Genomic DNA, 41645 nt, shown 5'->3' with positions numbered 1-41645 from the left:
AAATGGGGGGAATACGCCCCATCCTGACCTGTTTATACGTGTATCTCGGATTATATCGTCCGAGAATCGAATATTTTGGAAAATTCCGCAAAAATCGGTCGCCTGAAAATAATCCGACTCTCGGAACCACTAAAAACAGAGGCTGCGCCGTAAAACTTAATTACGACACAGCCTCTTGTTTTGTGTATGCCTTCGTCCTTCGCAGGGGAAAGGCTACTTGAACTTTTAAATTCAATATACTTTAGTATTATTAATATTAAATCTGACCGCTTGTTCGCCTTTCGCAGGGTACTTGGGAATATCCTTCCCGCGCGATCGAATTATTTGATTATAATTTCAATCTTATTTTACGATAGCCTTGACAGCCTCTTCGCCTTCGACAGCTACAACGACTACGCCCTGAGGTGCAGCGATCGGAGCATTGTCGGAAGTGATGACCGTGTTGGTGATAACTTGACCTAAAACATTGGTTACAACAACTTTCTTACCCTGAGCACCAGCGATCGTTACCTGGCCTTCGCCAGCGATAACGGTTACTTCGGATACTGCAACGCCTTCGTTGGCTGTAGGAGCAGAAACCTGAGTCAGTTTAACCAACTGAGGATCGTTTAATGCAGCGTTAGCTGTAGTCAGCAAGCACAATACATCATTGTAAGTAGCCAGATAACCGGCTGCATTTTCCACGATATATTCGCCTTCATTGTCAGTGTACTGGATCTTGAACTGGAACTGGCCGATCTTACCGGTATTCTTGCCCTTGTAGTCAACGCTATCTGCCTTAGTTAATTCTTCATTCTGATAGTTAACCAACAGTGAGTCGCTTGTAGCTTCACGTTTTGCAGGAACGAATGCCAGACGAGCCCAACCGTTACCAGCCTTGTAATCTTCGTTTACACTTGTAGAGTCAGACATTACACGCAAGAAGTTACCTTCCAATTCAGAACCTTCGCCAGTCTTAGCACCAGAGAGGATGAAGTAAGAAGGCTGTGTAGCGTGGATCTTTGCAGTGTCGATATACAAAGCGAAGTCTTCTTTTCCGTAAGCAGCTTTCAGTTCACCTTCTTTGCGGAACATACCGAAGCCATTAGCATCAGCAGCCAGCATGTCGCCACGCAGGTTTTCGATGTTGTAGTGGCCCTTAGCGTCCAGTACATATTCAGGAGCTTTTTCTACCTGTACGGCAAATGCGTTGTTGTTCAAGTTCAAACCAACTGCTTCCAGAGCTTCGTTAGTTGAGTTTACGTTGTATTTAGAAGTACCTTCTACCAAGATATATTCACCCTTGTTTTCCGTTTCTTTCAGATAGAAAGAAGTAGGAGTAGCACCTGCTGCGCTTGTTATAGAAGTCAAAGCCAACTTGCCTGTAGTACCATTCTTAACGACAACAAACTTCTTGTCTTTAGAGAAGATCTTGTAAGCCTGGTTGTAAAGAGTCTTCACTTCGTCAATATCGGCAGCATTTGCAACCTTGCCAAAGTTTACAGCTTCGAGCTTGAACAGCTTGCCTTCTTCAGTTGTAGCAACTACAGAAGAGTCAGTCTTCACGTTGATGCTACGGCCTTCCAGGATACCGGAGATATAATCCAAAGAGAATGCATAGTTAGTCAGAGAATCTGCACTGATGTAAGACCAACCCATTGTTGAATCCTGCAGGTTTACATTTGCCATCGCTTTGATTTCGAATGTATCTGTCAGGTTGGTATAAACGTCAGTCTTGCCTTCTACTGTGTAAAGAGGATCTGTGTCGACAGAAGCCAATTCACGGTTGATCATCTGGGCTCCGTCAAATACGAACTGAGTTGAAGGCAGGTGATCGAATACGCTGTTTGAATAAGCTGCACCGTAAGCTGTTGCAGAAGTCGGAGCGACAACCATGTATTTGCCTTTCTTAGCAGCATCATAAGTAGTAGCATCGTTTACAACTTTAACAGAATAAACCTTTGTAGCATCGAACAGAGGAGCAGGAGTTGCACCACCTGTGAAGGAGATACGGGTTTCTGCAGGAAGAGCTGTTGTGACATTGTGATCTTTACCAGTAGTCAATACTAACTTGTCAGTTGATGTTCCGGCAAGAGGAGCGATCTGCAATGGGAAACCGCCAAGACCTGTAGGGGTAAGAGCAGATGCTTTGTCTGTCCATGTTTTCGGAGCCGTACCAGATGTAACATCATAAGAAGCTGTTACAAATACAGCGACAGAATCTTTAGCTGAAGACGGGTCGATACGGAAACGGAAAGTGTAAGCGTTTGCTGTAAGTTGGGTTGCAGTGCCATTTGTCGGTAACGTGTCCACCTTGAAAGTAAGTTTATCACCGTCAGCTGATGCATTATTCGGATCGTAACTGATTGTATCGATATAAGCATACTGATACATTTTTGTAGTAGGAGCTGATGCGCTAAACTTCGGTGCTAACAGCTTTGCCTTCAACTTAACCAAAGTATCTGTGGCATTAGTAGCATCTGCTTCAAAAATAACACCTGCCAAAGCATTGTTAGCAGTTGTCAATTGGTCTTTGTAAGAGAAGAACAATTGGAAACCGCCTGTAGCTAACTTTTTGTTCAGATCTTCTTTGGTAAGAGTTCTGGCAGCAGGTTTTCTGAAGTAATTTAAATTCAAAGCTCCTGAGAAAGACTGACTTGCAGCATTAGCTTCTTCAACTTTCAATTCGCCAGCTGTTGTTGATAAAAAGATTACAGAGTCGCCGTTAGCACCGAATGTTGCATACGGGATGTTCTTATTAGTTCCACCAACCGAGAACTGGCTGATTGCACCTGTAGAAGATGCACTTACAATAGCAGATGTTCTTTTTTTCCAATCAGAACTGAAAGCCAACTTCTGCTGTGTAGCCTTATTTACAATTTCGTAAACTTCGCCTGCCCCCGGTTTTCTAACTAACTTCCATAATGCAGAGTCCATTTCTGCAAAAGAGGCTGTAGAGAAATCGATCGTTTTATTAACGTCTAATGAGTCTTTTCCTGATGCATTGTTACGAGTCCAAGCAAAAGAATTAGTAGGAGTAGTACCATTAGTAATGACATAATAAGTCCCATCGTTAATAATCTGGTCGTACGTGTACTGGCCAGTTGTACCGGTCGGTGCAGTAGCTTGTGCAGATGCACCGAATGAAGTACCCATTAGTACAACGCCGGCCAAAAGAGTAGAAATCTTTTTGTTCATAATTCTAAAATGTTTAATTAATAAATAGTATATCTATATGTATATCGTCTCTTTCGATAACCCTTGTTTTACAAGCGTTAACTAAAATCCTGTATAATGACTAATGAAAACGTACGTTTTTTTTAGTCATTTTTTCGGGGGTATGAAGGGAGTTCGTATCGGAAAGAAGGTTTTTCGTACAGGTAAGGCTATCTAATTGATAAGAAAGAATATAGAAAAGGAAAATTTATAGGGAGAAAGGATTGCAGGTTTAAAAAGTAGTTGTATTTTTGTAGCTGAAAAATGACGAATTTAAACGTACGTTTTCATTAGTCATTTTGAAAATCACCTCTATCTTTTTTATATTCAATCACTTACAACTATAAAAACAACCTAAAACAGGCCTGAAATCCGGCTTTTTTATATAATGTACATATGTACCTATATTTGCATATAAATCAAAGTCTATCAGCGATATACATAATATCCGCGAACAACCCGTCCCCACTTCCAGAATAGCCAAAGTCGGCCATTTTCAGGAATACTTCACTTTGTATTGCTTCCTTGTTGTTAACAAAGCTTAAGCATAAGTGGGTGAAAACCGCTCAGGGCAACCGCGCCCAATTTGATACGTTTGTATTTTTAACTTTAAACTATTGGTTATCTGTTTGAAAGTATTTATCTTTGTGGAAATGGAATTTTATTATGGATACAACAATACAAGGCTTTTATTTGAACATTCCTAAAGCTGATGTTAAGTTTTTTCAGCAATTAGTAAAAAAAATGGGATGGTCTGTGTCTACTAAAGAAAGTATGTTGGACCGGTATGTCAAGTCTCGTCCTAAAGATGTCGAACTGTCTGACGATGATATTTTATCGGAGTTGAATGCCGTAAGATATAGCAAATGAAAATAATTGTAGACACGAATATTTGGATATCGTTTACTATTGGAAAGAAACTGTCTACTTTAAAAACTCTGCTAAACAGTAAACAAGTAGAGATTTATGTGTGCGAAGAATTGATAGGGGAATATAAAGCCGTGGTTCAAAGACCGAAGCTGAGGAAGTATATTGGAGAGAAAGATATCCTCGACACGTTAGAATTGATGAGCTTGTATTGTTTTTGTGTTGATATAGAAAAGCAGGCGGAATCTCCTATCAGAGATATAAAAGATTTATATTTATTGTCATTAGCCGATACGATTCCAGCCGACTATATCGTATCGGGCGATAAGGATTTGCTTGTATTAGGTAAGCATAATGAAACACGCATCTTGGATTATAACTCTTTCCTTTCTTTATTATAGGATTCGTTATCATTCCTAAAAAATACCCTCCATCTCGCTCATTTGAAACAAGTTATTAAATATTTTGTTTATATTTGCAAGTTATCAACAGATAAGGTGACTTTTCAACAAAACAGGCATTGTTTTGCTTGAACTGATTTGTGTTAGGTTTTTAATGTTTAGTTTTGCCCCCGAATAAATAGACAAAGTATGGGAAAGATTATCGCTTTAGCAAATCAGAAAGGTGGGGTAGGTAAGACTACCACTACGATTAATCTGGCTGCATCGCTGGCGGCGCTTGAGAAAAAGGTGCTGGTGGTCGATGCGGATCCGCAGGCTAACGCTTCGTCGGGATTGGGCGTGGATATCCGGAATGTGGAATTGTCCATCTACGAATGCCTGGTGAATGGCGACGAACCGAAAGGCGCCATTGCCAATACGGAAGTGGAGGGGCTGGATATTATCCCTTCACATATCGACCTAGTAGGTGCGGAGATTGAAATGCTGAACATGGAGAACCGGGAACTGATATTGAAACATATACTGGTCCCGTTGAAGGATCAGTACGATTTTATCCTGATCGACTGTTCTCCCTCTTTGGGACTGATCACGGTGAATGCCTTGACGGCGGCCGACTCGGTGATGATACCCGTGCAATGCGAGTACTTCGCGCTGGAAGGCATCAGCAAACTGTTGAACACGATAAAGATCATCAAATCGAAGCTGAATCCCGCTTTGGAAATCGAAGGTTTCCTGTTGACAATGTACGACTCGCGTCTTCGCCTGGCCAACCAGATATACGAAGAAGTGAAGCGTCCGTTCCGGGACCTGGTTTTCACGACCGTTATTCAGCGTAATGTCAAATTGAGCGAAGCTTCCAGCTACGGCAAGCCCGTGTTGCTTTACGATGCCGAGTCGAAGGGGGCTCTTAATCACATGCAGCTTGCACAGGAGCTGATAGATAAAAACAAATAGATTTATGATTTATGATTTATGATTTGAAAAGACAAACAAATCATAAATCATAAATCATAAATCATAAATTCGAAAGTTTATGGTAATGAAAAGATCGGCTCTTGGCCGCGGATTGGATGCTTTGATAACGATGGACGACCTCAAAACGGGCGGTTCATCGTCTATTAGTGAAATAGAGCTGAGTAAAATCCAGCCCAATCCGGATCAACCCCGTTCTGTTTTTGAGGAAGAGACGCTTGAGGAGCTGGCGACTTCCATCCGTTCATTAGGCGTCATCCAGCCGATCACGCTGAAAGAGGCCGGGACGGACAAATATATGATTATCTCCGGCGAACGCCGGTATCGGGCCTCCCTGATGGCGGGACTGGAACGCATCCCTGCCTATATCAAAACCGCAGCTGACGAGAATGTGGTCGAAATGGCTCTGATCGAGAATATCCAGCGTGAAGACCTGAACTCGATAGAAATAGCCTTGGCTTACCAGAAGCTGATCGACAGCTACGGGCTGACGCAGGAAAAGCTGAGCGAACGTGTCGGCAAGAAGCGGGCGACGATTGCCAATTACCTCCGCCTCTTGAAGCTGCCGGCCGAGATACAGGTGGGGCTGAAGGATAAGAAGATCGACATGGGGCATGCGCGTGCGTTGCTTCCGGTCGAGGATCCGGAGGTGCAGTTGGCGCTTTACGAACAGATCCTGGCGGAAGGCTTGTCCGTACGCAACGTCGAAGAGATAGTACGCGGCGGAGTGGATGCGGCGGCGCTCGAACAGGCGAAGAAGGAAAAGCCCGCCCCGCGGAAACCGAAACTTCCCGAGGAGTTCAACTTGCTGAAGGATCATCTGTCCAGCTTCTTCAATACGAAAGTACAGTTGGTATGCAACGAAAAAGGAAAAGGTAAAATAACGATCCCCTTTGCATCTGAAGATGAATTGGAAAAACTGATCGGCTTGTTGGATAAGTTGAAATGAGAAACGGGAAAGCGATTTTATGGATAATAGTCCTGCTATGCGGTTCGATATGGTCCTGCTATGCGCAGAAGGCGATAACGGCAAAGCAGGATACGGTGATATCTTCCGATTCGACCGTCAGGGCTGTCCTTTCGGCTGCCGACTCGCTTCCCCAGCCGAAGGTGAAGCTGAAGGAATTCAAACCTGATCCGAACAAAGCGCTGCTTTATGCATTGGTGCCGGGCTTGGGACAGATCTATAACAGGAAGTACTGGAAGCTCCCGTTGGTTTACGGGGCCTTCATGGGCTGTATGTATGCCATCACCTGGAACAATAAGAATTATAGTGATTATTCGAATGCCTATTTCAATATCATGGAGGATTATCAGAAGGTGTTGGAAGGGCAACAGGAAGGGCATACACCGTACACCGGGCCGTGGAGCGAGAGCTGGACGATCTTTGTGCCGAGCGGGCAGGAGAGTTCCTATGTCTCGAATGCCCAGTTCCAGGAAAACCTGAAGCGACGGAAAGATTACTTCCGCCGTTACAGGGATTTGAGTATTATCATTACCGTGGGGGTATATGCGATCACTATTATCGACGCGTATGTGGATGCCCAGCTGTTCGACTTTGACATCTCTCCGGACCTGAGTTTGCACTGGTCGCCGGAGGTAACCCCGAAGACCCGCTATACGCCGGGTTCGTATGGATTGAATTGCAGTTTTAAGTTCTAACATCATGAATAAAAACCTACTTATCCTATTCTGCCTGTTCTGCCTGATGCAGGTCTCCCGTGCACAGGACCCTATATTCGGCGAACCGCAGCATTCGACATTATCGGCAGACTCGCTGTCTGACGTAGTGGGCCTGATACCTGAAAGCCTCGATGCAAACGTGGATAGTTTGCTCCATTCCTGGCACGTGCAATACTTTTCGAAGGTAGACGAGTATTGTCACGATGATGCGGAGAATGTCTATTTCCCCGATTCTGTTTATGAAGAGCGGCTGGAACGTCTGCCGAGTGTGATCCGTCTGCCTTATAACGAGGTGGTGAGGGATTGCATCGACCTGTATGCAGGACGCAAGCGTGATCTGGTACGCTATATGTTGGGCATGGCGGATTTCTATTTCCCCATTATCGAACAGGTGCTCGACAAGCATAACCTGCCTTTGGAACTGAAGTATCTGGCTGTCGTCGAAAGCGCCTTGAATCCGGTTGCCCTTTCCCGTGTGGGGGCTTGCGGGTTATGGCAGTTCATGCTTCCGACCGGCAAGATATATGGTTTGGAGATCAACAGCCTGTTGGACGAACGGCGGGATCCGGAAAAGGCGACTGAGGCGGCCTGCAAGTATTTCAAAGACATGTATGCCATCTATGGCGACTGGAACCTGGTGCTGGCTTCCTATAACTGCGGTCCGGGCAATGTGAACAAGGCGATCCGCCGTTCCGGAGGCAAGACCGATTTCTGGGAGATCTTCCGCTTCCTGCCCCGTGAAACCCGTTCGTATGTGCCGTTGTTTATCGCTGCCAATTATATCATGAATTACTATTGCGATCATAATATTTGCCCGATGCAGACCAGCCTGCCGTTGGCGACCGATACGGTTATGGTGAGCAGCATGCTTCACCTGCAACAGGTTTCCGATGTGCTGGGGATCGACATCGAACAGCTTCGTGCGCTCAACCCGCAATATAAACGGGATATCATTCCGGGAAATACGGAACCTTCCGTATTGAAACTTCCGGCATCGCAGACCTATGCGTTTGTCGACAAGGAGGATTCGGTCTATACGCATCGTATAGAGGAGCTGCTGGCCAACTGCGTACCGGTCCATGCCGCCGACGGATCGAAGAATCTCACGCTTGAGAAAATAACCCATGTGGTGGCTTCGGGCGAGAACATCTATACCATCGCGAACCGCTACGGCGTTACTCCGAAGGATATCCGCAAATGGAACGGGCTCGGTTCCAACCGTGTTGCCAAAGGCCGCCGCCTGCGTCTGCATGTCGATAACGGAGGGGTCGCATTTGCTTCCGCCAAGACAAAGAAGACCGAAAAGGCCGGAGCCGCAAAAGCGGAACAGAAGGCGACTCCTGTCGTTGCCAAGAGCCATCAGACGGCCCGCGTATCAGGCAAAAGTTTGACATATAAAGTGCAGTCCGGCGATTCTCTTTACTCCATTGCGAAGAAGTATCCGGGAGTTTCCACAGACGACTTGCAGAGAGCCAACGGGCTGACAAGTGCCGATATCCGGCCGGGGCAAGTCTTGAAAATTCCGGTCGTTTAACTTTTTCTGTCGCTTTCGGGAATATATCGCAAATATTTATATATATTTGCCTACCGACATATTAAAAAATACGGAAGGGCATTCGATATGAGCGACATAAATGATACAAAAGACACAACAGACATGCAGCCTGACCAGGTGGCGAAACCTGTCCTCTCGGCTGACGAGCAGATGATTCAGGACGGCTTTGATGCGCTGTTACAGGATTACCTCAAGTCCAACCATCGCCGCAAGGTGGAACGTATAACCAAGGCGTTCAACTTTGCCAATCAGGCGCATGCCGGCGTAAAGCGTCGTTCGGGAGAACCTTACATCATGCACCCGATAGCCGTGGCGCGTATTGTCTGCCGTGAGATGGGACTGGGTTCCACTTCCATCTGTTCGGCCTTGTTGCACGATGTGGTGGAAGATACCGAGTACACGGTCGAGGATATTAAGGATATGTTCGGAGAGAAGATCGCCCAGATCGTGGACGGCCTGACAAAGATCTCCGGAGGAATCTTCGGCGAGCAGGCGTCGGCGCAGGCGGAGAATTTCCGTAAGTTGTTGCTGACGATGAGCGACGATATCCGGGTGATCCTGATCAAGATTGCCGACCGTCTCCATAACATGCGTACGCTGGGCTCCATGTTGCCTGCCAAGCAGTTCAAGATAGCCGGTGAGACGCTTTACCTCTATGCCCCTTTGGCACACCGTCTGGGGCTTTTCTCCATCAAGACGGAACTGGAAGACCTGAGCTTCAAGTATGAGCATCCGCAGGAATATGCCTTTATCAATCTGAAACTGAAGTCTACGGAAGCCGCCCGCAACACTTTGTTCGAGCACTTTGCCGTGCCGGTGGACAAGAAGTTGAAGGAGATGGGGCTCAACTACGAGATGCGTGCCCGTGTGAAATCCGCCTATTCCATCTGGAACAAGATGGAGAACAAAGGCGTCAGCTTTGAAGACATCTACGATATATATGCCGTCCGTATCATCTTCGACCCGCTGCCGGGTGTGGATGAGAAGAACCAGTGCTGGGATATCTATTCCGCCATCACGGATATCTACCGTATTCGTCCGGACCGTATCCGCGACTGGGTGAGCCGTCCGAAAGCCAACGGTTATCAGGCGTTGCACCTGACCGTGATGGGGCCTGACGGACAATGGGTGGAGATACAGATCCGCAGCCGCCGTATGGACGAGATTGCCGAGAAAGGCTTTGCCGCCCATTGGAAGTATAAGGAGCATAACATCGAAGAAGATACGGAGCTCGACAAATGGTTGCAGACCATTACCGAGATACTGGAAAGCCCGGACCCGAACGCTTTGGACTTCCTCGATACGATCAAGCTGAACCTCTTTACCTCCGAGATATTCGTCTTTACCCCGAAAGGCGACATCAAGACGTTGCCCCAGGGAGCTACGGCTCTGGACTTCGGATATGCCCTTCACTCGGATATCGGAAACAAATGTATCGGCGCCAAAGTCAACCATCGTCTGGTTCCGCTCAGCCATCAGCTGGCAAGTGGCGACCAGGTGGAGATCCTGACCTCCCGTTCGCAGAACCCGCAACCCGAGTGGCTGAACTTCGTCACGACTGCAAGGGCGCGTGCTAGAATCGACGCTTACCTGAAAAAGGCCCGCAAGGAGGCTGCCAAAGAAGGCGAGAGCAAGGTGATAGACGCGTTCAAACGCAACAATTTGGAGGTAAACACGTCCAATATCGACAAACTGTGTATGTATTACGGCTTCTCCAAGCGTGAAGAGTTCTTCTATGCGGTAGAGAAAGGAGACGTGATCCTGCCTGAAAACATCCACAAGCTGTTGAAGGAGAAAACGGACAATGTCCTGTTCAAATACGTCAAGCAGGCGCTCCGGGTAGCAACGAAAGCGACTACCGGGAAGAAAGAGGAGGAGGAACAACCGAAAGAAAAGCCGAAATATGACAAGAAGAAGCCTTATATCCTGAAGGAGGAGGCTTTCGAACGCAATTACGTCATTGCCGATTGCTGTAAACCGATTCCGGGCGACGAGTCGTTGGGCTTTATCAATGACGATGGCAACGTGGTAGTCCACAAACGTTCCTGTCCGATCGCCATGCGCCTGAAAAGCAGCTTTGGCGAACGCATCCTGAACACGGAATGGAGCAGCCATCACTCTTCATTCGAGGCGACGCTTGAGATTAAGGGGATCGACTCGATTGGCGTGTTGAACACGATCACCCGCACGATTTCCGATGACTTCAATGTCAATATCATCCGCCTGCTGATCGAGGCGAAGGACGGCGTGTTCGAAGGAAGGGTAAAGATGAAAGTACACGATGTGGAGGATATCCAGCGGATGTGCGTAGTCCTTTCCAAGATAAAGAACATACAGTCTGTAGCCCGTGTGGCGGACTGAATAGAATTAGGCTTGACATGACTCTACAAGTGAAAACTCGATCTCTTTTTGAACCGGACAGACATGGACTAACTTTACGTTGACCGGATCGCCTAAACGAAAGCGCTGTTTCGTCCTGCGTCCGGTCAACGTAAAGTTCTTTTCATTCCAGTCAAAATATTCATTCCCCAGTCTATGAACGGGGATCTGCCCTTCACATCGGATTTTGTCTAATTCGACAAGCAATCCCCAGGAAGACACATCGGAGATGATTCCGGTAAATACCCTTCCTTCTTTACCTTGCATAAACTCGGCTTGTTTATACCGCACGGAATCACGTTCGGCGGCTTTCACGGACAACTCCATAGCCGAACAATGCTGGCATAGTTTCTCATATTTACTGCGCTGTGTGTTCGTATCCCTGTCCAAATAAAGGGCCAATAAACGATGGACAAGCAGATCCGGATAACGCCGGATAGGTGAGGTGAAATGTGTATAATCATGAAACGCTAAACCAAAATGGCCACTATTGTCTGTCGTATATTTTGCTTTGCTCATCAAGCGGATCACCAATAAATCGATTTGACTCTTCTGTGCTTTATCCGTTATGCTTCCCAAAAACAGGTTAAGGCTCCGTGAAAAGCCGTTTCGCCCATTGCCTGTATCCAGTTTGTACCCGAAGCGGCGGGCTAATGCAACCAGTTTCTCCTGCCGGTCGATCACCGGAGCCGCATGAATACGATAAATAAACGTTTTCCCCTTTCCTGGAGCCTGCATGTTGCTGACAGCCTGGGCGACTGTCCGGTTTGTCAGCAACATAAATTCTTCAATGAGTTTATTCGCATCATTCAATTCTTCCACATAAACTTGCAAAGGTTTGTATTCAGGATCCATACAAAACTTGACCGATCCGCGGTTAAAAGCGATAGCTCCGTTCTTGAATCTTTTTTCACGCAGCTTTTTCGCCAATCGGTCCAGTATCCGGATTTCTTCCTTGTATTTTCCCTTACCTGTTTCCAGTATCTGTTGCACTTCTTGATAAGTAAAACGATAATTACTTTTTATGACGGTCCGGCAAATGTCAAAGTTCCTGACATGACCGTCTGCATCCAACTCAAAAATGACGGAAAAACACAACCGGTCTTCTCCGGGACACAGCGAGCATAACCGATTGCACAAACGCTCCGGCAACATAGGAACCGTATGACCTACCAGATAGACCGACATGGCCCGCCGCTCGGCCTCCTTGTCTATCCCTGTATTCGGTTTTACATAATATCCCACATCGGCGATATGCACCCCGACTTCCCAATTCCCATTGTCCAGCCGGCGTGCAGAGAGGGCATCATCAAAATCTTTGGCATCTGCCGGATCGACGGTAAATGTTCTGATATGCCTGAAGTCTTTTCGCCTTGCGATTTCTTTTTCCGGTATGGCTGTGGCGATTCTTTGGACGGCCTTCTCCAGATGGTCCGGATACTTGTAAGGTAAGCCATGCTCGATCAGCAAGGCACGCATCTCTGCCACATGATCTCCTGCTTTTCCTAAAATCTCAATGACTTCGCCCGAAGGACATTTTTCACTCTCCGCCCAGGAGAGGATGCGCACAAGTGCTTTATCTCCCTTCTTTCCTCCTTTCAACAGGTGATTGCCGATAAAGACATTGATATAGCTGTTTTTGCTTTCGGTAATCAAGAAAGCGTGCTTGTCGGTGACTTGCAAACGGCCGGTGACCGTATGTTCTTTCCTTTCGAGTATTGCGATTACTTCCGCTTCCGGTGCAGGTCCCGTCCGTTTTGTCAGAAGTTTGACCCGTACCCGATCCCCGTCCAATGCATGCAAGGAGTTCAACCTGCTTACTGCGATAGGGGGACTTCCATCGTCTGGAACAAACAAGTTATTACCAGTCCTTCGTCCTGCGAAACATCCGACCAGCGTAGAACCTTTGTTATTATAACGGTAATGTCCGCAGTTCACCTCTACAATATAATTCTCGTCTGCCAGATCATAAAGAATCTCTACGACCTGTAGTTTCCGTACCGGGTCAACTATACCTATACACTTGCTTATCTGTTTATAGCTAAACAGTTTATGGGGCGAAGACTTAAAAATGAATATAATAACATGTTGTAATATATATCTTCTTTTCATGTATTTCGGCACAATTGTACTAAAGTATATTCTATCCCTCAAAAAGAAGGGTGGAAAACAAATTCTCAAAAAATATCCGTCAATTGGCAAGGTCCCAACAAACGTTTAAAAAGCATATAGGCTTTTCTGGAATAGGTTATACCCTTTTTGCCGATATCCTATATCTTTTTTACAAAAATGTTATAGGTTTCGATTAAATGTATTGGGAAATTTCCCCGGTTTACATCAGGACAAGGAAATCAGATACCCCGTATAGCCGATATAGCAAGCTATCAAAGTGATCCCTTCTATCCGTGTAATAGTCCGTTTCTTGAAGAACCAACCGAAGATGTAAAGCAGCACGCAGGAGCCGATCAGTATGCCGAGATCCGTATTGGTGATTCCCTGTATGTTTAGCGGACTGATAGTCGCACTGCATCCCAAGACGAAGAATAGGTTGAAAAGGTTGGAACCGATCACGTTTCCGATCGCCATTTCGGGATTCTTCTTCAGGGCAGCCACGACCGATGTCGCCAGTTCGGGGAGCGATGTCCCTCCGGCAACCAGCGTCAGGCCGATGATCGATTCGCTGACTCCGAGGCCGCGGGCGATTCCTGAAGCGCCGTTCACGAAGAACTGTCCTCCGTAGATCAAGCCCGCCAGACCGCCTGCGATGAACAGGACGGACTTCCATACCGGCATCTCCTTTATCTCGGATTCGCCTTCGCCGCTGCCGTTGTGGGCAATGGCAAACGTGTAGCCTAAGAAGATAAGGAAAAAGCACAATAACAACATCCCGTCGCTACTGCTGATCGTGTTGGTCGCGGCCTTGTTGATCAACACATCGTTCGCACAGATGAACAGGACGATGGAGGCCAGTATGCAAAGTGGTATTTCCTTGCTTAACGTCCCTTTCGTGACGCGGATCGGAACGATGGCTGCCGTACAGCCTACGATCATCAATGTATTGAAGATATTGCTTCCGACCACATTCCCGATTGCCAGGTCGGCACTCCCTTTCAGGGCGGAGACGAGGCTGACGGTCAGTTCGGGCGCCGATGTCCCGAAAGCGACGATCGTCAGTCCGATCACCAGGCTGGAGATGTGGAAGCGCTTGGCTATCGAAGCGGCCCCGTCGGTCAGTGCGTTTGCACCGGCCAGGATCAGGAGCAATCCGCCGATCAAAAGAACGATGTCCATTAGAAAGGCAGATCGTCGATCGGGTTGGCCGGACCGAAGTCAGGAACGGCAGATACGGCCGGGGCTGATGCCGGTATGACGTTCTCCGGAGTCATGGCTCCCGGTGCCGACTGGGGAGCGGCGGCCATCGGGCGTTCCACTTTCCAGGCGCTGATATTCGTGAACCAACGTCCCTGATATTCGCGGCTGTCTATGTCGAAAAATACTGTGAGTTCTTCTCCGGGCTGTATGGCTGCCTGGTCGATGCGGTCTGCACCGAAAATCTGGAAGCATACTTTCTTAGGGTATTGGTCATGTGTTTCCAGGACATATTCCTGCTTTTTCCACTCGTTTCCGTTTTTGCTGATACCGCCTTGAACCGGCAGTACGGCGATGATTCTTCCCGTAATTTCCATGTTTCTTGTTTTTATTAAATTGCTGCGAAGGTACGATTTTCCTATGTAACAAGCTAATTCTTTAAAGTTGTTTTTATAGGCGGAGAACTATTTGGGAGTTTCCAACACTTCGAATGCCTCCTTCATGGCGAGCAGTTCTTCCTTGATCTGTTTCAACCTGTTTACAATCTCTTCGTGGCGGATCGTCGTTTCGGGGTTCTCTTTCAGCTTTTGCCGGGCGCCGGCCAGCGTCATGCCCCTTTCTTTCACCAAGTGGTAGACCAGGCGTATCGCGTCGATGTCTTCCTGCCGGTAAGAGCGGGTCCCTTTGCCTGTCTTGCGCGGGTTGATCTGGTCGAACTCCTTCTCCCAGAAGCGCAGGGTCGATTCGTTCACGTCGAACATCTGCGCCACCTCGCTGATGGAGAAATAGAGCTTTAGATTTTTATCTTTATTTAATGCCATCGTATTAAACAATGTTTAATCCATAACCTGACCGTGATTTTCGGCAATCTGTATCATGCGGTCGTATTCTTCCGGAGTCAGGTCCATGTAGTAGTATTTGGACGGGTTGTCGTGTTTGCCGCGGACAATCACCTCGTAGTGGAGGTGCGGACCGGTCGATTTCCCTGTATTGCCCACTTCCCCGATCACTTCTCCGCGCTTTACTTTCTGCCCGACACGCGCCCGGAACTTGCTCATGTGGCCGTAAAGCGTCTGGAACCCGTGCCCGTGATCGATCATCAGACAGTTTCCGTATCCCTGTTTCCAGGCGGCAAAGGTAACGACTCCGTCGCCGGTCGCATAGATTTCCGTACCCACTTTGGCGGAAAAGTCCATGCCGGAGTGGAAGCGGGGAGTACGGTAGATCGGGTCGATACGCACTCCGTAACCGGACGCCGTACGTTTCAGGTCCTTATTGGCAATCGGCTGTATGGCGGGAATGCACTTGCTTCGTTCTTCCTGGTTCTTGCCCAATGTGATCAGCTCCTCCAGCGAGTTGGACTGGACATAGAGTTGTTTGCTCAGCATGTCCATCTTCCGGGTGGTCGAGACGACCAGTTCGGGGTTGGACAGGCTCATCAGATGTTCATACCGGTTGGTCCCGCCGAAGCCGGACTTGCGGACGGATTCGGGGATCGATTCCGCCTGGAAGATCGCCCGGTAGAGGTTTTCGTCGCGTTGCTGCATGTCATCCAAGACCTCCAGCGCATTGGTCAGGCGCAACGAAAGCACTTCGTATTGCGTCTGCAACAGCTTGTTCTCCTTCTTTAGAAGCGATTCGACCGGCGAATCGAACGTGCGGGAAAAGATAAAGAAAATGCCTACGCCGATCACGATACCGATGCTCAGGTGGCGGAGCACACCGAAAAAACGGTCTTTGGCAGAGGGGTAAACGCGCTCGTAACTGAGCGTGTTGGGGTTATATAAGTAATATGTTTTTCTGCTTTTAAATAGTTTCATCAAATATTTTCTTGCTTGGATACGTGCAAAAATAATAATTTGCTGTACTTTTGCAAATTGTTTTTCAGAATATTAACGAGACTATATAGAATAGATTATGTTGACAGCAAAAGAAATCCGTGAATCATTTAAAGACTTCTTCGCTTCCAAGCAGCACCAGATTGTGCCTTCTGCTCCGATGGTGGTGAAGGGCGACCCTACATTGATGTTTACCAATGCAGGCATGAACCAGTTCAAAGATATAATCCTGGGGAACGTACCCCGTAAATATCCACGTGTCGCGGATTCACAAAAGTGTCTTCGTGTGAGCGGCAAGCACAACGACCTGGAAGAGGTCGGACACGATACGTACCACCACACCATGTTCGAAATGTTGGGAAACTGGTCGTTCGGCGACTATTTCAAACAGGAAGCGATCAACTGGGCATGGGAATACCTGGTCGAAGTGTTGAAACTGAATCCCGACCGTTTGTATGCCACCGTGTTCGAAGGAAGTCCTGCCGAAGGCCTTTCGCGCGACGACGAGGCTGCCGGCTATTGGGAGAAGTTCCTGCCGAAAGACCATATCATCAATGGCAACAAACACGATAACTTCTGGGAGATGGGCGATACGGGTCCTTGCGGCCCTTGCTCCGAAATCCATATCGACCTCCGTCCGGAAGAAGAACGTGCCGCTGTCCCCGGCCAGGAGATGGTGAACAAAGACCATCCGCAGGTGATCGAAATCTGGAACCTGGTGTTCATGCAGTACAACCGCAAGGCCGACGGCTCGCTCGAACCGCTGCCTGCCCGCGTGATCGATACCGGTATGGGATTCGAACGCCTCTGCATGGCTTTGCAGGGCAAGACGTCCAACTACGATACGGATGTTTTCCAGCCGATCATCAAAGTGATTGCCGATATGGCGGGTACTGCTTACGGCAAGGACAAACAGCAGGACGTGGCTATGCGTGTGATCGCCGACCATATCCGTACGATCGCTTTCGCGATTACGGACGGTCAGTTGCCTTCCAATGCAAAGGCAGGTTATGTCATCCGCCGGATCCTGCGCCGTGCCGTCCGTTACGGCTATACGTTCCTGGATCGCAAAGAGTCCTTCATGTATAAGCTGCTTCCCGTACTGATCGAAACAATGGGGGATGCCTATCCCGAACTGATCGCGCAGAAGACGTTGATCGGGAAGGTGATCAAGGAGGAGGAAGAATCTTTTTTGCGTACGTTGGAAACCGGTATCCGCTTGCTCGATAAGAAGATGGAAGAGACTAAGGCTGCCGGAAAGAACGTGATCAGCGGCGTAGATGCCTTTACATTATATGATACATACGGATTCCCGTTGGATTTGACCGAGCTGATCCTGCGTGAAAACGGCATGGAAGCCGACATCGACGAGTTCAACGTCGAGATGCAGAAGCAGAAGGACCGCGCCCGCAACGCTGCCGCCATCGAAACCGGCGACTGGGTGGTGCTGAAAGAGGGCGGATCGGGCTTCGTGGGCTACGACCTGTTCGAATGTGATGCCGAAATCCTGCGTTACCGCCAGATCAAGCAGAAGAACAAGGTATTATATCAGATCGTTCTGGACCAGACTCCGTTCTACGCGGAGATGGGTGGACAGGTCGGCGACACCGGTTGGCTGATTGCCGACGACGAGACGGTCGACGTGATCGATACGAAGCGCGAAAACAACCTCCCTGTACATCTGGTGACCAAATTGCCGAAAGATGTGACGGCGACTTTTACCGCCAAGATCAACGAGAAGAAACGTATCCAGTGCGAATGCAACCACTCTGCCACTCACCTGTTGCACGAGGCGTTGCGTGAGGTGCTGGGAACGCATGTCGAACAGAAAGGCTCCTATGTCTCTCCCGACTCCCTGCGCTTCGACTTCTCCCACTTCCAGAAGGTGACGGACGAAGAAATCCGTCAGGTGGAAAAGCTGGTGAGCGAAAAGATCCGTGCCGACTATCCGCTGGAAGAGCATCGCAATATGCCGATTGCCGAAGCGAAAGCATTGGGCGCGATGGCTCTGTTCGGTGAAAAGTATGGCGATGAAGTCCGCGTGGTCAAATATGGCAACTCTATCGAGTTGTGCGGCGGTACGCATATCCCGGCGACCGGCATGATCGGTTCCCTGCGTGTGGTCGGCGAAAGCTCCATCGCGGCAGGCGTGCGCCGTATCGAAGCGGTAACGGCCGAAGGGGCTGAAAACTACACTTTCATGTTGCAAGATTCCCTCCGCGAACTGCGTGCGATGTTCAACAATGTGCCGAACCTGTCCCAGACCATCAAGAAGGCCATCGAGGAGAATGCCGAACTGAAAAAGCAGGTAAGCGACTACGTGAAAGAGAAAGTGCAGTTGCTCAAGAAAGAACTGGTGGCAAAAGCCGTTGAGCGCAATGGTGTCAAAGTGATCGTCTTCCGTGGCGAAGCCAACGTGGACGCCATCAAGGACCTGGCTTTCCAGATCAAGGGGGAAAGCAATACGGAGGAAAAGGTCTGCTTCGTGGCAGGCATCCAGGACGGCGAGAAGTGCGCGTTGATGGTCATGCTGAGCGAACCGCTGGTAGCCGAAGGCTTGAATGCCGGCAAACTGGTGAAAGAGGCCGCCAAACTGATACAAGGCGGCGGAGGCGGCCAGCCTCATTTTGCAACAGCCGGAGGCAAGAACGTGGCCGGACTGGGCGAAGCCGTCGAACACATCCTGGACGCAGCCGGTCTGAAATAAGAAGAAAGAGACGTTCCCCCTGCAAGGAATGATAGTTTCATGCAGGGGAAACTTTTGTGGCGGTGTGTCAAAACTCCTTTATCACGATCTTTAAGGCACGGATTTCACGGATTTACACGGATAAATTTATTATCTTTCCGTGTAATCCGCGTAATCCGTGCCTAAATTGTGTCTATTGTAAGCAGGATTTTCTTTTTGACACATTTTCTTTTCCCCGTTTTGATAATCGAATAACATATAATACCTTTGCCGCAACGATTATAATAAAAAAAGGACAGTATGGCCGCTCAAAAAGTAGTAATCAGCAAGGATCTCAAAGCCGATTTGCAGGCGTTCCTTGCTTCCATGAGTTATGATAAACTCTTTATCCTGACCGATACGAATACGCAAGAAAAATGTTACCCGCTGATACACGATATTCCGGCCTTGCAGGAGGCTCCGGTCATTACCGTGCAGGCGGGCGATACCCATAAAGACATCGAACAGGTCGCTTACATCTGGTCGCGCCTCTCGAACGAGGGGGCTTCCCGCAACTCGGTTTTAGTCAATCTGGGCGGCGGTATGATTACCGATATGGGAGGCTTCGCCGGTGCGACTTTCAAACGCGGGCTGCGGACCGTCAATATCCCGACTACCCTGATGGCTTCTGTCGATGCGGCCGTGGGAGGAAAGACCGGGGTTAACTTCAACGGCCTGAAGAACGAGGTCGGTTCTTTCTATCCGCCCGAATGTGTCTTTATCGATTGCGAGTTCCTGCGTACGCTCGACCGCGACAACCTGCTTTCCGGCTATGCCGAAATGATCAAGCATGCGCTTATCAGTTCGATGGATATTTACGCCTCCGTCCTGTTGTTCGACCTCGATGCGAAGATCGATTATGCCTTCCTGAACAGGATGGTCGCCCAATCCGTAGCCGTAAAAGAACGTATCGTGGAGGAAGACCCGAAAGAACATGGCATCCGTAAGGCGTTGAACTTCGGCCATACGATCGGCCATGCCTACGAAAGCCTCTCCTTTAAGAAGAACCGTCCTTTGCTGCACGGCCATGCTGTTGCCGCCGGCATTGTCAGCGAATTGTATCTGTCTCATAAAGTATGCGGCTTCCCGATGGAGAAATTGAGCCAGGTTGTCTATTATCTGAAGGAGTATTATCCGGCTTTCGTGTTCGATTGCAAGGATTATGAAACCTTATACGAGTTGATGACGCACGATAAGAAGAATGAAGCGGGAATCATCAACTTCACCCTGCTTTCCCAAGTGGGTGACGTCCAGATAAACCGGCAGGTAAGCAAGGAGAAAATACTCGAATCGTTGGATTTTTATCGTGAAAGCTTTGGAGTATAACGAAAAATAGTTACCTTTGCAGCCGTAAAACAAAAGCGGGGTGTAGCTCAGCCCGGTTAGAGTACGCGTCTGGGGGGCGTGTGGTCGGAAGTTCGAATCTTCTCACCCCGACAATAGCTGAGTAAAAAAAGAGACTTACTGGTAAAGGTAAGTCTCTTTTTTTTACTCTTTATTTGTTTACCTGCTCCAACAGGTGGGGAGCGCATTTGAAATGAATAATGGTCCTGGGAGACAGTTGTACGGCTGTCCCGCTTCTCGGGTTTCGTGCTGGACGGCTGGATTGAAAACGGGGTTTGAATGAGCCGAAACCATGCAGGCAGATTCTTTGGCCGCCTTTGACTTCCTGGACAATTAGTTTTTGCATTTCATCGATTGTCCGTTTGACATCTTTCTTGTCTAATCCTGTTTTCTTGGACAGGATGTTGATAAGCTGACTTCTGTTCATATTCGTATTATATTGCTAATTAGTGGATCTTATCCGGTTGATTTGCTATTCTAATTCTGTTTCCTGTAGTCCGAAGGAGACAATCCCGTGTGTTGCCTGAAAAACCTCCCAAGGGATGTCTGGTTGGAGAAATGTGTCCGGATGGCGATCTCCTGGACATTCAGGGACGAGTTCTTTAACAGGTACTTGATCTCCTGCAGGATATATTCGGTTATCCAGTCTTTGGCCGACATCCCGCTCACTTCCTTGACTACCATTGTGAGATATTTGGGAGTGATGTGCAGCTTGTCGGCATAGAACGCCACGCTTCTGTTCTCCTTGTAAAACTTCATGATGAGCAGGAAGAAGACGTGGGCCAGTTCTTTCTTATGGTTGTCAAATGTTTGCTTTCCCGTGTGCGAACTTACTTTATATACATTGTAAAGGTCCAGATAGAAAATCCGCATGAGAAGGACGACCGAATCCTTACGGTATAAGTTCTCAGGGGCATTCACCTTGCTGTAAATCAATTGGAAGAAATTGATATACTTGGATATTTCCAAGTCCGAAAGCTTGTAATGATAATGGCTTCTCATATAAAAGAAGAAGTGGGGTGAAAAGCGGCGTAGGCCGCTAAGCACGTCGTTATAAAGATTAAGAGACAATGAAAAATAGCTGACTGTGAAATCTTGGCTGATTTCAGACAGAGAGACCAGCTGACCCGGAAAAATGACCACCAGTTCCCCTTTCGTAAACAGATGTTCATACCCATGCACATCCACTTTCGCCCTTCCCTCCGTGCAAAAGGCGACAACAGCCCTACGGGAATAAGAAGGATATAAGGGAATGGGAAATTTCGTTGAATTCCTGATGATCTTGAAATCGTTTCCTAAAGAATGAGAAATCTCCTTGTGATCAGATGTCCTTTTATTTTTGTCTGACATGTTCATTTTAGTTTCGTTTGTAAAAGTATAATTTCGTTTTATATGAAAACCCATTAGTGCCGGTTTGGTATAGTTTTCCAGAAATATGAACCCTAATCACGGTCACTTTTTCGCAAAAAATGATTTTATCCACCTCTTAAACCGAAGGTTTAATGTTTTGTTTAGGCGAAGTTTATAAAGAAAATTAATGCGGATAGTTTCGCAAAATGAAAGGCTTTTGGGAAAAACGGGAGAGAGGTTTTGCCGGTTAAGATGTGTGTGAAAAAGCAAAAAGCGGAACAGCCATAATGATTGTTATAGCTATTCCGCTTTTTTATAATATGTCGTCTTTCTACCTCTTACCAGGTAATCTGCGGTAGGAATTTGGAAATCGTTTTCTTCAGTTCGACGATATTGATGGGCTTGGTGATGAATCCGTTGCTTCCGGCAGCGCGGGCGGCTTCCATGTCATTTTCGAAGGCATAGGCAGACTGCATGATAATCGGGATGCTCGTGTCTTTCTTTCTAATCTCTTTCAGCGCTTCTATACCATTCATTTCCGGCATTTTTATATCCAGCAGAATCAGGTCGGCTCCCTTTTCTTCAAAAACTTTCAATAGCTCCAAGCCTGTCCTGGCTTGTAACACGTTACAGTGTCTTTTTAAAATGGTTTTTAATAGCAGAAAATTGCTTTCCTCGTCTTCTGCGATCAGAATAGTTACATTGTAGTTGTCTTCGTTCGTGCCCATATCTTTTATATTATCTGTGAACAAATTTCAGCATTAATTTTTACATAACCAAATAGAATAGAACTTATTCTATGTTTAGCGGCTCGATTATCTTTGCCCATCATGAAATATCGTGAAACCGGGATTGGATTTATTTTTCATGTTTATTGAAAATAAAAGCTCCGAAAGGTTGAAAGATCCGAGGATGTTTGTATATTTAGTGCATTAAACGAAGCAGCGGGGTTAGACTTCCCGCTTTCGGGAATAGTTATTAACGAAGAACAAGTATAACTTTAAAATCAAACATCATGGGAAAGAGTCAATTAATTCACAACAATGAGTTTCATTTGATTAATAAAGCTGAAATTCGCAAGGCTACAGGTAAATTGGTAGAATCGTTGAACCTGGCAGCAGGTTCTACGGACGGATTCGATATTTATAAGGTAGTAGACGCCTATTTTACGGACTTGGACAAGCGTCATGAAATTAATGCTTTGTTGGGTATCGGCGAAAGTTGCCAATATTACGGTGAACAGGAACAGGTAGAGGAAGTGATCAAGGAGGTAGACTAAGAGCGCTTTCTCTATTTTTTTCGGGCAATAAAAAAGGAGATATCCTCTGCGGACATCTCCTTTTATTTTATCTGAAAAGGCGGTAATTACTTACCGGCCAGTTTTTCTTTCAGGGCTGCGAGTTCTTCAATGTCACCCAGTGTAGTCTTTTCAACCGGACCGGTTACCATTGCAGATTCTTCTTCTTTCTTGCCACCGCGTTTTGCAGATGATTTCTTTTCGCCGGCTTCTTTCTTGGCGCCTTTCTGTTCATCTTCGAAGATACGGCTGTGAGAAAGGATGATTCTCTTGGCTTCCTTGTTGAATTCGATTACCTTGAACTGCAGTTTTTCGTCTACGGCAGCCTGAGAACCGTCTTCTTTTACCAGGTGTTTCGGAGTTGCGAAACCTTCTACGCCGTAAGGCAGAGAGATGACAGCACCCTTATCCAGTACTTCGATGATTGTTCCTTCGTGGATGGAACCTACCGTGAAGATGGTTTCGAATACATCCCAAGGATTTTCTTCCAGCTGTTTGTGGCCTAAGCTCAAACGGCGGTTTTCTTTGTCGATTTCCAGAACCTGGACTTCGATTTCAGCACCGATCTGAGTGAATTCCGACGGGTGTTTGATTTTCTTTGTCCAAGACAGGTCGGAGATGTGGATCAAGCCGTCTACGCCTTCTTCGATTTCTACGAATACACCGAAGTTAGTGAAGTTGCGAACTTTAGCCATGTGGCGAGAACCTACCGGGAAACGAGATTCGATATCTTCCCACGGATCGGCTTTCAGCTGTTTGATGCCCAGAGACATCTTACGTTCGTCTCGGTCCAGAGTCAGGATGACTGCTTCGATTTCGTCACCTACCTTCATGAAGTCCTGAGCAGAACGCAAGTGCTGTGTCCACGACATTTCAGAAACATGGATCAGGCCTTCTACGCCCGGAGCGATTTCGATGAATGCACCGTAGTCAGCCATAACGACAACTTTGCCTTTTACTTTGTCGCCGACTTTCAAGTCCGGATCCAAAGCATCCCAAGGATGCGGAGTCAGTTGCTTCAAGCCGAGAGCGATACGTTTCTTTTCGTCATCGAAGTCAAGGATCACCACGTTGATCTTCTGATCCAGCTGAACGATTTCTTCCGGATGAGAAACGCGGCCCCAAGACAGGTCTGTGATGTGGATCAAACCGTCTACGCCACCCAGGTCGATGAATACGCCGTAGGAAGTGATATTCTTGACCGTACCTTCCAGTACCTGGCCTTTTTCAAGTTTGGAGATGATGTCTTTCTTCTGCTGTTCGAGTTCAGCTTCGATAAGAGCTTTATGAGATACAACAACGTTCTTGAATTCCTGGTTGATCTTGACGATCTTGAATTCCATTGTCTTACCTACAAATACATCGTAGTCGCGGATCGGTTTGACATCGATCTGAGAACCCGGCAAGAAGGCTTCGATGCCGAATACGTCGACGATCATACCGCCCTTGGTACGACATTTAATGTAACCTTTGATGATTTCGTCTTTTTCAAGCGCTTCGTTGACACGATCCCAAGAGCGTGTAGCGCGTGCTTTCTTGTGAGACAGGATCAACTGTCCTTTTTTGTCTTCCTGGTTTTCGATGTAGACTTCTACTTCGTCACCAATTTTCAGATCCGGGTTGTAACGGAATTCTGCCATAGATACAACGCCGTCTGATTTGAAACCGATGTTCACTACAACTTCACGTTTGTTCATTGCAGTCACGGTTCCCATAACGACTTCTTTGTCCTTTACCGTGTTCAAAGTCTCGTCATACGTTTTTACAAGATCGTCCTTGCTTACTTCACCGTAAGAATCGCCCTTTTCAAGAGCTTCCCAGTTGAAATCTTCAATGGGCTGAATGTTCTTTAAATTTTCCATTCTCTAATTGTTAATACTTAAGTTTGTTTTAATTAGTAAGTTAGACATTATGTTGTCATCTCTCAAAAATCGGGGGCAAAGGTAATGCTTTTTTCTGACTTGCAAGACTTTTTATATGGAAAAACAATCTTTTTGGCTTGTAATACCGCTACTTACATCTTTTCTTTCTGAGACATCTGCCTCCTTTTGAATAGTTGCCTGAATTTGTAATCCGCTCCTAACAGGATGAGGGCGAGCATCCCGATATAGGTATAGAAAGGCAGTGTGCTCATATCGGGCATCTGCACGGATATTTTGGGGATGCCCATATAAAGGAACGAGGCGATCGCGATGCCGATCATAGACAGCGAGGCGGCGATGACGGCGATCCACCCCCAGCGTTCGTTGCGCTTGCGTATCCGTTCGGCTTCGGCCATGATCTGCCTCATCACGTTGGCACGGAACGAAGCGGGAAGCTCTTCTTCAGGCATCCGGCTAAACAGGTCTTTCAATATGTCATTCTTCTCGGTCATTTTATTGTTCCTCCATTCCTTTTAATACGACAAACAGTTTCTTTCGTATGCGATGTAATTTTACTTTTATGTTAGAAGCGGTCAATCCGGTGATCGTCGCCACTTCGTCGATCGTTTTCTCTTTCATGTAAAAGAGCAGGATGATCGCCCGTTCGTCGGGCGGCAATTGGGCGAGGGCGGCATCGAGCATCCGGATCCGTCCGGAATCGTCCGTCCTGCCCAGCGCCTCGGCCACCTCTTGTTCCGATACATTATTGATAACCGATTCCTCGATCGCCAGAAACTCGTGTTTCTTTTTCCGTGTCTCCGAGATGGCAGTGTTGTAGGCGATCCGGTAGATCCAGGTGGAGAAACTGCATTCCCCTTTGAACGAAGAGAGGTTCTTGAACACCTTCATAAACACATCCTGCGCCAGCTCCTCCGCATCTTCCCGGTTTCTGACCACCTTTAAGATTAACGAATGAACAGGACGGCTGTATTTATCCAGAAGGCAGGCAAAGCATGCCGTATCTCCCGCTTGTATCCTTTGTATATAATATATATCGGTGTACAACTCCATCGTATAATAATGGACGCAAGCCGGGCGAATAGGTTACAACTTATTCTTTGTTTTTTTTGTTCCGGCATACACATAATTACGGAAAAGCCAATCTTCGTTTTTGCTGGAAGGCTTCAGATCAACTGATTGGAGCTGTGATACCGCTATCAAGTTGTTGGAATAACGAGTAAGATAGTTTATTGTTTCGGCAGAGCTTATGTTGTTGTTTTTCGATAATGCGCGCAATACTTTGACGATAAACCGATATTCATGTGAAGATAATAGATATTGGAGTGCATTTAACTTCTTTTGCGAGTAACGTATGTTTATTTTGTCTCCATTCACAAAGATGAGACCCAAGCTCAAGCGTTCTGCTATTTCTGAGCGGATTACGCCATAGATGATACTATATTTTAAATTATTCATGACTAATATTATCGTTTACACATATTAAAAAATTCGACCATACGTTTTCAACCCATTCCCGCTGGAAAAGTTGTTGCAGTTTTTCGGTTATGACATCTTTGTGGATGTTCCATTCTTGCGGTATCGAATCAACAATTTGATCGGTTAGCATACAGCTCTCATTTACGCAGTGATTATAATGAGGCTTTAACTCTTCCGCGAGTTTCCAAATTGAATCAGATGTGTACTTCTGTATTAAATGATGAAATATTTCTGCATATCTTTTTTTTTGTGTCACATATCTGCTTGTGGAAGGGGTGATATCTGCTACGCCCTCCAAAAAATAGTAACCGAGCGCAGGACCGGACAGACTGCGAGGAGTTAAAACATGCCCCCAATGTTCTTGTTTTATTTTTACAAAAGCGTATTTAGGTGAATTGATTTTCCAAACAGATGCAAATTGTGCACCGATAAGTTCACTCGCCAATTTGAATGCACGAGTAGACGAGCGCATATATTTGCAGATATACCAATTTTTATCCGAACAAGCAACCAGGACAGGTCTTTCTCCTGTGTCATATAGTTTTTCTATCGCCTTGATACTGTCTAAAATGGGTATAGGTGCCATTTGAAATTACTTTTTATTCTGTTTGTAAATATACATAACTTTCGTCGAACGGCAAAAACATTACGGGTAATTACTGGTAATCGCGGTCTAAGTTGCAATTTTTTCTTCCCGATCTGTAACCTTTCGGAAAGAGGTGCGTCAAAAGTAGCAAAGAAATTAATTAATCATTTAAAACAGTACAGTTATGATGGATTTTATTACAGCTCCGTTGGTTGTCGGATTCATTTGTTTGGGTATTTACGCTTTGTTTGAACTGTTCGTTCGCCGTAAAGAACGTTTGTTGATCATTGAGAAGATCAGTGAAAGAATGGATATTGCTGATTTGGGAAAAAGGCTGAGCCTCCCTTCGTATAGTTTGCCTCGTTTTTCGTTTAGCTCTTTAAAGACGGGATGTCTGTTGATGGGAATCGGCTTAGGGATACTTGTGGGCTTTTTCTGTAATTTAATTGTTGCTGCTAATAGTCATTCATTGGATTTTCGTAATGAATATGAAGCTATCAGTTCTGCTTATGGCGCATCCGTCCTTTTGTTCGGAGGTTTGGGGTTGATTGTCGCATTCGTTATCGAGACGAATATGAAGAAGAAAGAGGATAAATGATAAAGTTTTCACTTTTTTCTCAGGGTGAAAATTTATTTTCCCGCAAGTGAAAATAAATTTTCATCGGCATGGAACAAAAGTTTCATCGGCGGGAAACAAAAGTTCCGTGCCGATGAAACTTTTTGTTTATCGGGAGGAAAGAGCCGGCTGGTCGGAACGTTTCCACTCGTTGATCAGCTCGCTGATCGTTTCCTTCACCGACATGATGCGGGTGGTCCGCCAAGCATTGCTTCCGGCAAAGGCATAACCGTTCTCGAAGTTCCCTTTGAAAGCGTTATACAAGGCGGTCACGATGCAATAGGGACTTCGCGAGATGTCGCAAGTCTTGATGCAGTTGAAAGGACAAGCCTTCGGCTGCTTCAAGCCCTCTTTCACTTTCTGCAAGAAATTGCAGTGGATGGCTCGTCCCGGCATACCGACAGGACTCTTGATAATCTCGATATCCTTTTCTTCCGCTTTGATGTAGCTTTCTTTGAAAGCGTCGGAAGCGTCGCACTCGGTGGTGGTGACGAAACGGGTTCCTAATTGAACGCCCGATGCTCCCAGGTCCATCACGCGTTTGATGTCTTCACCCGTGTAAATGCCTCCTGCTGCGATTACCGGGATTCTCTTGTTGTATTTTTCTTCGAAGTGTGAAACTTCTTCCACTACCTGGGGCAGCAGTTCTTCCAGTGAGAAATGCTCGTCTTCCAGCTGGTTCTCCTTATATCCTAAGTGGCCGCCTGCTTTCGGGCCTTCCAGCACGACAGCGTCGGGAAGGTAGTCGTAGTTGTTTTTCCATTTCTCACAGATGATGCGGACGGCACGCGCACTGGAAACGATGGGAACCAGTTTCGTCACGCTGTCTTTCTTCAGGAAAGACGGCAGGTCCAGCGGAAGCCCGGCGCCACTGAAAATGATGTCTACCTTTTCCGCAATACTGGTTTTCACCAGTTCGGCGAAGTCTGAAAGGGCGACCATCACGTTCACGCCGATAATGCCTTTGGCCTTTTCACGGGCTTTGCGGATCTCGGCTGCAAGGCCCAGATTGCCGGCTTCGGTGTAGTTGGGAGAAAGTTTCTTATATAAGAGACCGAGACCGGCGGCGGAGATAACGCCAATCCCACCTTCATTTGCAACGGCTGAGGCTAAGCCGGAGAGAGAGATTCCTACGCCCATTCCACCCTGGATGATTGGAATGCGGGCTTTCAGATCCCCGATTGTTAATGTCTTCATGTAAATAAAATATGTAAATAAAAAATATATCCCGCAAAGGTAGCACAATAAACCAAAGGATGTGCAAAAAGAGCCAATATTATTGCACAAATTATTTGCCATTGTGCAATAAAGCTTATTTGACCGGGATATAACCGACCTGTTTAACCGTTGCCTGCCCTTCTGCCGACAGGATATAATCGATAAAAGGTTTCACTTTGCCTTCCTTCTTTACATCGTAGTAATAGAATAGCGGACGGACGATCGGGTATGCCTTGTTTTTCGCATTCTCGAAGGATGGTTCGGTGAATGTCTTGCCTGCATCGTAAGAGACATGGATCGGTTTTACTTCTTTGTTGACGTAAGCCAGGCCGACATAACCGATCGCTCCTTTGGTCTGGCTGACAGACTGGATGATCGCTCCGGTTGCGGGCATGCTGAGGATGCCGTTCATATAGTTCTTGTTCTTCAGGACGCTTTCCTTGAAGAACTCGTATGTCCCGGAGGATGTTTCGCGCGAATAGGCTACGATCTTCATGTCGGCGCCGCCCACTTCTTTCCAGTTCTTGATCTTCCCGGTGAAAATGCCTTCCAACTGTTCACGCGTCAGGTTGGATACCTGATTGGACGGGTGTACGACTACTGCCAGCGCGTCGTAGGCGATCACCACTTCTTTGGCGCTTTTCTTCGCTTCCTGCAGTTTTACTTTTTCGTCGAATTTGATCTTACGGGAAGACATGGCGATATCGGTTGTCCCTTCCATCAAGGCTGAAATACCGACGCCGGAACCGCCTCCCGTCACCGTTATCTTGGCCGATTTGTTTTTGTTGATGAAGTTTTCCGCTTCCGTCTGGCTTAAGGGAAGGCAAGTGTCGCTTCCTTTGATTTTCTGTGCAAACGCGTTCGATACCAACATACTGGCGGCTACTGCGGCCATAACAATTGTCTTTTTCATTACTTTGTCTTGAATTAATTTTCTGTATGCAAAGTAAGTACAGGCGTATTGCAGACGTGTGAAACAGATGTTACGTTTCGATTAAAACTTATATTGCAGGCGCAAGGTGAAGACGTCGTCTTTCCTGTCCTTTTCATATCCCTTTACGAAGTCGCTCTTTTCGTTGAAGTTGAATTCGTAGTAGGCTTGCACGCGGATATGTTTGTTGAAACGGTACAAGGCGCCGATGCCGAGTGTGCTCTGGGCGAGGTCGGTCTTGGAGGTCAGGCTGTTTTCAACGCCGATCTCATTCCCTTTCAACTTGGTGTTGGGATCATAAGCGTCGTATTTCAGGACGGCGGAGAATGGAGTGGTTCCGATATCGTGCACCAAATAGAAGAAGTAGCCGATGAAAGGACGCTTGAACAGGGAGTTTTCCGGTTCGTTGGCCGGACGTGTCCCTGTGTTGGGGCTTTTGCTGCTGCCGGCAATACCCGGCTGTGTGCCTAACAGTCCTTCACCGCGCAGGGTGGTCGTTCCCCAACCGTTTTTGAATGAGAACTGCGCGTCCAAGCCGATGTACTCGCGTTTCGTGTATGTGCCGGTTTTCCCTTTGTCTATTGCTATGAACTTTTTGCCTTGAAGTTCGTAGGCCGTGGTGGTCGGATTGTAAACGCCGCCATTGTAGTAGGAGGCGCCTAATCCCCATTTCCCCCAGTTGCCTATTCCCTTTTCGGCTCCCAGGCGGCCGATGAAGTCTTTGCGGCTGTCGGTCTCGCGGTTGATGCTGTTGCCGGCGAACAGTCCGGCGTCAAGGCGTAGAAAACCGATCGGGCTTGTCTCTTTGGCTCGTAGCGTCAGCATGGCGCCTAAGTCGCGTTCGTCCGGAAAGAAGTATTGGATGATGGCGGCACGTTCGGGAGATTCCAACCCGCTTGTCGAGTAGCCGATTTCGTGGCCGAAAGGACGGTTGAAAACCCCCGCCATCAGTTGGCTGCGTTTTGTCCAGGGATCTTTTATGCCGATGTAAAGGTCGCGGAAGCTGACGCCTTTGTCGTTGGCTTCGATCTGCACGGCGCCGGTTCCGATGCCATCGTCATATTCGAATTTCAACCGTCCGCGGCGGATGCCGAAACGGTTGAAACCTTTATCTTCATGTTCGTTCTTGTCGCCTACTTTCAAGGTGGCATCTTCCTGGCCATATTGGAATTGCCCTTGGATATAGGCCGATACTTTGAACTTGCTGAGTTTCCGGACGATTTTATCCAGAGTCGTCGTCTCTTGCGTGAGTGAATCGACACGAGCGTTCAGCTTCTCTATTTCCTGAGCTTCCTGTGCTTTCATGGCAAACGGAAGCAGCGCTAACAGACCGAGCGCGATAATCTTTCCTGATTTCATTCCTGACTTTTTGGGTTGTGGGGGATAAATACCACATCACTGTTTTTCCGTTTGCAAAGGAACAAGAATGCTGTTTCGCAATTACGACATATATGTTACATTTATGTTACAAGTTGCCCACAACATGGCGCGTACTTTCCGCACGCTTTTCAAGTTCTTTGATTGTTAATGTTATAACTTTTCCAACCGGCTTATTGTTCCGGTAAGTGACAATACGCAGCCAGGTCGCATTCTTGGGTATCCGGAGCGGAGCCTCATACTTCGGAGTGAAGTTGTCGGGATCCGTGTTGTCGAATGTATAATGGATGTCGAGGTTGCCCGGTTCGCTGTCCAGCTTGATTTCCAGTCCGCCGTCTTCTGCGTAATAAGGGGTGACGATGGCGTTATACATGCTGCGGGCGTAGTTGACTTGCGCCTGGTCCGCACGTGCGAAATGTTGTTCGACACGTGGCCAGAACTCATCCCAGTCCGCTTTGGCCGGTCCGGTCCATAGAACTTCGGCAAGTGCCCATCCGCGTGGCCAGGTCATATATTCGGCATGGCGGAAAGTCGGGACGGATTCTGCCCAGAGGTTGCCTTGTCCTCCTAATACCATCTCGGCCGGCACACTGTCGGGAACGGGGTTGAAACTATAGGAATCTTTCAGCCGGCACATGGAATAAGTATCCGGTTCGACAGACGGTTCACCTTGCCAGAGGTCGATATAGCAATGTTCGGTCGGTGTCATAATCACATGATGCCCGGCTTTTGCCGATTTGATTCCGCCTTCCATCCCGCGCCAACTCATAACGGTGGCATCGGGAGCCAGTCCGCCGTCGATAATCTCGTCCCAGCCGATCAGCTTTTTCCCTTTTTCTTTCAGGATGCTTTCCATACGGTGGATGAAGTAACTCTGCAGTTCATTCTCGTCCTTCAGTTTCTCCGCTTTCATGCGGGCCTGGCAACGCGGGCATTTGTGCCAGAAACCTTTGAAACACTCGTCGCCCCCGATATGGACATATTCGTCGGGGAAAAGGGCTGCCACTTCCGTCAATACCTTGTCCATAAACTCGAAAGTAGCCTCTTTGCCGACACAGAGCGTGTTTTCGTCTTCGCCGTAAAACTTGTTGCCGACCCCGACAGCCGACGGTGCTTTCATACAGGCCAGGTCAGGATAGGCGACGAGGGCCGCCAAGCTATGTCCCGGCACGTCTATTTCCGGAATGACGCGCACGTAGCGTTCTGCTGCATAGGCCAGCACTTCCTTTACGTCCTCCTGCGTGTAGAAGCCTCCATAGGTCGCTTCTTCTCCCGGTTGCTGTGGTTCGCGTTGCCACCATTGCCCGACACGCGGAGCACGCCAGGCGCCAACTTCCGTCAGACGCGGCAGTGATTTTATTTCCAGACGCCATCCTTGATCGTCGGTCAAGTGCCAGTGGAATACATTCATTTTGTATTCAGCCAGTTCGTCGATGTATTTCTTCACTTCCTCTTTTGTGAACCAGTGGCGGCTGACGTCAAGCATCAGTCCGCGCCAGGCAAACTGAGGTTTGTCGGTGATATCGGCACAGGGGATCGTCCAGTCGATGCCTTTTTGTTCCCGGCTGCTTTTTATTTCGGGAGGAAGCATCTGCAATAAAGTTTGTACCCCGTAGAAGATGCCGGCCGGCTGGTTGGCAGTGATGATGATCTCGCCTTGTTTTACCAGCAAGCGATATCCTTCTGCGCCGAGAGCGGCATCGTCGGTCAGTTTAAATTCGATGTTGCCGTGTTTCTCAACCGGAACTTCTAAGCCTGTTGCGGGTGCGACCTTATTGCTGAAGTAGCGTGCTATCCCTATCAACTGAGGATTGGAAGTGTCGAGCGTGATAGCTGCCCGGCGAGTCAGTTTGAAGTGATCCGCTCCGACCTTCATTTCTTGGGGCTGTGGGATCAATGCCAATGCATTATCCGGAATGCCTTTGTGGGAACAAGAGCTGAATCCCAGTATAAGGCTTGCTGTAGTGAGGATAAATAGCAACTTTTTCATGAAGCAGTGTACTTGTTTATTGTTTAGGCAGCGAAGATAGAGATTCTATTTCACAAAGCCAATCCGGGGACGTGGTTTATCGCTGATTGATTTTTTACTTTGCAACTCGGCAAGTGTTTGGTTGATCAGTTCCAGTTGCACGCGTGTGTCTTCGTTGATGTCGTTGTAGTCGGCAAAAGCTTCTTCGATATATTCTTTGAGTTCTTTTATTTCCTGCCGGATTTCTGTTATCTTGTCTGTTGGCGGGTTGGATACAAGTTTCCGGATGGCGACAAAAGCGCGGGTAATTAAAATGCTGGTTTGCACGGCAATCTCGCTTCTCAATACACTTGCCAGCATGACAACGCCATGTTCCGTAAAAGCGAACGGTAGAGCCGATTTGGGACGTTTGGTTTTTAATGTCATCACAAAATGTGATGACATAGGATCTAACTCTTCTTTTGTCAATTGAAACATGAAATCTTCCGGGAATCGTGCAATATTGCGTTTCACAGCTTGATTCAGTACGCGAGTTTCTACTTGGTACATTTCTGCCAGATCGAAATCCAACATGACTTTCATGCCTCTGATTTCATAGATCTTACTTTGGATAACTTGTAATTCTTCCATCTGTCGTAAATTTCAATAAAGGTTTCTATTTTTTGCGAAGATAGAGATTAATACGGAAGAAATGCATGAAAGGAGGCTTAAATGCTATTTCGGGCATGAAAATAAAAAAAGTTGCGCTATATTGTAATAACGCAACTTTCTATTTAAATATTATTTCTTATGCTCTTCTATCCACTTCCGTGCGTTCACGAAACCTTCGATCCACGGAGTGACTTCGTCATTGCTCCGGCGGTCTTCGGGGTAGTAACCGCACTGCCACGGGAACATCGCACGTTCCAAGTGAGGCATCATAGCCAGATGGCGCCCGTCGTGCGAGCAGACACCGGCAACCGACCAGGGCGAACCGTTCGGGTTGGCGGGATAGCCTTCGTAGTTGTATTTAAGTGCGATATGGTATTCTTTTTCTTCATACGGGAAAGAGAACTTGCCTTCGCCGTGAGCCACCCAGATCCCTAATTTGGAACCGCTTAACGAACCGAGCATGACGGAATGGTTTTTGGGGATCTCGACCGAGATGAAGTTCGATTCGAACTTGTGCGAATCGTTGTGCAACATCTTGTGCTTCTTCTCATGTTCCGGATAAACGACTCCTAACTCAGCCATCAGCTGGCAACCGTTGCAGATGCCCAAACTCAAGGTGTCGGGACGTGCATAGAAATTGTCCAGTGCCTTCTTGGCTTTCTCGTTATATAAGAAACCGCCGGCCCATCCTTTGGCAGAGCCCAAAACGTCGGAATTGGAGAAACCGCCGCAGAATACGATCATGTTTACGTCTTCCAATGTTTCGCGTCCGGATGCCAAATCGGTCATGTGAACGTCTTTCACATCGAAACCTGCCAGATACAGTGCATAAGACGTCTCACGTTCGCACTGGCAACCCTTTTCACGGATTACGGCGGCACGGATTCCGCTCTTTCCTTTGCGATCGGCAGTCAGGCCGTAAGAAGACAGCTTGCCGGTGAAGTTCTTCGGGTATTTGAATTCCAGCGGTTGCATCTTGTAGTTCTCGAAACGGTTGCCTGCGCATACGCTACCGCTCTGCTTGATGTCCAGTTTATAAGAAGATTCGTACCATACGTCGCGCATGTAGTCGATGCCGAAGTGGTACTGGATGCCTTCTTTGGAAACCAGGATGTGACGTTCGGAAGTCGGCTTGGCGATAATGGCAAAACCTACGCCTGCGTCTTCCATCAGCTTCTCGAATGCTTTCTTGTCTTTCACCTGAACCAGGATACCCGGATTTTCAGCGAACAGGATCTTGATGATGTCCTGTTCGGCCAACTTGTCGAGGTTTACTTCCAGGCCGCCTTCCACATTGGCGAAGCACATTTCGAGCAATGCCGTGATCATACCGCCGGCTGAAATATCATGTCCGGCGAGAACCAGTCCTTTTTCGATAGCATCCTGGATTGCATTGAAAGCATCGGCAAAATACTCGCTGTCCTTTACCGTCGGGACTTCATCGCCCAACTTGTTCAGAACCTGCGCAAGAGCGGAACCGCCCAACTTCATCGTGTCAAACGAGAAGTCTATATAATATATGTAAGAATTCTTTTCATGGGCCAATGCCGGAGAAACGATCTTTCGGATGTCGCTGACTTCCGCACCGGCGGAAATAATCACCGTACCCGGAGCAATCACTTTGTCGTCGCCATATTTCTGCGTCATGGACAGAGAGTCTTTACCGGTCGGGATATTGATCCCCAATGCACAAGCGAAATCGGAAGCAGCCTGGACCGCCTTGTACAGACGGGCATCCTCGCCTTCGTTACGGCACGGCCACATCCAGTTGGCACTCAAAGATACGCCTGTCAGCTTATCGGACAGCGGAGCGAAAACGATATTTGTCAACGATTCGGCGATCGCCATGACTGAACCGGCAGCCGGGTCGATCATCGCCACCTGCGGGGCATGGCCGATAGAAGTAGCGATACCCGCTTTTCCACGGTAATCCAAAGCAACTGCACCCAAGTCACTCAACGGCAACTGCAATTCACCCTGGCATTGCTGGCGGGCAACCTTGCCTGTCACCGAACGGTCCACCTTGTTGGTCAACCAGTCCTTACATGCAACGGCTTCCAGTTGAAGCACGTTTTCGAGGTAGTGATGCAGTTCGGATTCCTTATAAACGACCGGAGCGTATGTCTCTTCAACCGTATGGTCCTTCATGATCGTTCTTGGCGGTTTACCGAACATATATTCCAGCTTGATGTCGATCGGCTTCACGCCGTCGGCTTGTTCGAAGACGAACTTCATATCGTGGGTCGTTTCACCCACCACATACATCGGGGAGCGTTCGCGATCGGCAATGCGCTGTACGCGGGCTACATCTTCTTCTTTCATCAGCAAGCCCATACGTTCCTGGCTTTCGTTGCCCACGATTTCCTTCGCGGAAAGTGTCGGGTCGCCTACGGGCAGTTGGCTCATGTCGATATGTCCGCCGGTCGCTTCCACCAATTCGGAGAGACAGTTCAGGTGACCGCCTGCGCCGTGGTCGTGGATGGAGATCACCGGGTTGTTGTCCGATTCGGCAATCGCACGGATCACGTTGGAAACACGTTTCTGCATTTCCGGATTGGCACGCTGTACGGCGTTCAACTCGATACCGCTGGTGTACTGGCCCGTGTTTACCGATGAAACAGCACCGCCGCCCATGCCGATGCGGTAGTTGTCACCGCCTAACAAGACTACTTTCTCGCCCGGTGCGGGATCGCCCTTCAACGCGTCGCGCATATTGGCATAACCGACGCCGCCGGCCAACATGATCACTTTGTCGTAAGCATATTTCTTTTTGTTCTCTTCGTGTTCGAAGGTCAGGACCGAACCGCAGATCAGCGGCTGTCCGAACTTGTTACCGAAATCGGATGCACCGTTGGAGGCCTTGATCAGGATCTGCTCCGGAGTCTGGTACAACCAAGGGCGCGGATCGAGGATCTTTTCCCATTCGCGTGCACCTTCCGTACGCGGATAAGATGTCATATAAACGGCTGTTCCTGCAATCGGCAGAGATGATTTTCCACCCCCCAGACGGTCGCGGATCTCGCCCCCCGATCCGGTAGCCGCACCGTTGAACGGTTCGACCGTTGTCGGGAAGTTGTGGGTTTCAGCTTTCAGCGAGATAACCGATTTGATTTCCTTCACTTCGTAGAAATCCGGTTTGTCGCCGCTGGCCGGAGCGAACTGTTCGATCACCGGGCCTTCGTTGAAAGCCACATTATCTTTATAGGCGGAAACCAATTTGTTCGGGTTTTCCGCCGATGTTTTCTTGATCAGGTTAAAGAGAGAACTTTCTTTCTCTTCTCCGTCGATAATAAATGTACCGCCGAAGATTTTGTGACGGCAGTGTTCCGAGTTCACCTGCGCAAAACCGTACACTTCGCTGTCGGTCAGCCGGCGTTCCAACTTCTGGCTTACTTCGTTGAGGTAGGCCACTTCTTCATCGCTCAACGCCAGTCCTTCCTGCTTGTTGTAGGCTTCGATATCCTCGATATAAACAATCGGGTCCGGTTGTTTGCTGATCGTGAAGATGTCTTGGTTCAGACCGTTGTAGATACGCTGCAACATCGGGTCATGTTCTGCTTCGGCGGAAGAAACGGGGAAGTATTCCTCGATGCGTGAGATACCGGTGAGTCCCATGTTCTGGGTGATTTCCACGGCATTCGTACTCCACGGGGTGATCATTTCCCGGCGTGGACCAACATACCAGCCTTCCAATGTTTCAGCCTGGAGAGGTTTTGCCTCGCTAAAAGCCCAAACTAATTTTTCTACATCTTCAGGTGAGAAAGCGTGTGCAGCCTCCACAGCTAACACCGTCTTTGTTGGAGATTGAAAGAATAGAATCATATCGTCGATTTATTAATGGTATTCCGTTCATACGAGGGTAATAAAGGATACCCTCGTTTACAGTGTGCAAAGATAGTGCTTACTAACCGAATTTCCCCTAAATCTGTTGAAGAAAATAAATTAGAAAAAACGAAGCCCCGGCAGTACGAATACCACCGGGACTTGTTTTGTGTCTGCATCCGGTCTTCACAGAGGGAGATGCAGAAGAACTTTTAATTTCATTACTTTAGTATTATTAATATTAAATCCGGTTGCTTGTTCGCCTGTCGCAGGGTAGTTGCCGTTTAACGGGCACGCAGCCGAAGAATTATTTGATTATAATTTCAAATTTATTTTACGATAGCCTTAACAGCTTCTTCACCTTCGACAGCTACTACGACTACACCCTGAGGAGCAGCGATCACGGCGTTGTCGGAAGTGATAACTGTGTTAGCGATAACCTGGCCAAGAACGTTGCTTACAACAACTTTCTTGCCGGCAGCACCTGCAACTGTTACCTGGCCTTCGCCTGCGATAACTGTTACTTCAGATGTTGCGATCTTTTCGTTGTCTGTCGGAGTCAGGTCTGTATCGTTGATTGCGAACAACTGAGCCTGTTCTTTATTGCCCAATACCAATACACCGTTCAGGTAGCTTACATAAGTCTTTTCAGTCTTGCTATCAGCAGGCTTAACTTCGATTCTGTAATAACCTTCGTTGTCTTCGTCGATCGGGAATGCCCAAGTTGCAGGAGTGATACCCTTCTTATCAACGATATTCAGTGTATCCGCTGTTTTTGCAGCCGGTTTAGCGATAGCCAAAGAATCGTTGTTGCCGAATTCTACACGGTTAGCGTGAACGAAACCGATGCGAGTCAGGCCATCCTGATTGTATTTGACTGTATCGCTGTTATGAACAATAGAGTCGGCATAGCTTACCATATAAGCCTTTGTATCGAATGCGCCAACCTTAGCCGTATCAACCGGTTTTGTGATATAATAAGCATAACGGTAGTTGTCCGGACGGTTCACATAGGCAGTATCCAAACCAAGAACGAAATCGTTGTCTGTTGCAGCAGCTTTCAATTCCAAACCTGTACGTTTGATTACAGCGAACGGTTTAACAGCTGTTACCTTAGAAGCCTCGTCACCCATCAGAGAAATTGTAACGTTCTTCGGAGCGTCTGTGATATTCAGATAAGTTTCTGTTACAGCAGATTCCAGGTTGAATGCCCAGTTGGTGATTTCATCTTCTGCAACAACAGCAGCTTTACCGTTCTGGTCGATAGCAATCTTGGATGATTTCAGATTGGCAGCAACTTTAGGATCACCAGTCTCTTTTACATTCCATAACAGTTCGTACTGGTTTGCGTTATCGTTTACACGACGCAATTTAACTGTATTATCAGCATGCTGTTTATCTTTTGTCAATAGCAGATCGCTTTGATCGTCATTGAAATACAACGTATCGTTACCCAAATACAGCTCAAAACCGTAAGAAGCAGCGCTCAAGTTAGCATCGTTCAGTTTTACAAGTGTGCCACCATTCTTAGCTTTCAGTTCCAGAGCCTTGTCTGCATCAGCAGTAGCAACTACAGAAGAGTCTGCATCCATTGTCAAATAGAACTTAGCTTCCGGATTAACGAAGTTAGTAGCAGTCAACTTGAATGTCAGATGATCTTTATCTGCATCGTTGATGTGCTTGTAACCCAAGTATTCGTCTTTCTGGTCAGGAACGGCTGTGATTTCCAATGTATCTTTGTTAGTAGTTGCAGCTACATAGATGTTCTTTTCAGCATCTTTAACGATGATCTTAGCAGTAGTAGTGGTAAAGAAGTTTTTATTTGCATCACGGTTAGCCAACTGATATGTGCCTTCCAATTTGTTTGCAGCAGTCACAATCCACTGAGTAGCCGGAACACTGTTGTAAACAGCAGTAGCACCTACAATTTCATCACCTGTTGTAGAAGTCATCACCTGATACGGCTTTCTTGTATCTTCTTTCTTCAAGCTCTTGATGAAGAATACATCGCCTACTTCAAATGCCGGTTTCGGACCTTCTATTGATTTGAACGTGATCTTAGTATTCTTTGTGGCAGGATCATCTGATGCTGCTACAGATACTTCACGGTGAGTATTGTTAGCTAAAGAGCGGATAACAACTTGAGCAGCCTTTGGTATAAAGCCTTCAGAATACCATTTGCCTGCAGCAGTTGCTGTCGGCATGAAAGTTTTAATAGTCACTTCATCACCGGCGATCAGTTCAGGATCAACAGTCAATTGGAAAGCAAACAGATTTGCGTGCTGTCCTAATGCAGGAACAACTTCTGTACCTTCTTCATTTACTGCATGTAATGTATCTGCTCTAAATGTAAAGTACTGTTCTTTTTCTGCCACGTAATTAGTATCGACACAAAGATAGGCTTGCTTACCTTCAATCAATGAATCGACAATGGCGATTGCGTAATGGTTTTTAGCCTTTACGAATTCGGAAGCTGTCGGATCTTCAGATAAGATATCTTTTGATGTAGTAAAACCTGTAGCAGAAGCAGAAGTATGGATAGCCGTCAAAAGAGCTTGAATGTTTTCTGAATTTAATTTTCCACTGTTTCCATTATCAATAGTAGTTGCTGCACCTGTCTGGAACTGGTCAAATACCAAGTTTCCTGCATCTGCTGTTGCGAACAGTGCCTTCGCAGCCTTGCCTTTTTCAGTGCCAAATTTCGGAGCTTCACTTGTTTCCAAATACGGCTTCACCATATAGTCATTCATGATTGAATCGACATCATGATAAGCCTGCTTTGTCTCTTTCTTTACTTTTGCAAGCATGCTTTTTACTTGAGCTGCAGCGGCGTTATAATCAGCCAACAGTTTTGAAGTTTTAGGCAGTTTGCCTGCTTTAGTAAATGTCGTGTCAGCCAAAGCCTTCAATTTGGCATTTGCCGCATTCAAAGAATCCTGGACAGTTCCATTTGTTGTTGAATTTGGATTAAAATACAACTGTTTTGCTTTGTCAAGTTCTGCAACTGCACCAGCCAAATCAACTGAATTCGGAATAGCAGCGCTCAACTTTGAATCAGCCGGAACCTCATTGTTCTGAACGTAATCGATAGCTGTCTTGATTTCTGCTTCACAAGCCTTGATGGCAGCGTCCATTTCTGTAAACGCCTTATCTGTCAACTTCTTTGCAGCAGCCAAATCGGCTTTAAATGTGCTTGTTGAAGTGGCAGATGTATAAATGGCCTCAAAGCCGACAGCACGCAATTTGTTTGCTGTAAACGGATTTTCGAATGCGTTATTCTTTACGTCATTGGAAAACTTCAATTCGAAAGAATCGTTGACATCTTTGTTTAAATCGGCTACAGCCAAGTCATAAGGTTTTGTCGCATTAGCAGTAGCATCGATCAAATACAAACTCATAACGTTGCCATCAGCAGGAGTTACAGTCGGAACTTCAGCCGGAGTACCTTCTGCCATCATCACTTTAACAGCATTGCCTTTTACAACCAATGCGTACTGGTACATTTTACCTGCTGTCGCATCATAAATATTGGTACGAGCTTCAGGACCTTTCAGGAAAGTGATTTTTCCGTCTTTGTCGATTGAAACAACTGATTCATCAACCCCCATTTTCCCAATACCATCCGTAGAAGAGATATAAGCATACTTTGCTTTATAGAAAGAGGTTTGAGATGCTTTCACATCCTTTTTGGAAACAGACAATTCTTGTCCGTCTTTGTTAACCAACTTGATTTCATAATAAACGCCACCAGCAGCATTCACTTTCTGTTCTACAGTCGGTTTCCACAATGTAGCATTGAAATCTTCATAAGACTTAACATTATCAGTCTTTACAATAGCAACAGAGTCTCTCTTGCCATCTTCGCTATGACCGATAATTACACGGCTGTTTGCATCTCCAGACAATGCTACATGATAATACTTGGTTGTGTCCAAGAGTTTACCTGCAGCCATCGCTGTCGAAGACAATCCACCAGCTACCAGAACAGTAGCCAAAAGAGTAGAAAATCTTTTGTTCATAATCTAAAATGTTTAATTAATAATAATGTATATTGAATCTATAATGTCGTTCTCTGAAACGGCTGGCTTTCAGCCGTTTTTATTAATCCTTGTAAAATGACGAGCTAAAACGTACGTTTTTTTTAGTCATTTTTTTTGCCGTTCTTTGTGCTTCGTAATGAGAAAGGCAATTTTTGTCCTCG

The 41645-nt window shown here is 47.1% G+C and carries 33 protein-coding genes and 1 tRNA gene; 13 read left to right on the top strand and 21 right to left on the bottom strand.

All coding sequences use genetic code 11. The annotated features are described in order from the left end of the window. A partial coding sequence (locus ACW6QF_RS12465) for a hypothetical protein (RefSeq protein ID WP_456088067.1) occupies positions 1–221 on the top strand: 221 nt, incomplete at its 5' end. 121 nt (positions 222–342) lie between these two features. Here ACW6QF_RS12465 and ACW6QF_RS12460 read toward each other — a convergent pair. Next, entirely contained in the window at positions 343–3177 is a 2835-nt protein-coding gene (locus ACW6QF_RS12460; protein ID WP_456088066.1) for a DUF6383 domain-containing protein, read from the bottom strand. A 684-nt stretch (positions 3178–3861) separates the two neighbouring features. Between ACW6QF_RS12460 and ACW6QF_RS12455 the strand changes: the two genes are divergently transcribed. The 7 genes from ACW6QF_RS12455 to ACW6QF_RS12425 all read left to right on the top strand — a co-directional run bounded on the left by ACW6QF_RS12455 (position 3862) and on the right by ACW6QF_RS12425 (position 11034). Beyond that, entirely contained in the window at positions 3862–4065 is a 204-nt protein-coding gene (locus tag ACW6QF_RS12455) for a hypothetical protein (RefSeq protein WP_298552995.1), read from the top strand. After that, positions 4062–4463 (top strand): putative toxin-antitoxin system toxin component, PIN family, encoded by a 402-nt coding sequence (locus ACW6QF_RS12450; protein WP_298552996.1) that lies wholly within the window; start codon positions 4062–4064, stop codon positions 4461–4463. The genes ACW6QF_RS12455 and ACW6QF_RS12450 overlap by 4 nt, the downstream gene beginning before the upstream one ends. 189 nt (positions 4464–4652) lie before the next feature. Then, the gene (locus ACW6QF_RS12445) at positions 4653–5417 is read left to right on the top strand and encodes a ParA family protein (protein ID WP_298552997.1); all 765 of its coding nucleotides are present in this window, start codon (positions 4653–4655) and stop codon (positions 5415–5417) included. Between the two features lie 79 nt (positions 5418–5496). After that, the gene (locus ACW6QF_RS12440) at positions 5497–6384 is read left to right on the top strand and encodes a ParB/RepB/Spo0J family partition protein (RefSeq protein ID WP_298552998.1); all 888 of its coding nucleotides are present in this window, start codon (positions 5497–5499) and stop codon (positions 6382–6384) included. Then, positions 6381–7097 carry a DUF5683 domain-containing protein gene (locus ACW6QF_RS12435; RefSeq protein WP_456088065.1) on the top strand — a complete coding sequence of 239 codons (717 nt, stop codon included), beginning with the start codon at positions 6381–6383 and terminating at the stop codon, positions 7095–7097. The genes ACW6QF_RS12440 and ACW6QF_RS12435 overlap by 4 nt, the downstream gene beginning before the upstream one ends. Before the next feature lie 4 nt (positions 7098–7101). Continuing rightward, on the top strand, positions 7102–8652 hold the full coding sequence (locus tag ACW6QF_RS12430) for a LysM peptidoglycan-binding domain-containing protein (protein ID WP_456088064.1): 1551 nt from the start codon (positions 7102–7104) through the stop codon (positions 8650–8652). A gap of 87 nt (positions 8653–8739) precedes the next feature. Next, positions 8740–11034 (top strand): RelA/SpoT family protein, encoded by a 2295-nt coding sequence (locus ACW6QF_RS12425; protein WP_298553002.1) that lies wholly within the window; start codon positions 8740–8742, stop codon positions 11032–11034. 6 nt (positions 11035–11040) lie between these two features. On the opposite strand, the gene rnr is transcribed toward ACW6QF_RS12425, so the two are convergent. The 5 genes from rnr to ACW6QF_RS12400 all read right to left on the bottom strand — a co-directional run bounded on the left by rnr (position 11041) and on the right by ACW6QF_RS12400 (position 16181). Beyond that, positions 11041–13164 (bottom strand): ribonuclease R, encoded by a 2124-nt coding sequence (gene rnr / locus ACW6QF_RS12420; RefSeq protein ID WP_456088063.1) that lies wholly within the window; start codon positions 13162–13164, stop codon positions 11041–11043. 225 nt (positions 13165–13389) lie between these two features. Next, on the bottom strand, positions 13390–14343 hold the full coding sequence (locus ACW6QF_RS12415; protein ID WP_456088062.1) for a calcium/sodium antiporter: 954 nt from the start codon (positions 14341–14343) through the stop codon (positions 13390–13392). Beyond that, positions 14343–14738: a DUF3127 domain-containing protein gene (locus ACW6QF_RS12410; RefSeq protein ID WP_298553005.1), complete on the bottom strand. Its 396-nt coding sequence runs from the start codon at positions 14736–14738 to the stop codon at positions 14343–14345. Before ACW6QF_RS12410 ends, ACW6QF_RS12415 begins: the two co-directional genes overlap by 1 nt. An 87-nt stretch (positions 14739–14825) precedes the next feature. Beyond that, positions 14826–15182 carry a MerR family transcriptional regulator gene (locus tag ACW6QF_RS12405; RefSeq protein ID WP_298553006.1) on the bottom strand — a complete coding sequence of 119 codons (357 nt, stop codon included), beginning with the start codon at positions 15180–15182 and terminating at the stop codon, positions 14826–14828. A 15-nt stretch (positions 15183–15197) separates the two neighbouring features. After that, entirely contained in the window at positions 15198–16181 is a 984-nt protein-coding gene (locus ACW6QF_RS12400) for a M23 family metallopeptidase (RefSeq protein ID WP_298553008.1), read from the bottom strand. 97 nt (positions 16182–16278) lie between these two features. Here ACW6QF_RS12400 and alaS point away from each other — a divergent pair, with 97 nt between their 5' ends. The 3 genes from alaS (at position 16279) to ACW6QF_RS12385 (ending at position 20361) form a co-directional block, all read left to right on the top strand. Continuing rightward, entirely contained in the window at positions 16279–18906 is a 2628-nt protein-coding gene (gene alaS, locus ACW6QF_RS12395; protein ID WP_456088061.1) for an alanine--tRNA ligase, read from the top strand. Positions 18907–19185: 279 nt separating this feature from the next. After that, positions 19186–20250, top strand: coding sequence for a 3-dehydroquinate synthase (aroB, locus tag ACW6QF_RS12390; RefSeq protein ID WP_298551405.1), 1065 nt, complete (start codon positions 19186–19188; stop codon positions 20248–20250). A gap of 36 nt (positions 20251–20286) precedes the next feature. Then, a tRNA-Pro gene (locus ACW6QF_RS12385) sits at positions 20287–20361 on the top strand. Between the two features lie 58 nt (positions 20362–20419). Here the strand turns inward: ACW6QF_RS12385 and ACW6QF_RS12380 are convergent. The 3 genes from ACW6QF_RS12380 to ACW6QF_RS12370 form a co-directional block, all read right to left on the bottom strand. Next, entirely contained in the window at positions 20420–20695 is a 276-nt protein-coding gene (locus ACW6QF_RS12380) for an HU family DNA-binding protein (protein ID WP_298551393.1), read from the bottom strand. A 50-nt stretch (positions 20696–20745) separates the two neighbouring features. Beyond that, entirely contained in the window at positions 20746–21618 is an 873-nt protein-coding gene (locus tag ACW6QF_RS12375; protein ID WP_298551391.1) for an AraC family transcriptional regulator, read from the bottom strand. Between the two features lie 338 nt (positions 21619–21956). Further along, complete coding sequence (locus tag ACW6QF_RS12370; protein ID WP_456088060.1) at positions 21957–22346, bottom strand: response regulator; 390 nt, start codon at positions 22344–22346, stop codon at positions 21957–21959. 287 nt (positions 22347–22633) lie between these two features. Between ACW6QF_RS12370 and ACW6QF_RS12365 the strand changes: the two genes are divergently transcribed. Then, a complete protein-coding gene (locus ACW6QF_RS12365) occupies positions 22634–22897 on the top strand; it encodes a hypothetical protein (protein ID WP_298551389.1) in 264 nt (87 codons plus the stop codon). A gap of 86 nt (positions 22898–22983) precedes the next feature. Here ACW6QF_RS12365 and rpsA read toward each other — a convergent pair whose 3' ends face one another. From rpsA to ACW6QF_RS12340, 5 genes are all read right to left on the bottom strand, one after another. Further along, positions 22984–24777 carry a 30S ribosomal protein S1 gene (gene rpsA / locus ACW6QF_RS12360; protein WP_298551387.1) on the bottom strand — a complete coding sequence of 598 codons (1794 nt, stop codon included), beginning with the start codon at positions 24775–24777 and terminating at the stop codon, positions 22984–22986. Between the two features lie 152 nt (positions 24778–24929). After that, the gene (locus ACW6QF_RS12355) at positions 24930–25289 is read right to left on the bottom strand and encodes a hypothetical protein (protein WP_456088059.1); all 360 of its coding nucleotides are present in this window, start codon (positions 25287–25289) and stop codon (positions 24930–24932) included. 1 nt (position 25290) lies between these two features. After that, positions 25291–25848 carry an RNA polymerase sigma factor gene (locus ACW6QF_RS12350; protein ID WP_456088058.1) on the bottom strand — a complete coding sequence of 186 codons (558 nt, stop codon included), beginning with the start codon at positions 25846–25848 and terminating at the stop codon, positions 25291–25293. A 33-nt stretch (positions 25849–25881) separates the two neighbouring features. Next, on the bottom strand, positions 25882–26253 hold the full coding sequence (locus ACW6QF_RS12345; RefSeq protein ID WP_298551381.1) for a hypothetical protein: 372 nt from the start codon (positions 26251–26253) through the stop codon (positions 25882–25884). Further along, on the bottom strand, positions 26246–26860 hold the full coding sequence (locus ACW6QF_RS12340; RefSeq protein ID WP_456088057.1) for a hypothetical protein: 615 nt from the start codon (positions 26858–26860) through the stop codon (positions 26246–26248). The genes ACW6QF_RS12345 and ACW6QF_RS12340 overlap by 8 nt, the downstream gene beginning before the upstream one ends. A gap of 184 nt (positions 26861–27044) precedes the next feature. On the opposite strand from ACW6QF_RS12340, the gene ACW6QF_RS12335 reads away from it, so the two are divergent. Continuing rightward, positions 27045–27458, top strand: coding sequence for a DUF6249 domain-containing protein (locus ACW6QF_RS12335; RefSeq protein ID WP_005649478.1), 414 nt, complete (start codon positions 27045–27047; stop codon positions 27456–27458). Positions 27459–27584: 126 nt separating this feature from the next. Here ACW6QF_RS12335 and ACW6QF_RS12330 read toward each other — a convergent pair whose 3' ends face one another. From ACW6QF_RS12330 to ACW6QF_RS12300, 7 genes are all read right to left on the bottom strand, one after another. After that, the gene (locus ACW6QF_RS12330; protein ID WP_456088056.1) at positions 27585–28673 is read right to left on the bottom strand and encodes an NAD(P)H-dependent flavin oxidoreductase; all 1089 of its coding nucleotides are present in this window, start codon (positions 28671–28673) and stop codon (positions 27585–27587) included. A gap of 115 nt (positions 28674–28788) precedes the next feature. Next, positions 28789–29607, bottom strand: coding sequence for a phosphate ABC transporter substrate-binding protein (locus tag ACW6QF_RS12325; RefSeq protein WP_456088055.1), 819 nt, complete (start codon positions 29605–29607; stop codon positions 28789–28791). An 81-nt stretch (positions 29608–29688) separates the two neighbouring features. After that, positions 29689–30984, bottom strand: coding sequence for a hypothetical protein (locus ACW6QF_RS12320; protein WP_456088054.1), 1296 nt, complete (start codon positions 30982–30984; stop codon positions 29689–29691). 106 nt (positions 30985–31090) lie between these two features. Then, entirely contained in the window at positions 31091–32992 is a 1902-nt protein-coding gene (locus ACW6QF_RS12315) for a beta-N-acetylhexosaminidase (protein ID WP_456088053.1), read from the bottom strand. 45 nt (positions 32993–33037) lie between these two features. After that, entirely contained in the window at positions 33038–33601 is a 564-nt protein-coding gene (locus ACW6QF_RS12310) for an ORF6N domain-containing protein (RefSeq protein WP_298551368.1), read from the bottom strand. A gap of 150 nt (positions 33602–33751) precedes the next feature. Further along, complete coding sequence (gene purL / locus ACW6QF_RS12305; protein WP_456088052.1) at positions 33752–37444, bottom strand: phosphoribosylformylglycinamidine synthase; 3693 nt, start codon at positions 37442–37444, stop codon at positions 33752–33754. A 329-nt stretch (positions 37445–37773) separates the two neighbouring features. Next, a complete protein-coding gene (locus ACW6QF_RS12300; RefSeq protein WP_456088051.1) occupies positions 37774–41463 on the bottom strand; it encodes a DUF6383 domain-containing protein in 3690 nt (1229 codons plus the stop codon). Between the last annotated feature and the right edge of the window lie 182 nt (positions 41464–41645).

Source organism: Parabacteroides sp. (assembly GCF_977054455.1).
Note: the sequence above shows the minus strand (reverse complement) of the source record. Positions and strands in the feature narration are given on the sequence as shown.

Coding starts and splice junctions, on each gene's coding strand:
- ACW6QF_RS12460 (WP_456088066.1), bottom strand. CDS start 3,177: ATGAACAAAAAGATTTCTACTCTTTTGGCCGGCGTTGTACTAATGGGT.
- ACW6QF_RS12455 (WP_298552995.1), top strand. CDS start 3,862: ATGGATACAACAATACAAGGCTTTTATTTGAACATTCCTAAAGCTGAT.
- ACW6QF_RS12450 (WP_298552996.1), top strand. CDS start 4,062: ATGAAAATAATTGTAGACACGAATATTTGGATATCGTTTACTATTGGA.
- ACW6QF_RS12445 (WP_298552997.1), top strand. CDS start 4,653: ATGGGAAAGATTATCGCTTTAGCAAATCAGAAAGGTGGGGTAGGTAAG.
- ACW6QF_RS12440 (WP_298552998.1), top strand. CDS start 5,497: ATGGTAATGAAAAGATCGGCTCTTGGCCGCGGATTGGATGCTTTGATA.
- ACW6QF_RS12435 (WP_456088065.1), top strand. CDS start 6,381: ATGAGAAACGGGAAAGCGATTTTATGGATAATAGTCCTGCTATGCGGT.
- ACW6QF_RS12430 (WP_456088064.1), top strand. CDS start 7,102: ATGAATAAAAACCTACTTATCCTATTCTGCCTGTTCTGCCTGATGCAG.
- ACW6QF_RS12425 (WP_298553002.1), top strand. CDS start 8,740: ATGAGCGACATAAATGATACAAAAGACACAACAGACATGCAGCCTGAC.
- rnr (WP_456088063.1), bottom strand. CDS start 13,164: ATGAAAAGAAGATATATATTACAACATGTTATTATATTCATTTTTAAG.
- ACW6QF_RS12415 (WP_456088062.1), bottom strand. CDS start 14,343: ATGGACATCGTTCTTTTGATCGGCGGATTGCTCCTGATCCTGGCCGGT.
- ACW6QF_RS12410 (WP_298553005.1), bottom strand. CDS start 14,738: ATGGAAATTACGGGAAGAATCATCGCCGTACTGCCGGTTCAAGGCGGT.
- ACW6QF_RS12405 (WP_298553006.1), bottom strand. CDS start 15,182: ATGGCATTAAATAAAGATAAAAATCTAAAGCTCTATTTCTCCATCAGC.
- ACW6QF_RS12400 (WP_298553008.1), bottom strand. CDS start 16,181: ATGAAACTATTTAAAAGCAGAAAAACATATTACTTATATAACCCCAAC.
- alaS (WP_456088061.1), top strand. CDS start 16,279: ATGTTGACAGCAAAAGAAATCCGTGAATCATTTAAAGACTTCTTCGCT.
- aroB (WP_298551405.1), top strand. CDS start 19,186: ATGGCCGCTCAAAAAGTAGTAATCAGCAAGGATCTCAAAGCCGATTTG.
- ACW6QF_RS12380 (WP_298551393.1), bottom strand. CDS start 20,695: ATGAACAGAAGTCAGCTTATCAACATCCTGTCCAAGAAAACAGGATTA.
- ACW6QF_RS12375 (WP_298551391.1), bottom strand. CDS start 21,618: ATGTCAGACAAAAATAAAAGGACATCTGATCACAAGGAGATTTCTCAT.
- ACW6QF_RS12370 (WP_456088060.1), bottom strand. CDS start 22,346: ATGGGCACGAACGAAGACAACTACAATGTAACTATTCTGATCGCAGAA.
- ACW6QF_RS12365 (WP_298551389.1), top strand. CDS start 22,634: ATGGGAAAGAGTCAATTAATTCACAACAATGAGTTTCATTTGATTAAT.
- rpsA (WP_298551387.1), bottom strand. CDS start 24,777: ATGGAAAATTTAAAGAACATTCAGCCCATTGAAGATTTCAACTGGGAA.
- ACW6QF_RS12355 (WP_456088059.1), bottom strand. CDS start 25,289: ATGACCGAGAAGAATGACATATTGAAAGACCTGTTTAGCCGGATGCCT.
- ACW6QF_RS12350 (WP_456088058.1), bottom strand. CDS start 25,848: ATGGAGTTGTACACCGATATATATTATATACAAAGGATACAAGCGGGA.
- ACW6QF_RS12345 (WP_298551381.1), bottom strand. CDS start 26,253: ATGAATAATTTAAAATATAGTATCATCTATGGCGTAATCCGCTCAGAA.
- ACW6QF_RS12340 (WP_456088057.1), bottom strand. CDS start 26,860: ATGGCACCTATACCCATTTTAGACAGTATCAAGGCGATAGAAAAACTA.
- ACW6QF_RS12335 (WP_005649478.1), top strand. CDS start 27,045: ATGATGGATTTTATTACAGCTCCGTTGGTTGTCGGATTCATTTGTTTG.
- ACW6QF_RS12330 (WP_456088056.1), bottom strand. CDS start 28,673: ATGAAGACATTAACAATCGGGGATCTGAAAGCCCGCATTCCAATCATC.
- ACW6QF_RS12325 (WP_456088055.1), bottom strand. CDS start 29,607: ATGAAAAAGACAATTGTTATGGCCGCAGTAGCCGCCAGTATGTTGGTA.
- ACW6QF_RS12320 (WP_456088054.1), bottom strand. CDS start 30,984: ATGAAATCAGGAAAGATTATCGCGCTCGGTCTGTTAGCGCTGCTTCCG.
- ACW6QF_RS12315 (WP_456088053.1), bottom strand. CDS start 32,992: ATGAAAAAGTTGCTATTTATCCTCACTACAGCAAGCCTTATACTGGGA.
- ACW6QF_RS12310 (WP_298551368.1), bottom strand. CDS start 33,601: ATGGAAGAATTACAAGTTATCCAAAGTAAGATCTATGAAATCAGAGGC.
- purL (WP_456088052.1), bottom strand. CDS start 37,444: ATGATTCTATTCTTTCAATCTCCAACAAAGACGGTGTTAGCTGTGGAG.
- ACW6QF_RS12300 (WP_456088051.1), bottom strand. CDS start 41,463: ATGAACAAAAGATTTTCTACTCTTTTGGCTACTGTTCTGGTAGCTGGT.